This window comes from Fervidobacterium sp. 2310opik-2, from assembly GCF_011057735.1.
In the GTDB taxonomy this organism is placed as follows: domain Bacteria; phylum Thermotogota; class Thermotogae; order Thermotogales; family Fervidobacteriaceae; genus Fervidobacterium; species Fervidobacterium nodosum.
Window position 1 is genome coordinate 1 of sequence record NZ_LNGG01000009.1, and the last position, 45,764, is coordinate 45,764.

35 protein-coding genes are annotated in these 45,764 nt (G+C 34.2%); 24 read left to right on the forward strand and 11 right to left on the reverse strand.

Features of this window, described 5'->3' with window-relative positions:
- From AS161_RS09220 to AS161_RS04625, 10 genes are all read left to right on the forward strand, one after another.
- A partial coding sequence (locus AS161_RS09220; RefSeq protein ID WP_206518774.1) for a hypothetical protein occupies nucleotides 1–217 on the forward strand: 217 nt, incomplete at its 5' end.
- Nucleotides 218–321: 104 nt separating this feature from the next.
- Nucleotides 322–1,509 (forward strand): maltose ABC transporter substrate-binding protein, encoded by a 1,188-nt coding sequence (locus tag AS161_RS04585; RefSeq protein ID WP_164541963.1) that lies wholly within the window; start codon nucleotides 322–324, stop codon nucleotides 1,507–1,509.
- Between the two features lie 87 nt (nucleotides 1,510–1,596).
- On the forward strand, nucleotides 1,597–3,303 hold the full coding sequence (locus AS161_RS04590) for an ABC transporter permease subunit (protein ID WP_206518775.1): 1,707 nt from the start codon (nucleotides 1,597–1,599) through the stop codon (nucleotides 3,301–3,303).
- Complete coding sequence (locus AS161_RS04595; protein ID WP_164541965.1) at nucleotides 3,303–5,714, forward strand: ABC transporter permease subunit; 2,412 nt, start codon at nucleotides 3,303–3,305, stop codon at nucleotides 5,712–5,714. The genes AS161_RS04590 and AS161_RS04595 overlap by 1 nt, the downstream gene beginning before the upstream one ends.
- A 22-nt stretch (nucleotides 5,715–5,736) precedes the next feature.
- Nucleotides 5,737–6,897, forward strand: a complete 1,161-nt coding sequence (locus AS161_RS04600) for an alkaline phosphatase family protein (RefSeq protein WP_011993948.1) — start codon at nucleotides 5,737–5,739, stop codon at nucleotides 6,895–6,897.
- A gap of 44 nt (nucleotides 6,898–6,941) precedes the next feature.
- Nucleotides 6,942–8,345 (forward strand): glutamate--tRNA ligase, encoded by a 1,404-nt coding sequence (gltX, locus tag AS161_RS04605; protein ID WP_164541966.1) that lies wholly within the window; start codon nucleotides 6,942–6,944, stop codon nucleotides 8,343–8,345.
- Complete coding sequence (locus AS161_RS04610) at nucleotides 8,342–9,472, forward strand: alanyl-tRNA editing protein (RefSeq protein WP_241241339.1); 1,131 nt, start codon at nucleotides 8,342–8,344, stop codon at nucleotides 9,470–9,472. The genes gltX and AS161_RS04610 overlap by 4 nt, the downstream gene beginning before the upstream one ends.
- A 32-nt stretch (nucleotides 9,473–9,504) precedes the next feature.
- Nucleotides 9,505–10,728 carry a hypothetical protein gene (locus tag AS161_RS04615; RefSeq protein WP_164541968.1) on the forward strand — a complete coding sequence of 408 codons (1,224 nt, stop codon included), beginning with the start codon at nucleotides 9,505–9,507 and terminating at the stop codon, nucleotides 10,726–10,728.
- A 3-nt stretch (nucleotides 10,729–10,731) separates the two neighbouring features.
- Nucleotides 10,732–11,250, forward strand: a complete 519-nt coding sequence (locus tag AS161_RS04620; RefSeq protein ID WP_164541969.1) for a hypothetical protein — start codon at nucleotides 10,732–10,734, stop codon at nucleotides 11,248–11,250.
- Between the two features lie 107 nt (nucleotides 11,251–11,357).
- The gene (locus tag AS161_RS04625; protein ID WP_164541970.1) at nucleotides 11,358–11,723 is read left to right on the forward strand and encodes a hypothetical protein; all 366 of its coding nucleotides are present in this window, start codon (nucleotides 11,358–11,360) and stop codon (nucleotides 11,721–11,723) included.
- Here the strand turns inward: AS161_RS04625 and AS161_RS04630 are convergent, their stop codons facing one another.
- The gene (locus AS161_RS04630; protein ID WP_164541971.1) at nucleotides 11,724–14,066 is read right to left on the reverse strand and encodes a homocysteine S-methyltransferase family protein; all 2,343 of its coding nucleotides are present in this window, start codon (nucleotides 14,064–14,066) and stop codon (nucleotides 11,724–11,726) included.
- Between the two features lie 145 nt (nucleotides 14,067–14,211).
- Here AS161_RS04630 and AS161_RS04635 point away from each other — a divergent pair, with 145 nt between their 5' ends.
- Complete coding sequence (locus AS161_RS04635) at nucleotides 14,212–14,508, forward strand: metalloregulator ArsR/SmtB family transcription factor (RefSeq protein WP_164541972.1); 297 nt, start codon at nucleotides 14,212–14,214, stop codon at nucleotides 14,506–14,508.
- 32 nt (nucleotides 14,509–14,540) lie between these two features.
- Nucleotides 14,541–15,515: a cation diffusion facilitator family transporter gene (locus tag AS161_RS04640; RefSeq protein WP_164541973.1), complete on the forward strand. Its 975-nt coding sequence runs from the start codon at nucleotides 14,541–14,543 to the stop codon at nucleotides 15,513–15,515.
- Between the two features lie 32 nt (nucleotides 15,516–15,547).
- On the opposite strand, the gene AS161_RS04645 is transcribed toward AS161_RS04640, so the two are convergent.
- Nucleotides 15,548–16,108: a methionine synthase gene (locus AS161_RS04645; protein WP_164541974.1), complete on the reverse strand. Its 561-nt coding sequence runs from the start codon at nucleotides 16,106–16,108 to the stop codon at nucleotides 15,548–15,550.
- Nucleotides 16,109–16,190: 82 nt separating this feature from the next.
- Between AS161_RS04645 and AS161_RS04650 the strand changes: the two genes are divergently transcribed.
- Entirely contained in the window at nucleotides 16,191–16,643 is a 453-nt protein-coding gene (locus tag AS161_RS04650; protein ID WP_011993938.1) for a YkgJ family cysteine cluster protein, read from the forward strand.
- A gap of 69 nt (nucleotides 16,644–16,712) precedes the next feature.
- Here the strand turns inward: AS161_RS04650 and AS161_RS04655 are convergent, their stop codons facing one another.
- Genes AS161_RS04655 through AS161_RS04665 form a run of 3 tightly spaced genes read right to left on the reverse strand, consistent with a single transcriptional unit; the run spans nucleotide 16,713 to nucleotide 21,312 of the window.
- A complete protein-coding gene (locus AS161_RS04655; protein WP_164541975.1) occupies nucleotides 16,713–18,464 on the reverse strand; it encodes an NAD+ synthase in 1,752 nt (583 codons plus the stop codon).
- Nucleotides 18,461–20,530 carry an MMPL family transporter gene (locus AS161_RS04660; protein ID WP_164541976.1) on the reverse strand — a complete coding sequence of 690 codons (2,070 nt, stop codon included), beginning with the start codon at nucleotides 20,528–20,530 and terminating at the stop codon, nucleotides 18,461–18,463. Before AS161_RS04660 ends, AS161_RS04655 begins: the two co-directional genes overlap by 4 nt.
- Nucleotides 20,531–20,553: 23 nt before the next feature.
- Nucleotides 20,554–21,312 (reverse strand): SDR family oxidoreductase, encoded by a 759-nt coding sequence (locus tag AS161_RS04665; protein WP_206518776.1) that lies wholly within the window; start codon nucleotides 21,310–21,312, stop codon nucleotides 20,554–20,556.
- Between the two features lie 150 nt (nucleotides 21,313–21,462).
- Between AS161_RS04665 and AS161_RS04670 the strand changes: the two genes are divergently transcribed.
- Together AS161_RS04670 and thiI are read left to right on the forward strand one after the other, a co-directional pair.
- Entirely contained in the window at nucleotides 21,463–22,023 is a 561-nt protein-coding gene (locus AS161_RS04670) for a YbhB/YbcL family Raf kinase inhibitor-like protein (protein ID WP_164541977.1), read from the forward strand.
- Between the two features lie 58 nt (nucleotides 22,024–22,081).
- Nucleotides 22,082–23,251 (forward strand): tRNA uracil 4-sulfurtransferase ThiI, encoded by a 1,170-nt coding sequence (gene thiI, locus AS161_RS04675; RefSeq protein ID WP_164541978.1) that lies wholly within the window; start codon nucleotides 22,082–22,084, stop codon nucleotides 23,249–23,251.
- 53 nt (nucleotides 23,252–23,304) lie between these two features.
- Here the strand turns inward: thiI and AS161_RS04680 are convergent, their stop codons facing one another.
- Entirely contained in the window at nucleotides 23,305–24,861 is a 1,557-nt protein-coding gene (locus tag AS161_RS04680; RefSeq protein WP_164541979.1) for a ClC family H(+)/Cl(-) exchange transporter, read from the reverse strand.
- 210 nt (nucleotides 24,862–25,071) lie between these two features.
- Between AS161_RS04680 and fba the strand changes: the two genes are divergently transcribed.
- The 4 genes from fba to fliI all read left to right on the forward strand — a co-directional run bounded on the left by fba (nucleotide 25,072) and on the right by fliI (nucleotide 29,404).
- Nucleotides 25,072–26,007 carry a class II fructose-1,6-bisphosphate aldolase gene (gene fba, locus AS161_RS04685; protein WP_164541980.1) on the forward strand — a complete coding sequence of 312 codons (936 nt, stop codon included), beginning with the start codon at nucleotides 25,072–25,074 and terminating at the stop codon, nucleotides 26,005–26,007.
- A gap of 24 nt (nucleotides 26,008–26,031) precedes the next feature.
- Nucleotides 26,032–27,252: an acetate kinase gene (ackA, locus tag AS161_RS04690; RefSeq protein WP_164541981.1), complete on the forward strand. Its 1,221-nt coding sequence runs from the start codon at nucleotides 26,032–26,034 to the stop codon at nucleotides 27,250–27,252.
- 103 nt (nucleotides 27,253–27,355) lie between these two features.
- Nucleotides 27,356–28,066 (forward strand): FliH/SctL family protein, encoded by a 711-nt coding sequence (locus tag AS161_RS04695; RefSeq protein ID WP_241241340.1) that lies wholly within the window; start codon nucleotides 27,356–27,358, stop codon nucleotides 28,064–28,066.
- A gap of 33 nt (nucleotides 28,067–28,099) precedes the next feature.
- Nucleotides 28,100–29,404: a flagellar protein export ATPase FliI gene (fliI, locus tag AS161_RS04700; RefSeq protein WP_041256871.1), complete on the forward strand. Its 1,305-nt coding sequence runs from the start codon at nucleotides 28,100–28,102 to the stop codon at nucleotides 29,402–29,404.
- Nucleotides 29,405–29,586: 182 nt separating this feature from the next.
- Here fliI and AS161_RS04705 read toward each other — a convergent pair whose 3' ends face one another.
- Both AS161_RS04705 and AS161_RS04710 read right to left on the reverse strand, forming a co-directional pair.
- Nucleotides 29,587–31,392 (reverse strand): methyl-accepting chemotaxis protein, encoded by a 1,806-nt coding sequence (locus tag AS161_RS04705; RefSeq protein ID WP_164541983.1) that lies wholly within the window; start codon nucleotides 31,390–31,392, stop codon nucleotides 29,587–29,589.
- Between the two features lie 65 nt (nucleotides 31,393–31,457).
- Nucleotides 31,458–33,149, reverse strand: a complete 1,692-nt coding sequence (locus AS161_RS04710; protein ID WP_164541984.1) for a hypothetical protein — start codon at nucleotides 33,147–33,149, stop codon at nucleotides 31,458–31,460.
- Nucleotides 33,150–33,501: 352 nt separating this feature from the next.
- Here AS161_RS04710 and AS161_RS04715 point away from each other — a divergent pair, with 352 nt between their 5' ends.
- Nucleotides 33,502–34,803, forward strand: coding sequence for an alkaline phosphatase (locus AS161_RS04715; protein WP_164541985.1), 1,302 nt, complete (start codon nucleotides 33,502–33,504; stop codon nucleotides 34,801–34,803).
- Nucleotides 34,804–34,923: 120 nt separating this feature from the next.
- Nucleotides 34,924–35,637, forward strand: coding sequence for a thermonuclease family protein (locus AS161_RS04720; protein ID WP_164541986.1), 714 nt, complete (start codon nucleotides 34,924–34,926; stop codon nucleotides 35,635–35,637).
- A gap of 63 nt (nucleotides 35,638–35,700) precedes the next feature.
- Here the strand turns inward: AS161_RS04720 and AS161_RS04725 are convergent, their stop codons facing one another.
- On the reverse strand, nucleotides 35,701–37,665 hold the full coding sequence (locus tag AS161_RS04725) for a hypothetical protein (protein ID WP_164541987.1): 1,965 nt from the start codon (nucleotides 37,663–37,665) through the stop codon (nucleotides 35,701–35,703).
- Nucleotides 37,659–39,095, reverse strand: a complete 1,437-nt coding sequence (locus AS161_RS04730; RefSeq protein ID WP_164541988.1) for a hypothetical protein — start codon at nucleotides 39,093–39,095, stop codon at nucleotides 37,659–37,661. Before AS161_RS04730 ends, AS161_RS04725 begins: the two co-directional genes overlap by 7 nt.
- Nucleotides 39,096–39,770: 675 nt before the next feature.
- On the opposite strand from AS161_RS04730, the gene AS161_RS04735 reads away from it, so the two are divergent.
- The 3 genes from AS161_RS04735 to AS161_RS04745 are packed head-to-tail and all read left to right on the forward strand — an operon-like array spanning nucleotide 39,771 to nucleotide 44,549.
- The gene (locus AS161_RS04735) at nucleotides 39,771–40,964 is read left to right on the forward strand and encodes an exonuclease SbcCD subunit D (RefSeq protein WP_164541989.1); all 1,194 of its coding nucleotides are present in this window, start codon (nucleotides 39,771–39,773) and stop codon (nucleotides 40,962–40,964) included.
- A complete protein-coding gene (locus tag AS161_RS04740; protein ID WP_164541990.1) occupies nucleotides 40,957–43,764 on the forward strand; it encodes an SMC family ATPase in 2,808 nt (935 codons plus the stop codon). Before AS161_RS04735 ends, AS161_RS04740 begins: the two co-directional genes overlap by 8 nt.
- 41 nt (nucleotides 43,765–43,805) lie before the next feature.
- Nucleotides 43,806–44,549, forward strand: a complete 744-nt coding sequence (locus tag AS161_RS04745) for an NAD-dependent protein deacylase (protein ID WP_241241341.1) — start codon at nucleotides 43,806–43,808, stop codon at nucleotides 44,547–44,549.
- On the opposite strand, the gene AS161_RS04750 is transcribed toward AS161_RS04745, so the two are convergent.
- Nucleotides 44,546–45,406 carry a bifunctional methionine sulfoxide reductase B/A protein gene (locus tag AS161_RS04750; protein WP_164541992.1) on the reverse strand — a complete coding sequence of 287 codons (861 nt, stop codon included), beginning with the start codon at nucleotides 45,404–45,406 and terminating at the stop codon, nucleotides 44,546–44,548. The two genes, AS161_RS04745 and AS161_RS04750, sit on opposite strands and share 4 nt — an antisense overlap.
- Nucleotides 45,407–45,764: the final 358 nt, after the last annotated feature.

The following is a 45,764-nucleotide window of genomic DNA, read 5'->3' on the forward strand; positions in this document are numbered from 1 at the left end:
AAATTTCCATGACATGGTTACAATGAACACAACGAGGGTAAGGGAAAGAGAAAAGTTTGTGTTTTTTGGTGAAAGAAAGTTTAAAGTAACGCTTGCAGTCTTTGCAAAAGAAGATTTGGTTTTTGAACTTATCATGACCGTTTTTGATGAAGTTAGAAGAGCCACAATGAGGGCATTTGAGTTGGATATTAACCATATCGGGATACCTCCTTATTGAGAGTATATTGGGGGGTGTCCCCTATTTAAGAAGATAATATGATTTTTGAAATTTATCAATACCTTTGGTTAACAAAATCCACTAAAAAAAGGGAGGTAGAGTGTATGAGAAAAGTACTTACGGTTATTTTAGCAGCTTTGTTTGTCTTTTTAGCTTTTGCCCAAGCAAAGAAGATTACCATTTGGACATCTGAAGCACAAGTTCCTATTCTTAAGAAACTTGCAGATCAGTACAAAGCAAAATACGGTGTTCAAGTTGATGTAATCCAAGTAAACTTCGGAGATATAAAATCCAAATTCTTAACAGCAGCTCCAGCAGGTGAAGGTCCAGATATCATCGTTGGTGCACATGACTGGGTTGGAGAACTTGTTGTAAACGGATTACTTGAACCAATTAACCTTCCAGAAAAAGAAAAGTACTTCCCAACACCTCTTCAAGGGTTCACATACAACGGAAAACTTTACGGTATACCATATGCATTTGACGGTCCAGCAATTATGTACAACAAAGACTACGTACAAAACCCACCAAAAACATGGGATGAATTAATCGCTCTTGCAAAGAAAATAGAAAAAGATTATGGTGGAGAAGTTAGAGGATTCATTTACGATTACAAGAACTTCTACTTCAGCTCATTTGCATTCTTTGGAATGGGTGGATACGTATTTGGAACAGATAAATCAGGTAAAGTTAACGTAAAAGATGTCGGACTTGCAAACGCTGGAGCAATTGAAGGTCTCAAACTTATAAAGAAACTTGTCGATGAAAAGATACTTACATCTGGTGACAACTACAACACAATGGATGGACTCTTCAAAGACGGCCAAGCAGCTATGATACTCAATGGCCCTTGGGGAGTTAAAGGGTACAAAGAAGCAGGTATCAACTTTGATGTTGCACCAATTCCAACACTTCCTGGTGGAAAAGCTCCAAAACCATTCTTCGGAGCACAAGGATTCATGGTTAATGCTAAGAGCAAGAACAAATTGTTTGCACTTGACTTCTTAACAAAGTTCATCGCAACAAAAGATATTATGTACCAAATTTGGCAAGCAGACCCAAGATGTCCATCAAGAACAGATGTTAGCGAACTTGTTATGCAAAAGGATCCACTTACAAAGAAATTTGCTGACTTCCTTGGAAAATACGGTCTCCCAATGCCAAATGTTCCAGAAATGGCAGCAGTTTGGGGCGCTATGGGCGATGCTCTCGCAAAGGCTCTTGATCAAGGCGTACCAGCTGAAAAAGCGCTTGCAGACGCAGTTGCTCAAATAAAAGCACAAATTAAATAAAGACTTACAATATCAGGGGCACGGGGGAATAATGCCCCGTGCTTTTTCTTAAGAGTATTTTTATTTACCTATAAGGAGGATGAATTGATGAAGATAATAAAAATACTTGGCTGGCTTTTACTCATAGCTTTTACTATCTTTGGAATACTTGGAGGATTATTTCTTATTGGAAGAGGTTTTTATGAATTATCAATCACACTGTTTGTTTTAGTTTTTCTTATAGATTTTTTCATTATCAATCCAGCTGGTTATCCATATAGATACATGATACCGGCACTTATATTGCTTTTTATACTTGTTCTTTATCCTATTGCTTTTACTATTAGAACCGCTTTCACAAATTACGGGACTGGACATATAATGACACGTCAAGAAGTTGTTGAAAGACTCCTTGTTGATCCAATTTACACTTATGCCGTAGATGACGGATTGCAACTTAAATATTATGTATATGTTAGATTTGAAGGTACACAACCGACGAAAGATTTTAGAGTAATTGTATCTGACGGAGAAAATACTTACATTATGAGAGAATATAAACCACTTAAAACCGAGGCTGGAGAATTAATACTTGGTGAAGCCGAATTGATTAAGTTAGAAGAAAGCGGAGTTAGAGTGGAAAGGCAAAATGGAATGATAGAACTAATCAACGACGGTGGGAAAATTTTCAAATATTTTTATTCACCCGAAGATCCAACAACTTTCATAAATGAAGAATTCTTCAAATATTCAATCCTTTTCCCAACATTAAGTAAAATAGAATTTGTTGATAGTTTAGCTAATAGATACTCAATAAGGCAAAATGAAGAGGGCAAACTTTTGCTTTATGGTATTAAACATATGTACAAACTTGGACTTGCTGAAGTTATTGAAAACGGAAAGAGTGTCGTGAAAACTGTTCTTATAAATACTTCAACTGGTAAGCCTTTGATTGAAGAGAATGGGACAATTTACGACATAGATGAAAATGGTAAAAAAATCGTTGTTGCGGGTTATATTTCAAATTACGGGCTTAAGAATTTCACAAGAATATTTACAGACCCAACCGTTTCTGGTCCATTTGCAAAGATATTCGTTTGGAACTTCACCTGGGCAGCTTTAAGCGTACTTTTCACCTTTGTGATAGGACTCATTTTGGCGCTTGTTTTGAACAATCCAAACCTCAGAGGACGAGCAATATACCGCTCACTTTTAATTATCCCTTGGGCAATACCTGCGTTCATATCTGTTTTGGTTTGGAAAAATGGATTTTTCAACGAAACTTACGGTATATTTAATAAGTTCATCATAACCAAACTCTTTGGTGCTGAACCAATAAAATGGATGAATGATCCATTTTGGGCCAAAGTTGCTGTTTTAACTGTTAATACATGGCTTGGATTCCCTTACATGATGGTTGTTACACTTGGAGCGTTACAGAGTATACCAGAAGATTACTATGAAGCAGCGGCCATTGACGGGGCAACAAAATGGCAAAGATTTTGGAAGATTACATTCCCTCTTCTCATGACAACAGTTGCACCATTATTAGTTGGTAGTTTCGCTTTTAACTTCAATAATTTTGTTAACATCTACTTACTTACAGGTGGTGGACCAGCAATGCCAAATACCACAACACCTGCAGGTTCGACAGATATATTGATATCCTACACTTATAAACTTGCTTTTGAAGGTGGACGTGGTCAAGACTTTGGATTTGCATCTGCAATTTCCATTCTCATATTCCTAATCGTTGGCAGTTTGAGCTTTATAAACTTTAAACTCTCAGGTTCCTTTGAAGAGGTGAATAGATAATGGTAAAGAAAGAGCGAAAATTACTCACTCACATAATACTAATAATCGTGTCCATTTTAGTTTTGTTTCCAATAGTTTGGGTTGTCTCAACATCGCTTAGAAGAGATAACGCAGCGTTCTCTACAAAATTGTTCAGCAATAGATTGACTTTGCAAAATTACAGAGACCTTATCGCTCCGGAAAAAAACGGACCAAGGCTTGTTTCCGATATAGATGCATTGGTACTTATGGCACCACCACATGATAAAGATACATTAGAAAAAGCGAATGAATATTTCAAAAAAGATATCGAACTATTCAAAAAATACATCGTTGAAACAGAAACATTGAAAAAAACAATAGACACAAACATAGAAACGCTCAGAAAGTATTTTGAAGAAAATTCAGATACACTTGTAAAAATGTTTAATTCAGATATAGATAAAATAATTAAAGAACTTGATTTTCAAAAACCTTCGAGGTATTTGGAAGTTGCTGCTTACGATTTATACACTAACCAATACGACGTCTCACTTTTAGATGGCGTTGATTACTTAAAAGGAGAAGCGCAATGGAATTCTTTAATTGGTGAGAGAAAAACTAAAATAGATGATTTGAAAAACCAAATACAATTATTGGAGAACGAGGTTAGCTCTCTTGAGAAAAACTACAGAGTATATCAAAGTCAATATCTAGCGACTCTTAAAACGATAAATTCTTATTTAATACCACAACTGAAAGAATATACGCTCTCACTTGAATCAGCTAAAAATATTTTGAATGCTGCTGAAAAATCACAAATTTACTCATCTTTAACACCAGATGAATCAGAAGTCAGATTCAAATTTGAAAACATGTTTGCAGAAATTAATAATCTTCGAGTAAATTCTCAAAAGTTCCAAGATCTTGTTGAATTAGATAATTCATTGAAACAATTCCAAAAAATTTACGATGAAATAATATCTAGATGGGATAATTTTGAGCATAAGGACAAAGCACCGTTCGCGGACTTTTTAAATACGATTGACATGTTCTCTACAAGAGTAGCAGGAACTGTTAAAGAAACAAGGACACTTATCGAAAAGCTTAACAATATAACTTCAAAACTTCTTGAACTTCAAGCTAAGATAAATCCAGCTAAGAAAACGATTTCTGATTTTCAAGCAAAGATTAATCAATTAAATCAGGAAATTGAAAAAGCTTACGAAACAATATCAGAAGCTAAAATTTACTTGAAAGCTCAAATAGTTAAAAAGCAACTTGAAGAAACAAAACAAAGGGTTCAGAATTTAAAACTTCCTGCACAATTACAAATTATGAACCTACAATCTAAGAAAGTATTTGGTATAACAAGTGATATAGTAAATGACTTAACTGATGGTAAGAAGAAAAATACTTTAAAAAAGATAATCTTAACAATCGATTGGCCAGGAATAGCCAAAGATATGTTCACAAATTACGACATTTTCTCCGAAAATTATAACTCATTCATTAATGATTTAAAGCTTTACCTCTCAGATGTCGAAATTCAAGGTCCAAAATTTATGCCTGCGGCGAAAGCAGGTATAAAGGTGAGACCTCAATCGCTTGAAAGGTTAACAGATACAGTTCTCTCAACTTATAGAACCAATGTTGTTCCAAATATGAATGTTATGTCTCGAAAAGCATCAGAACTATCTGATAAATTGAAAATTAAAGATACTGAAAAACTCCTCAAAGCTTTAGATGGTGCCGCGTTTAGAATTGACCAAATATGGCAGAGGAAACCAGACCATTACATGCTCAGATGGATATTGAACAGTGTTATAGTCGCTCTCAGTGTTGCTATTATAACAACAGCTGTTACAGCGCTCGCGGCTTATCCATTTAGTAGGATGAGGTTTAAAGGCAGAAAGTATGGAATTATGTCGTTGTTACTTATTCAAATGTTCCCAGCCATAATGTACATGATTGCGATTTACTCATTCCTTGCATTTGCTGGTAAGTACGTACCTGGGTTTGGATTGAACAAATTATCTGGTTTGATATTTGCATATCTTGGTGGTATAGCGTATAATATGTATTTGATAAAGGGATATTACGACACTATTCCAGATTCACTTGAAGAAGCCGCGTTAATTGATGGAGCAACGAGATGGCAAACATTTATAAAAATAGTTCTTCCACTTGCATCACCAATACTCGCAGTTATAGTTATACTAACTTTCATGGGAACATTTAACGAATTTGTTTTGGCAAGGATTATCCTTCAAGATGTCAAGCAATACACATACGCTATAGGTCTTTACACATTCTCAACAGGTCCGTTTGAAACTCAATGGGGGTTATTCACAGCGGCAGCATTAATAGGTATGATACCAATGGTTACACTCTTCTTGTTAATGCAAAAGTACATAGTTGGTGGACTTGTGAAAGGTGCGGTAAAAGGCTAAAAAATGAGAGGTGTTTAAAATTTTGGAACTTTTACCGGATTACGAAAGAGGAATTGTTAATCTTGTTTCGACATTCCTAAAAAAATTCGATTGTCAGGCATTTCATCCTGAATTCCCCCTCGAAAACTCCTTCGAGGGGGTTTTCAACAATGTAAATAAGGTAATTATATTCTTAATCGATGGAATGGGTTACAAAAAATTTAATGAGATAAATAAAAAGATAGGGTATGAATATGTTCTGAAAGCTTCAAGCGTATTTCCAACAACAACTGTTGCGGCCGTAACAAGCTGGTTTACTGGGCGTACACCCAAAGAACATGGCCTTCTTGGGTATATTTTGTACCTGCGCGAAATTGGTGCTATAACAAATATGATAGAACACTCTTATCCAGGTGTTGAAGGTGGCATCTTTTCAGGGTTAATAAAAAGGAGAATACATAGATTAGAAAATGTTTTTGATATCTTAAAAGATAAAGGGCTTTACGGGGGAGTGTTAACACACTCAACGATAGCAAACTCTGGTTTGTCGTATCTTATACATAGGAATGGGCATATAATGAGTTATTTTTACATGGGTGATTTACTTGCAACTTTGAAAAAAAGACTTTCAGAAGATTGGAAAGGTTTATTATACGTATACTGGGGTTATTTAGATGGGCTTGGTCACAAAAAAGGTCCGGATTCTGAGGCTTACGAGATAGAGATGGAAAGGTTACTTTTGGAATTGAAAAGATTTGCAAGTGAGAATTTACCAAACGATACGTTACTTGTAATCACATCAGACCACGGAATGATTCAAATACCAAGTGCCAATAATTATTTTATCAAATCAACGGATCCATTTAACCGATTACTTTCATCACCACCTGGCGGTGAAATGCGAATGATGTATTTCTATTTATCTAGAAAAAGTAATTTTGAATTACTCAAGAGATACTTTGAGGAAAATTTTCCGGAAAAAAGTGAATTTATACCATCAAATGAAGCAGTTGAGATGGGACTTTTTGGTAGAGGGCGTGCTCACCCAGAATTGTATAATCGAATAGGTGATGTTATAATGGTAGCGAAGGATAACTATGCCTTTACATACCTTTACAGCGGCGGAGAAGAAAGATTGAATGGAATGCACGGAGGGTTAACAGAAGAAGAGCTATATGTACCAGTAGTTTTTGTAAGAAGATAATTGGTAAATAAGATAAACTTTGAACCAAAATTGGAGGTGTACCAATGAGTCAAGAAATAAATCAAAAATCTCAAGAAGTTAGGGTAAGATTTGCACCAAGTCCAACGGGTTATTTGCATGTTGGCGGAGCAAGGACCGCTCTTTTTAATTGGCTCTTTGCAAGAAAAAACAATGGAAAATTTGTATTAAGAATAGAAGATACAGACACTGAACGTTCAACTCGTGAGTCTGAACAGATGATAATGAACGATTTAAAATGGCTAGGTTTGTATTGGGATGAAGGACCAGATATTGGTGGAAACTATGGACCTTATAGACAGAGTGAGAGACTTGAGATATACAAAAAATATGCTTATGAACTTGTAGAAAAAGGTTACGCGTATTTTGCTATATACGATGAAAATGATCCTAAGAAAGTCATTGAAAAAACAACAAAAGAACCAAAAACAAAAAATCCATTCACTGTTGTTTTCAAAGTGCCTGAGAACAAAGTTATAGCGTTCGATGACATGCTTAAAGGTAGAATAGAATTTTCAACAGAACATATGGAAGATTTTATAATATTAAAATCAAACGGCTATCCTGTGTATAATTATGCCGTTGTAATAGACGACCATTTTATGAACATAACTCACGTACTTCGTGGTGAAGACCATATATCCAACACTCCAAAGCAACTACTTTTGTACGAAGCATTTGGATGGGAACCACCTAAATTCATGCACATTCCTCTCATACTCGGTGCAGATAAAACTCCTCTCAGCAAAAGACATGGTGCAACCGCGGTTGAACATTTTAGAAAAGAAGGTTATCTTCCCAAAGCGCTTGTAAATTATCTTGCCATATTAGGTTGGAGCGTTGATGAAGAGATATTCGATTATACTCAAAAAGTGCAATCTTTTATGCCTGAACAGATATCAAATAAAAACGTGGTGTTCGATTATCAAAAATTAGAATGGGTTAACGGAAAGCATATGAGAATGCTAAGCTTAGATGAGCTTATGAAATATTTTAAAGATTGGCAAGAGTTTACTGGGACCAAATTTGAAATTCCAGATAAAGTTATCGAAATATCCAGAGAAAAAGTTAACACGTTAAAGCAACTATACGAATTTACCCTTCCATTTGTAGATGATAATTACGAATACTCAAATGATTACATCGAAAAATTCCTAAAAAAGCCTGAAGCGATTCATATACTTGAACTCGGTATGAAAAAATTCTCAGATTTAAACGATTATACTATAGAAAACGTTGAGAAAGTGCTTAGGGAAATTGCAACAGAACTTAACCTTGGTACAAACAAAGTATTTCAAACAATTAGAGGGGCAGTACTTGGTAGGTTAGTTACACCGGGCTTGTTTGAAAGCATTGCTGTTTTTGGGAAAGAAAAGACGCTCAGTAGAATAAGAAGAACTATAGGTATGATAAGTACCATTGGAGGGTGATTGATTTGAAGATACTTGGAAAGTATCTTGGGAATGTCGTAAATATAGAAAAAATAGAAAATAAAGACGGAAAATATTATGCCTACGCGAAAATATCACCATTTTATCCTGATTGGAAGGGCGGACAACTAGGTGATAGAGGCTTTATAAACGGAGCAAAAGTTTTAAGTGTAAAAGAAACAGAAGAATGGGTTATTCATGAAATAGACAAACCTATCGAATTAGGTATATATGAAGTTCAAATAGACGAAAAGAGGCGAAAAGATATCGCACAGCAACACACTGGTCAGCATATACTATCTGCCGCATTTATACATGTAGCTGAGATTGAGACAGTAGGTTTCCACATGGGAGAGGAATACTCAACAATAGATTTAGATATTCCATATATCGAACCAGATGTGTTAAACGAAGTTGAAGAACTTTCTAATCAAATAATTCAATCTAATATACAAATAGAAGAAATAATAACAGACGTAAACGGTGCAAATACTTATCCACTTAGAAAAAAATTGAGTGATAAAATAAAAGAAGAAGTAAGGCTTATAAAAATAGGTGATTTTGACATATCAGCTTGTGGTGGATTCCACACAGACTACACGGGGGAAGTTGGATTGATTAAAATAATAGACACTGAGAAAGTCAAAGGTAATTTAACAAGAGTTTATGCTGTTTCTGGAATGAGAGCTCTGAAATATTTCCAAAAGTACAATTCTGTGCTTAAAGATTTATCCAAATTACTTACCTCGTCGATAGATGAACTTAACTTAAGGACACAAAAATTACTTAATCAGGTACGTGAGCAGGCATTAACACTGTCAAAACTTTCAGAAGAGTACGCCAAAATACTTGCAACAAATTTACAAAAAGAAGGTCTAATATATTTAGAAGGCTATTACGAGGTTGGTAATTTCCTTTGGAAAATATTAGACTTGAGTAACGCTATTTTCGTTTATTTCGATGGAGAAAAGTACATAATTGCTTCGAAGAAACATAACGTTAAAGATGTTATAAAAGCTTTAGTAGAGAACTATGGTGGTAAAGGTGGTGGAAAAGAAGATTTTGGAAACTATATGAATAATAAAAAATTATCAGTTGATGATTTTGAAAAAATATTAGAAGATTAAAACTATTCAAAAAAAGTTGGAGGTGTAAAAAGATGAAGAACAAGAAGATTTTAGTTGTAGCACTTGTATTTTTTGCTTTTGTATTCTCATTTTCAGATGCGTTGAAGTTTTTACCAAAAAATTACTCTACGCTGGTCTATATACCAAATTTAGCAAAAGCTTACGATGCTTTCAAAACAACACCCACTGGTCAATTACTTCTCTCAGACACGGGTATCGGTCTTGAATCATTGGTTAGAGGAATTCTTGAGCAACAATTACTTTCTATGAAATACACGATGAACGATTTTGATCTTTTCATGGGCGAAATGCTTTTAGCAACTGATAATAACGGTAATATGACTGTAGTTCTCGGACCGGTAAAAAGTTCAACAAAGATGAAGAAAATTCTTGAAGCATTTCTTGACGCAGAAACCTTGAAAAAAGTTAAATTCATCGATAATTATTTCGTACTTTCCGACGTTCAAACAGGTGGAGGAAAAGTGCCTGCAAACTTGCAGAACGTTCTCAAAGGTAATTTGGGAGTAACTTATGTAAATATAGTTGATGGAAAACAAGCTTTCGAAGGTTACGGATATTTCAGAGTTGAAGGAACAGCGATGACATTCTACCAGAAAATAGATGCAAAAACAGCGGAATCAAAAGCTGCAATAAAGGAATTAGCTTCCAATAAACCAATCGATATACTTGCCGATAAAAACGTGGGTGGAGACCTTCTAGTCTTTGTCAACAGAAACATACCAGAAGCACTTAAAAAATCCGTTTTGGATGCCATTATTTCTACTTTGAATTTAACAAACTTACAAGCATCGGGCGTAATGTATCTATGTGCAGATATTGGGCAAGCATTTTCACAGATGATGAATACAGATACTCAGAATAATCAAAATTCAAATGTGAATATTTCAGCTTATTCTGTAGTTTTTGGAACAGGTTTTAAGATGCCAGCTGACGTGAAAAAATATGTAACAATAGGCTCAGATAGATATGGAGTACTTACTGCTGAGAATGGTATGGAAAGTTATATACTTATCAAGAATGATAGGATGATAACGTACACCGTTGCTCCAAATAAATACAAACCCGGTGATAGAACATTCTTTACATCGCTTTACGATCCAAAATACTTTGCCGGAATATTCATAAATTTTGAACCACTCATATACAATATGTTAGGAAAGAAGGTTAAGTCCTCAGCAACATTTGTAAGCTATGTCGAAGGTGAATCAATCATTCAAAAAGGAACGATTAAATAATCTATGGAAAATAAAGCAGGAAAATTTGTTGTCGGTTGTTTTATTAGTTTTTTCTTCATAATATTTTTCATTATTGTTTTAGGAGCCTTTGAGGAAATTTTTGCTCTATCGGGCATTTTTTCTCTAATTTTTATTTTTTTCCAAATATTTGTTATTTATGCTATTTTTAGAGTATTATTTTCGGTTCTAAAGGGTGCAAAAAATGTAGCAAAAAATTCTAAGCAGAATACTCAAGAAATAAATGAAGAAAGGTATAGAGAAAATGAAGAAAATAATTACGAGGAAACACAAGAACTGGAAACAACTCGGAACAAAACAGAAATGAGTTTGGATATTCAAAAAGCCTTTATGATACTTGGCTTATCACCTGATGTTAGTTACACAAAAGTTAGCGAGAAGTACTACGAAATGGTCAAAAAAATAAATAGTAAAAAAATGGATGAAAATGAAAGACAAAGAATACTTGATGAATTGAATAAAGCTTACGAAATCATCACGGATTATTACTCAAAGAACTTTTAGTGAACATAGTTTATATATAATCAAAAGAGCGATGCTAAAAAATCTGCATCGCTCTTTTGATTAAAAAGCTTCGTATTTGGTGTATAATTATATCGGGAGGGAAGTTTATGATTCTCATAATATTTATGATATTGAGAATATTTGCGATAGGGCTTTTGTTCTATACCTTATTTGTAATGTTAAGATTCCTGACTTCTCCGGAATCACCTACAGAAGTTGGTAGAAAAAGAGAATTATACAAAGACTACAAAGTAAAAACAGACTTACCAAACGAAAAAATTATTAAAGCGTTTAAAGTCTTTGGACTTACCCCGCAGGATTCGTATTCAACAGCTTCTTACAGATATTTTCAAATGAGACGTATGGTTCAGAATTCGTCGTTACCAGGACAAATTAAAGAAGGAAGAATAAGAGAGCTAGATGAACTATTCGATGCACTAACTGATTATTATAGACAGAGTAACAAAATTTGATTAAGTCTTTGATACTAACTCTTTGCACATTTCGACAGCTTGTTGCGCGTCTTTGGCATACAAACTGCCAAATCGTTTGGCAAGCTCTTCGTTCATCGATGCCCCACCGGCTATTACAGGTACTGTAACACCGTTATTTCTAAGTGTTTTTACAACTTCACCAACTTGTACAACAGTTGTTGTCATCATAGCAGATAATCCAACGATATCTGGGTTAAGCTCTTTGACTTTTTCGAGTATTACTTTCGCTGGGACATCTTTTCCTATATCTATAACCTCAAAACCTGCACTTTCAAGCACCGTTGCAACAATTTTCTTCCCTATATCGTGTATATCACCTTCAACCGTTGCAAGTAAGACTCTTCCGAGCTTTGCCGAATCTTTCTCTTCTATCATAGACAATAGCTTATTAAATATTGGTTTTACCGTTTCGGCTGCTAATATCAAATGTGGTAAAAATATCTTATTTTGCGCGTAAAGATTTCCTATTACTTCCATCGACTTTGTAAGAACATTTTGAGCCACTTCTATTGGTTTCATCGAGTCAAGATACGCCATTACTTGCTTCTCAGCATTTACACCATCGCCAGCTAAAAGTAATTTTGCCAAATCATTGTCTACGTCATCTACACTTGCATTTGTTGATTCTTTTTTCAGTATCTTTTTCATTCCACTTAGTATGTTTACAGTCGTCACTTCAGATGTATTCAATATTGCTCCAGACAAGCCGTAGTGCATTGCAAGTGCCAAGAAAGAAGCGTTGAGTTGTTCCCTATTTGGCATACCAAAACTGAAATTTGATAACCCTATACTTGTTTTGATACCTTCCTTATTAAGTAACTTTATCGTTTCAAGCGTCACATTGTAATCTTGATTTGCCCCAAGTGGTAAAACTAATGGATCGACGAAGATTCTCGAACGCTCTATTCCATTCTTTTCTGCGTATTCAACAGCATCCTTCGCTATTTTGTATCTCTCCTCAGGACTATTTGGTATTTCCTTTCCCATCGCAAGGATAATCAATATTCCACCGTATCTTTTAAGCATATTTATCTTAGCATCCAAATCTTCCTTGATAGCTTTCGATGAATTTATAATAGCCCTTCCTGGGTATTCAAACAACGCAGCTTCGAGGTATTCGTTGAATTGTATATCTAAAGATAAAGGAAGACTTACAATTCTATCTAGTTCCACAATAATTCTTCTAAAATGTTCATCACTCAATACACTTTCCAAACCTAAGTTAACATCAAGAACTTGTGCGCCTTCCTTTTCTTGGTCCTTTGCCAATTTTAATACATTTTCAAAATTAAATTCCTTAATTTGAGCATGCAATTTCTTTTTAGCGGCAGCGTTTATTCTTTCACCAATTACGAGGAATGGAGAGACTTCAACCATGTATGTTCTGTTTGTTATCACGTTAAGTTCTTCTATTTTCCGTGCTTTAGGTTTTCTTTCACCTATAAGCTTTGTCATATATCTAATATGGTCAGGACCTGTACCACAACAACCGCCAACGATATTTGCGCCAAGTTCTACATAATCTTCTATGTAAACTGTGAACTCTTCTGGCGTAGTTTTGTAAATTAACCGTCCATCGGCTGATAGAGTTGGCTTTCCAGCATTAGGTTCGGCAAATATAGGCTTTTTTGAAAAGATAGACAACTTCTTTACAAGAGGAACCATCTTATCTGGCGTTAATGTACAGTTTATACCAATCGCATCTACATCAAGATCGTTAAACAAAGAAACGTATACTTCTAAACTTGTTCCTGTAACAGCAACGCTATTTTCTTCAAACGTCATGCTTACAAGTAATGGAATATCCTCTGAAACATCTCTTACTGCCAAGTAAGCGAGTTTAAGTTCCTTCAAATCGCTCATTGTCTCAATTATTATCCCATCAACACCGGATTCTATAAGCACTTTCGCTTGTTCTTTGAATATGTTATAAACATACTTTGAATCCAAATCGCCAATTGGTTGAATCATCTCACCAACAGAAGACATATCGCCTAATATATATACCTTCTTTTCAGAATGTTTAGCAGCTTCTTTAGCGATTCTAACAGCTTCTGAATTTATCTGCTCAAAATAATTTTCGTATCCAAGTTTTTTTAATTTGTGCCTATTACCACTGAACGTATTCGTGAGTAAAAAATCTACACCAGCTTTAACATACTCGCTTTGAAGCTCTAATACCTTTTCCGGAGCTTTAACATTCAATATTTCAATTGGTTCTTTACCCTTTATGTACCCTCGCTTAAAAAATTCAGTGCCATAAGCACCATCTAAGAAGAGCACACGTTCGGAAATAAGAACATGAAACTCACTGCGTGTCAATGAAGTTACCTCCTTTGCTTTAATTCATTTTTTGGTTTTAATATATTATATTCCCATTTTAAATGTTGACAATATCAAATTCAATGATATCATTGATATGAACATATGAATAACTATTCAATTGTTTAAAAAGAGGTGAGTAGCAATGTTTACAGAGTTTACAGAAGATGACCTTCTAAAATTATCTGACTTCTTTGGTTTGCTTTCCGAGTCAACAAGGCTTAAGATTATATTGGAACTCATCGGAGGGGAAAAGAATGTTTCACAAATTTCAAAAAACTTAAATATGTCACAATCAGCAGTATCGTACCAACTTAGGATACTCAGGCAAGGAAGGATTGTTAAATTTAGAAAGTCTGGTAAGAATGTTTTTTACTCTATCGACGATGAACATGTGGAAGGTATAATCAACAAGGCTATAGAACATTTAAAGCATAAATAGAATTAAATAAAATTACAGAAAGGGGATTGGCTATGTCTAATCATTTACATTCTAATAATGAACATAGTATAAATCATTCGCACGATGAAAACAGCCATAACCATGCTCACGACCATTTCAACGATGTTGAAAATCTAAGTGGAAAGAAATTATTCTATGTTGTATTACTTAATTTTGGAATTACTTTAGCTGAATTTATCGGTGGACTGATAGCGGGAAGTCTTGCGTTAGTTTCCGATTCCATGCACAACCTTAGTGATGCTCTTTCCATTATACTTGCTTACTTTGCTCACAAAATATCGTTAAGAGGCGCAAATAAGGGTAAAACTTTTGGTTATGGTCGAGCTAAGATAATCTCTGCTTTTGTAAATTCAGTCACATTGATGGTCATAACCGTATTACTTATAAAAGAAGCTGTTTTAAGGTTAATCAAACCAGAGTTTGTACATTCCGATACAGTTATTATAGTTGGTACAATAGGATTGATTGCGAATATACTCAGCATGATTTTTTTAAAGGGGCACTCTGAGAAAGATATAAACATTAAGTCAGCTTATTTACACATGCTGGGAGATGCCTTTTCATCGGTTGCTGTTGTGTTAGGCGCAATATTGATAAAGTATTTGAATATACCTTTAATTGATCCAATATTAACGATATTTATTGCTCTGTACATCGGTAAAGAATCATTTGAAATTCTTATCAAATCGCTGAATGTTTTGATGCAGTCAACCCCACATAATATAGACGTTGATGAAATAATCAAAAGACTTGAGAATATCTCAGAGATAGAAAATGTTCACCACGTTCACATTTGGAGTTTGGACGGCAAAACAAATTTCTTTGAAGGTCATATTAATCTTAAGGAAGATGTTACTGTAAGTCAGAGTATGGTAATATATAAAAAAATAGAACAAGAATTAAGTAAGATGGAAATTTACCATTCAACTATACAATTCGAATACAAAGGATGTCCGGAATGTGGAGTTATATCTCACAAAAAGTGAATTTTTTAGTGAATATTTTTTAGTGAATCTTTCTAACTTATTATAGGCGAGATGCATGTAGTTGTCTTTCTTGGAATCATTATACCACTATTCAATACAGTGATCTTGTCGTCTATTCCAAGTAGTTGAATATACAATTTATTAACTGAAATATGTAAATCACCATAACCCGGTGAAAAGCGCGATTGAGTTTTTATTGAGTAATTTTCGCTCAAAATATTCTGAAAATTATCGTTCAAAGTTTCAAGAGCTTCCGAACCCCAGGCATCCAGCAACATACTATGTAATGTGGAATCTTTTGAAATATTATCTATGCATTCGTCTAATTTATGACCCAGGGTAGATACAAATATAACAAACTTTTCAAACTCACTGTACTTTTGTGGTATAGCTTCTTGTGGTATACTATACTTGTCAAAGATATCCCAGTAGACTACAGGCTCAACACATTCAAGACCGGTAAGGTATATTTTATTGACTATATCCATAAAATTTTCATCAGAAACTGTAATAGAGTACCTTGCACCAGCACGAGCTAAGAAAATCTTTTTTGATGGCATGTAGTGAATTTTTTCAGGGATAAATTTTTTCAAATTCGTTCACCCCTTCAAAGAAATATTTTCTTACTTAATTCCAATTTTATCATATTAAAATACAAAAAAATGGAGGTATGGCATGAAAAAGAATATTGGAATAGAGATTCCAGGGATATGTAAAGCTTGTGGTGGGAAGTGTTGTAAAACTTTTCCAGGATTAGCAACACCAGAGGATTTTGGAGCACCAGATAGAGATTTAATGCGCGAAAAACTATTAAAAGCTCTTATAAGCGGTAGATGGACAGTGGATTGGGTTGACCAAGATGCTGAACTTTATTTTGTCAGACCCGCTATCAAAGGCTTTGAGGGAAGCGTTTTTGACCATGCTTACAATGGAGAATGCACATTTTTGACAAATACTGGATGTGAATTAGATTTTTCTGAACGGCCTGAAAGCTGTCGAATGCTGATACCAAAATTGGAAGAAAGATGCGACCCTCAAGGCTACACTCGAATGTACGTATCGAAAATTTGGAAAGATTACGTTGACGTCCTTATAGATGTTGCTATAGAAGTTGAAAATAGTCAATGAGAAAGTAAATAAAGTAAAAAAACAGCGGGACAAATCTGAAAATCAAAATCCCGCTGTTTTTTACTAAAATTACTTTTTCTCAAGCCATTCTTTAAATGCATTTGTAATCGGTAGCCTTCTATCTTTTCCAAATGCCCTGTGTGTGATTTTCGGTCCAGGAGGCATTTGTCTTCTTTTATATTCATTTATATCAACCATCCAAGCTACTTTCTTAACCGTTTCCTCATCAAATCCTCTTTCTACGATATCGCTTACACTGTAATCTTCCTCAACGTACAACTTCAGTATTTCATCTAATATCTCATACGGTGGAAGTTTATCTTGGTCAGTTTGATTTTCTCTTAGTTCTGCGCTTGGCGCTTTTTCAAATACTCTTCTTGGTATTATTTCTCTACCATATTTTTGATTTACGTACTCGGCAAGCTCATACACAAAAGTTTTGTAGACATCTTTGATTACCGCGTATCCGCCAGCTGTATCACCGTAAAGTGTTGAATAGCCCGTGCTGATTTCGCTTTTGTTTCCTGTTGTGAGAACTATCCAACCAAATTTATTCGAAAGTGCCATTAGAATTACTCCACGTATCCTTGCTTGCAAATTCTCCTCTGTGATGTCAAACGGTCTATCTTCAAAGACAGGTTTAAACATATTCAAGAATGAGTTGTAAGCTTCCATGATAGGAATTGTCAGAAATTTTATTCCTAAGTTTTCTGCTAATATTTTTGCATCTTCTTTGCTATGCTCAGATGAAAACGGACCAGGCATGGAAACACCAACAACATTTTCTGCGCCTAACGCATCAACAGCAATACAAGCAACAAGCGTACTATCCATACCACCACTCAATCCTATAACCGCTTTTTTCATTCCATTCTTCCTTATGTAATCCCTAGTGGCTAATACCAAAGCATTGTATACTTCTGCAACTTTCGGAAGAGTTTTTTCCACCCTATTTGTTATTTTTGTTCTCTTGGGCTTGCTCTCAAAAGGCAATTTTACAATCTCAAGATTTTTTCTTTCTTCATCCATAATTTGTTTATCTTGGCGCCTTCTTGGATCTTTTACGCATGTTTTGTCAATATCTATTAAGTCGACATCAACAATAAGTAAATCTTCTTCGAATTGTTTTGCTCTTCCTATTATTTCTCCTTTTTCATTTACAACTAAGCTTGCACCATCAAATATTAATTCATCTTGCCCACCTACGCAATTCACGTAAGCAACTGTGGCAATATTATCGTTCGCGCGAACAGAGAGCATTCTTTCTCTCCAAGCGATTTTTTCCACATAGTAAGGTGAGGCTGATAGATTAACAATTAGTTGTGCGTCGCCTAAGAGCGATTCAAGTCTCGCAGGACCGCCCGGATACCATATATCCTCGCAGATAGTTATACCAACCCGAATATCTTCCAAAAGAACGACTAATGCTTTGGTTCCCTTTTGGAAATATCTCATTTCATCGAATACTCCGTAATTTGGTAAATAATTCTTTCTGTATTTTGCTTGCACCTTGCCATCATTTATAACGGCCGCTGCATTGAATATATCGCCTTCTTCATCGACAAAGCCAACAACAACGACCAACGATTTTGGAACGTGCCTTGCTATTTCTTCAATTGCTTCCTTATTTTTCCTTACAAAATGTGATTTGAAGAGTAAATCCTCCGGAGGGTAACCGGTAATTGAAAGTTCTGGGAATATAACGATATCCACATCATTTTCTAAAGCTTTATTGATATACTCGATAATTTTATTCTTATTTCCTTCTATATCTCCAACGGTTGCATTGATCTGGGCAAGTGCTAATCTAACTTTATTCATTTTCTTACCTCCTTGCGTTTTCTTAGTGATTTTACCTTTTCCCTGATGTTACCAAATGAAAGCATGAATGGAAGTGTAGTAAGTGTTAAAACTGTTGCTGTTGCTATACCTAAGGATACTAAGATTGCTATTCTTTTGAACAAAGCAAGTTCCCCACCAAAGAGTAAGGTTAAAAAACCACCTATTATTCCAAGAGCATTACCGATGATTGCTGGCCCTACGTTTTTAACAGATGTAAATATGTTTTTTGTCTTGTTATAATCATGCCCGATGTGTATTGAATAATCAATAGCCAAACCAATAATTATGCTGGATGTTAGTGCTGTAGATATTTCAAGTTTCATCTTGAATAAAGCCATGTAAACAAAATTTAAGATAGTTGCGAAAATAACCGGTGATACAAGTTTTAAGGCCTCAGAGAAATCTCTAAAAACAATCAATATCGTTAGAAAAACTATGGAAAGCGCGGCTATAAGACTTTGTATTTGACTGAGTAATATACTATCATTTACCGCTTTCCAGACAAATGGTGTACCAGCTAAATAGAAATCATAATTATACTCTTTAAGGCAATTATTTATAATTTCACTAACTTTATCAAGATTTTCACTACCTGGGGTTGTAAGGTTTACGGTTAATCGTATTGTTTTCCCATCAGCTATGTAGTGCTTTAAAAGTGGTTGTGTTCTCGAAGCTAAAACTAATACCGTGATTGGAACATTTCTTGGAAAATCAACGCTTGATATGTATTCTGATTTTGACAATTCATTTATTATCTTATCAATTATTTTATTATCGCCGGGTAGAAATACACCAGCTTTTTTCTCAAGAACGATGTATATACTATCTCTAATACCGAATTCTTTTTCAAGTATTTCGTAACCTTTCACAATATCAGATTTTTTGGAAAAGTAATCCGTACTTGTCAATCCAACTTTTATTTTTGAAATTATAAATGGAGAAATAGCAACAGCAATTATGACTATTGCTAATATAAACATTGCTACATGATTTCCGAAATACCTAATTCCGAATGTTTTTGGTGGTCTTTTAGATTTGAATTTTGACAAATTCAGTAATTCATGAACAGTTGTTAATGTTAGTATAAAGTCAATTAAAAGACCCAAAGAAACTAACACACCAAATTCTCTGAAAGCTGGGATCTTAACGAACAAAAATGATATGAAACCTATTGCTGTTGTCAACATTGAGAAAAATATCGGTGTGCCTATCTGTTTTCTTGCATCCTCTGTTCTAAAAGTTGCATTGTAAAAATGCAAAGGATAAGCAGAACCTATTATAATTAGAAACGATGGTACCATAGCTGTTAGTACGTTGACGTATCCTCCAAAGAAAAAATACAATGCATAAGTGTATAATGAGGCTAGAATAGGTATAAAAAGTGATATGATAGCAGCGCGTATGCATTGTGTTTGATAGGTAAATATAAGCAGTATAACAATGAACATGACAATTGGATAAAAGAACATTGACCTTTTGAGTTCATCGAATAATTTGTTATTAACCGACGCCTCAGAAAGTACTATAACAGGTTCGTCTTTCAAATCCTTTGTTATCCTTCTAACTATTGGCTCAACTTGACCGTTAACTTCGACTATAGCAAGAAATAACGCATAATGGCCATCACGTGAAATAAAAGTCTTCAAATAATCTGGAATATTTTCAATATCAATGGAATCATTAAAGATATATGATTCACTGCCAGGATAGTTGAGTATAGATATAACCGTTCTTACATTTTCCATCTTTTCTAATTTCGATTGAAGTAAACGCAATTTTGCTAGTGAACCAGGTTTATTTAATGGGATGTCTGATTTGTAAATAATTGAAATATTCGTCTTGTCGCCAAATTTTAGAGACATCTTTACAAGATTTTTGACTGCTGGATTATCTATTTCTGTAATAGGTTTTCCCGGTTTGTATCCGGGTAAAAATACCTCTATCTTTGTTTCTATATTTGCATAGTTCACAATTATTATTACCGATAAAATTAGTAAAAGAATGCTGATAATCGTATATTTAAACTTGTAGATGATATTTAGCATAAAATCATCTCCTTTGTGTGTTTCTAAATGTAAATCATTTTCTTTGTTATTCCACCGTCTGCAACAAAAGTCTGCCCAGTTATGAATCCACTTTTTTCATCGTCTGTAAGAAACATGACAAGATGGGCTATATCTTTAATTGTCCCTGCTCTTCCAGTTAGGTGTTGTTCGTGCTCCTTTTGAGAAATCTCTTCTCCTTCGTGCAATATCCATCCTGGGCATATCGCGTTAACTCTAACTTTTGGTCCCAAAGAATTCGCCAATGCGTGAGTTAATCCTAAAATACCGGCTTTTGATGCACTGTATGCTTCATTGCCAGGTTCTGACATTAAGGCTCTTGTTGAGGATATATTAACAATTGAACCTTTCCCAGGATTTTCGAGCATTAAAGGTACACCAAAACGAGCCATTAGAAAATAACCGGTGAGGTTTACATCGATAACCCTCTTCCATTCATTTACCGATAAACTCAGAAAATCTTTGAAGCCACCAATTGCCGCATTGTTTATAATCGCATCAAGCCTTCCAAAATTTTCCTTAATCTTCACATAAAATTCTGCCACAGAATATTCATCCGAAACATCTCCATGATAAAGTAAAACATTTTGTGCGAATTTACCCACTGGAAATTCTTCTAATGCCTTTTTATCAAAATCTATAATTCCAACATTCCATCCATTTTTTAAAAATTCAAAAGCTATCCCTTTCCCAATATTTTTTGCTCCCCCACTCACAACTGCAACTCTTTTGGATAATTTTTCATTTTTTATCATATTTTCCATGATTACCGCCTCCAAGAGAAAGCTCTAAGATAAATTATATCACTATATCAAAAATTAATAGCATCCTTTTAACAAAATTTAATGTATAATTATACTTTGAGAAAAGAAATTTAAGATGATAAGTGTATTTTTGTGCGAGGTGAATAAAAAATGAAAAGGCTATTCTCTTTGTTGGCTATTTTAATAGTTTTATTCGGGTTTGTTTATGGAGCTGAGAAGGTTGCGAATAAGGAGGCGAAACGTATGGTTGTCACGAGTGTATTCAAAAACGGAGAGTTTATACCGAAGAAATACGCTTGCGAAGGGGAAGATATAAATCCAGAATTGGTGATAACAAACGTTCCGAAGAATGCTAAAAGCATAGCAATAATATGCGACGACCCAGATGCGCCTATTGGTACGTTCGTTCATTGGGTGATTTGGAATATACCTGTGAATGGAGATAGCGTTAAAATACCCGAAGGCTTAAAGAAATTAGAAAAATTGACTGAAGGTACTATGCAAGGATATAACGATTTTGGAAAAATCGGTTATAACGGTCCATGCCCACCAAGAGGTCATGGTGTACACCACTATCATTTCAAAGTCTATGCACTTGATACACTTCTTGAGTTGAAAGGAAAAGTAAAAAAAGCAGATCTTGAAAAAGCTATGAAAGGACATATAATAGAAAGCGCAGAAATTGTTGGTTTGTATGAAAGAAAATATTAGATTTGGGAAATAATAAGATATAGAGCTTTTCCAAAATATTTCTTAGGAGGAATGAATCTTGGAAAGAGTATTTGTGGTCAGATATTCAGAAATAGGTTTGAAAGGTAAAAATCGTGAGTTTTTCGAGAAAAAACTCATAGATAACATTTTAAAGATTGTTAGACCTGCTGCTGTGAATAAGCGCTATGGAAGGATAATTGTAAGGATCGGAAGAAATGACCCAAATCTGCTTGAGGAAAGATTGAAGTACGTTATGGGGATTCAAAATTACAGCTTAGGTTACGCTCTTGCGCATGATATCGACGAAGTTAAGAAAGTAAGCTTGGAATTGGCAAAGCTGGAAGTTGAAAAAGGATATAAAACGTTTAAAGTATCTGCTCAAAGAGGATACAAAGATTTTCCTCTTAACAGTATCGAATTGAACAGAGAAATAGGAGGTTACATCTACGAAAATATCCCCGGGTTAAAAGTAGATGTTCACAATCCTGAATTTGAAATAGGTATAGATGTAAGGGAAAAGGAAATATTCGTCTTCTCGGGCAAAAAATACCTTTCTGGGGGATTACCCGTTGGTGTTTCTGGAAGAGCTTTGCTACTTTTAAGCGGTGGTATCGATAGTCCTGTGGCTGGTTGGTATGCGATGAGAAGAGGTCTAGAATTGCAAACACTAACATTCCTAAGCCCCCCAATGACCACGGAAAAATCTGTTCAAAAGATTTTGGATTTAGGAAGGGTGCTTTCAAGATACTTACCTAACGGTTTGAGGATGTGGATTGTCCCACTGACGGAAGTTCAAATGTATATAAAAGAAAATGCGCCTGATGAGTACTCATTGATACTTCAAAGACGTTCTATGATGCGTATTGCAAATATGATTGCCCGCAGAGTGAAAGCTAAAGCGATAATCACAGGTGAAAATCTTGGTCAAGTTGCAAGTCAAACTCTGACGAACATGGCAGCCATTGAAGATGCAAGCTCATTACTTGTAATTAGACCGCTTATTGGGTTCGATAAAATTGAAACAACGAATAAAGCGAAAGAAATCGGTACATTCGAAATTTCAATTCAACCTTACATAGACAGTTGTGTTGCTTTTGCTCCGAAAAAACCAGCAACAAAATCTGATATAAACGAAATAAGAAAAATAGAGGAAAAACTGGATGAACTAAGCGATTTAGAGTACCAAGCATTCAAGAAGCGCGAATCTTATAGAATAGAAAACGCATAAAATATTTTTCAACAAACATCACGTCTTATATTCTCATAAGACGTGATGTTTTTTTATTCTTTTACCGATGTAGCTTTTTTGATTAATTCCCTTTTATTTTTTGAAGCACTTTCCTCGGTTGTAAGTATTGATAATATATCTCCTGCATGGAGTACAACTTCACCGTTGGGTATTATCTCTTTATTACCTCTTCTAATGGAGACTATCAGACAACCTTCCGGCCATTTGAAATTTTTTATTTTTATCCCATCTAATTCTGAACCTGTGGAAATGGTTATTTCAATCAAAGTCTTTTGATGTGGCCTAATTAAGTTTCTTAATCCACCACTGCTTTCCAGAATTCTTTCTAATAACGATTCGTATATCGGTTCTTCATTTAAAAGTTCTGCAGTTATGTAAGAGACAAATGAGACTAAAGATAATTCCAAAAAGTGGTTGAGTGTTCCGACCATCTCCGTTATCAAAACTATCCCAGTTATAGGTGCTCTGACTATGGTGACAAAATATCCGACCATGCCTAAGGTTATAAAATTTACCATGTATGTATTATTTGTATCAAAAAAAATAAAAATACCACTATAGAAGGCTTTTCCTATGAGAGCGCCTAAAGCTAACATGGGAAGGAAAATTCCGCCTGGTGCGGACGAAGCGTAGCTAATCATCGTGAACGCAAATTTTATAACCAAAATTATTAAAATTTGTTTCAAAGTTATGTTAACTTTACTAGTTTTAATAACCAAATCGTGCCCTCCACCTAATACATCTGGAATTGTTAAGAGTAATACAACCCCTATCAACGAAGATATCAATATTCTATTTTCAATCTTCTTGAATACCTGTGTAGATTTTAAAAGTGATTTATTAAAATAGACACCCAAAATTCCAGTAACGAATCCTAACAATATTAAAAATGGATAATATTTTAATGGTATTGTGCTTGATAACTGAAAGTTAAATACGGGTTTTAATCCAAAAACAGTCTTTGAAATGAAATCCGAAACTATAGCTGCTATCATTGAAGTTAAAAGAACCATAGGCGAAAAATTTTTATGTAACTCCTCCAATGAAAAGATTACCGCTGCTAAAGGAGCATTAAAAGCTGCTGCTAAACCAGCGCTCGCTCCAGCCGTTATCAAATACTTTTCTTCCATTTTTGTCAGTTCTAATTTTCTGCTAAAATACATTCCTACAGTCGCACCTATTTGTACAGAAGGCCCTTCACGTCCTAAAGATAAGCCATTTAAGATTGCTAAGAATCCACCTATAAGTTTTTTGTAAATAGCTTTTATTGGATTATAATCTATTTGTCTTAAAATAACCCCTTTAATTTGTGGTATACCACTACCACTTATCATTGGTTCGGTTTTTACAAATTTTTTGATTATTAGAGAGTTAATTACTACTAAAAATAGTATCAAGAAAATATAAAGATGGTTCGAATTATACATATGAAGGGCGTATTCTCTTATAGAATCGGCTTTTGTGAGCATTATTCTGTATAATATTACCATTAAGCTACTGAAAATTCCGACTGCTATGCTTTTAAGTATTAGTTTGCTTTTCAATCTAGCAACCTTTTCAATTAATTTATCAGCTGATTCCTCTGCCATAAATATGCCTCCTTGATAGATAACCTAGAATTTCATCATAATACAAAATTATTTAAAAATCAATTTTATTTATATTTTGCTTTGAATCAAATATCTTAATTTTTAACCATATTTCAAACACGCGAGTATTATTTTGTTGTTAAATGTGATATAATGAAATTGCGGAGTTTGGAAATTATCATTCTTGAAAAAAGCAGGGGAGGTATATTTATGTATGTAAACACAAAAGATATTCTTGAAAAAGCAAGTAAAGAGTACTATGCAGTTCCAGCTTTTAACATTAACAACATGGAGTTTTTCCACGCTATATTAGAAGGAGCAATTGAAAAAAGAGCTCCATTAATAATTGAAACAAGCGAAGGTGCGATAAAGTATGCAGGAAACGGAGACATACATAAGGGAGCAAAATATTTCGTTGAGTTAGTAAGATTATTTGCTGATAGCGTCGATATACCAATAGCTTTGCACCTTGACCATGGTAAGCACTTTGAGTATATAATAGCAGCGATAAAGGCAGGGTATTCCTCGGTTATGATTGATGCTTCCGAAGAACCATTCGAGGAAAATATGAAAAAAACAAAGGAAATAGTTAAAATTGCCCATGCTGCTGGAGTTTCTGTTGAAGCTGAACTTGGTCAACTTGCCGGAATTGAAGATAATGTGTCTGCTGCAGAAAACGTGTTAGTTGACCCAGAGCAAGCAAAAATATTTGTTGAAGAAACAGGAGTTGACTTCTTGGCACCAGCAATAGGTACAAGCCATGGAGCGTTTAAATTCAAAGGAGAAGCAAAACTTGATTTTGAAAGATTGCAAAAAGTTAAAAAGCTTACAGGTATTCCTCTTGTATTACACGGAGCATCAAGCGTGCTTCCAGAATACGTAAAATTAGCAGAAGAATACGGAGCGGACCTTGGTGGGGCAAAAGGCGTTCCAGAAGAAGAGCTTAAGAAATGTGTTCAATTTGGAATAAACAAAGTTAATACTGATACAGACTTAAGGATAGCATTCATAGCTGGAATGAGAAAATTCCTTAAAGAAAATCCAAAAGAATTCGACCCGAGACACTATCTTGGAGCAGGTAAGAAACTTGTGAAAGAAGTAGTTATGAACAGACTTGAATTTCTTGGATGTTCTGGCAAAGCATAAAACGTGTTCTAAGGAGGGATTTACGTGCGAGTACTGGTAGTAAACTGTGGTAGCTCATCGATTAAGTATCAATTTCTTGATATGGACACAGAACAAGTACTTTGTAAAGGACTTGCTGAAAGGATAGGTATACCAGGTAGTAGAATAGTACACAAAAAAGACGACCAAAAAGTCGTTGTGGAAAAGCCCATGAAGGACCATGAAGATGCTCTTAAATATGTTTTGGAATTAGTAGTTGACGAGAAAGTTGGAGGAGTAAAAGACTTAAAAGAGATTGATGCCGTTGGTCACAGGGTAGTACACGGTGGAGAAAAATTCTCAGGTTCTGTATTGATAGATGAAGAGGTTATGAGAGTACTTGAAGAATATTCATACCTTGCTCCACTTCACAATCCACCAAATATAATGGGTATAAGGGCAATGATGAAACTTTTACCAGGGGTACCTAACGTAGCCGTCTTTGATACAGCATTCCACTCAAAGATGCCAGCGAAGGCTTACCTTTACGCTATACCATACGAATATTACAAAAAATATAAAATTAGAAGATACGGCTTCCACGGTACAAGCCACAGATATGTCTCTAAACGTACAGCCGAGATACTTGGACTTGACTATCACAAATCAAAGATAATTACGGTCCATCTTGGGAATGGAGCTTCCATTGCTGCGGTAATGAACGGACACAGTATAGACACATCAATGGGCTTTACACCACTTGAAGGGCTTGTCATGGGGACACGTTCAGGTGATATTGACCCATCTATAGTTACATTCCTTATGGAAAAAGAAGGACTAACGGCAGAAGAAGTATATACAATTCTTAATAAGAAAAGTGGTGTACTAGGTCTTACAGATGGCTTCAGCTCAGATATGAGAGATATAGAAGATAAAGCACTTGAAGGTGATCCAGTTTGCAGATTGGCTCTTGATATATACGAATACAGAATTGCAAAATACATAGGCGCTTATATTGCGGCGATGAATGGTGTTGACGCAATTGCATTTACTGCGGGAGTTGGTGAAAATTCCCCGATAACAAGAAAAGAAATTTGTGAAAACTATCTCTCTTATCTTGGTATAAAGATAGATGATGAAAAGAACAACGTAAAAGGCGAGGAAAGAATAATAACGACACCTGACTCAAAGGTAAAGGTATTACTCGTTCCAACAAACGAAGAATTGATGATAGCAAGAGATACAAAAGAAATTATCGAAAAAGGCCTTAAACAACTTGAATATTAATTTAGTTTTTGTTAGTAAATAATTCAATGCCAGGCGTGAGCCTGGCATTTTTCTTTTTCTTGTTGTGTGGTATAATTAAATTGATAATTAATAATTTTTTGGAGTGATTATCTTGCTTATACGTAAGCGCTATGTCTATTTAGATGCCCCAATGAAAATAGAAAGTAATAAGGGACAAATAGAAAAAGAAAAACAAGAGGAAAATATAAGAAACGAACAAGAATTATTAGAAATGGTGGCTCGTGCAAATAAAGAAGCCGAGCAAATAGTTTTTTCTGCCCAAAATCAAGTACAACAAATGATACAACAAGCTCAAGAAGAATACAATAAAATAATCGTGGAAGCAAACAAAAGAAGCAAAGAAATTATCGATAACACAGTCAATGAAGTTGAGGAAACAAAGAGAGAATTAAACGAAAGAATAAAAAGCATATTATTTTCTTTTGAAACGTCTTTTGATAACTTACTCTCAATGTATTCAGAGAAGATTGCTACCATAACTAAAATATTAGTTGAAAAGTTTCTTGAGAAAGAAATCGATTCAGAGGTAACTAAGAGAAAAATTGAAAAAGTTCTTTCACATGTGGTTGGAGCGACAAAAGTGAAAATTCATATAAATCCGGAAGATGCAAAATTAATCGACCAAGAAATCCTAGACGAAATTCGCTCTAAAAATTACGAAGTTGTATTAAATGATTCCGTAAGCCAAGGTGTAATTGTTGAAACGGATTTAGGTACGATTGATACCACTTTGAAATTTCAATTTGCTTTGCTTGATGAGATATTCGATGAAGTTTTTAAACAAGAATTATAGAGGTGAATTTATACGCCGAAGTTACAGGAAAATATAAAGTTTCTTGAAATTATAGAAGACAAAGTCAAAAAACTTAATCCGTATGAATACGCTGGTGAAGTTCAAAAAATAATCGGGTTAACAATTGAATCCCGAGGTCCTGATGCTGCACTTGGGGAATTATGCAAAATATTAGTTGGGAATAAAAAAGCATTAGCAGAAGTTGTCGGATTTAAGGAAGATTTAACGATTTTAATGCCTTTAGAAGATGTGACTGGATTGAAAAAAGGGTGTGAAGTCTTAAAAACAGGCCGAACTGTTAGCGTACCTGTGGGAGAAGAATTAAAAGGAAGAGTTATAGACGCTCTAGGAAGACCCATTGATGGGAAAAGACTTGTTTTGAAAGAATACAGACAAATTGTGAGTGAAGCACCAAATCCACTAATTAGAAAACGTATTTTGGAACCACTTCCCGTTGGAGTTCGTGCAATAGATGGATTTCTAACGTTGGGTAAAGGACAGCGTATAGGTATATTCGCAGGAAGTGGTGTGGGAAAAAGTACACTTTTAGGTATGATAGCCAGAAATACGACAGCTGATATAAACGTTATAGCACTTATCGGTGAACGTGGAAGAGAAGTTAGGGAATTTATTGAAAAAGACCTTGGAGAAGAAGGTATAAAACGTTCCGTAGTAGTTGTTTCAACATCCGATCAGCCTGCTCTTCTTCGTATAAAAGCGTTGTTAACAGCCACAACGATAGCAGAATATTTCAGAGACAAAGGTTATGCGGTTATGCTTATGGTGGACTCCCTAACCAGATGGGCGATGGCCCAAAGAGAAGTTGGGCTTGCAATAGGCGAGCCACCTACAACAAGAGGATACCCACCAAGCGTTTTTGCCCAATTACCAAAGATACTAGAGCGTGCCGGTAATTCAGATAAAGGAAGTATAACAGGTATATACACTGTGCTTGTCGAAGCTGACGACTTTAATGAACCTATTTCAGATACAGTTCGTGGAATTGTCGACGGACATATAATACTATCTCGTAAACTTGCTGAATCAAATCATTTCCCAGCTATAGACGTACTTATGAGTATAAGTAGGCTCATGGTTGATATTACTAAACCAGAACACATACAGTCAGCGAGAGCTATAAGAGATATAATAGCAACATATAACGATGCCAAAGACCTTATAGATGTAGGCGCGTACAAAAAAGGTGCAAATCCAAAAATAGACAAATCGATAGAACTTATCGATGAAATAAACAAATTCCTTAGACAAGGAATAAAAGAAAAAATGTCGTTCCAAGATACAGTGGATTATTTAATCTCTATAGCAAAGAAAATATAGAAGTATAAAAATCCTCATTTTTTAAGTTCTATCCTTTTAGTGTAATAAACCAAGAATAAAAAACTAAAAGAAACACCCCCGAAATGGCATAAAAAACCATTAAGGGGGTGTTTCCTTTGGAAAGATTAGAAGATTAGAAGATTAGAAGATTAAAAGCCCAGAAAATGTAGGCAGCATGGAAATCATGTTTTTAGCCTTTTAAAAGCGTCTATTAATTCAACAAATGAATTTTGGAATTTTTCAATCTCATCTTTTATTACATTTATTGCTTCTTCAAGCTGTTCCACTCCAGCGTAAGTTTGTTCAACAGCTTCATGTGTTACCCTTGAAATTTTTGTTAAGTTACTTACGTTTCCCACCAATGCATTCATTACATCCGAAATTATATTTAAAGACTCTTTAACGCTACTGAGATCTTTCGTGACTTTTTCTGCTAAAAGAATTGTTGAAGTTATTGATTCTTCGAGAGATTTAAGCGATTGTTTTGATTCTTTTGTTAACTGTCTTGATGATTCTGAGAGCTCCATAATCATTTCAGAAATTCTTGAAAGTCCGTCTCTATCGATATTTTGTTTACTTGTTTCAATGGAAGCATTAATCGCGAGAACTGTTATGTTATCTGATATCTCCGTTATCTTCTCAGTAAAATTGTTGAGCAAGGAAGTTTGTGAAGCAAGATGTGAAGCTGAACTTGTAATTTGTTCGATTATATCTGTGAACTCCTTTATTCTTTTGAGTATACTTTCAAGTTCTGCTGAACTTTCTTCGACATAAGCGGCGAACTCCTCAAGTGATTTGTCAAGTTCCTTTGATGCATTTTCCGTATTCTCACTCATTGATTTAATCTCAGAAGTTGAAGAAGCTGTTGAAATAATACTCTCTGATATCTTACTAAATTCACTAATCCTTTCCTCAGCATTAGTTGCAGTTTCATTAATGTTATCAAGCATCTCTCTAAATTTTTTGGTGGCTTCTGCGAGCTTATTTCCCATTTGAGATATTTCGTCATTCTCTGTTGTTTCAAGTTGAATATCAAAATTTCCAGAGGCAATCTTCTCAACTTCTAAAATGAATTTATCAAATCTCTTTTGAATCTTCTTACCAGTTTTAGAAGTAATTATGAGGACAAATATTGTGACGAGAGTAATAATCGAAATTTGTAATATAAGTCCTAATAGCCTATAATAAGAAACATTTGTTATGTCTCTCTTAATGTACAATGCCGCAAAGGTTTCACCTTTGTCATTTTTTATAGGCACTCCAACATAGAGAGACTTCCGCTTGCTCATCATATCTAAAAATCCATTGTAAATTTTGTTTTTATTAAGGTTATTTGTGAAATCTTCGACATCAGATGGCTTTATTACTTTATCTATCTTATTTCCATTTTCATCATACACGATTACCAATATTCTTTTTTCAGACTCAGACTTTAAAAATGTATTTTCGTCAAAAATTTTAATATCAGCTTCTAAGTTCCCAATATATTTTCCGTTGAAAAAGACTGGTGCAGTGTATCTTAGAATAACTCCTGAATCATTACTGTAGATAGATGCTATAGGTTTGAGAGATTGTTTGATTTCTAATATATCTTTTCTGTAAGTTTTTAAATCATCTCCGTATTTGTTTGGATTGGATGTTCTTAAGAATGAGATACCATCTTCCGTATGGAAATGAAATTGGTAGAGGCCAATACTTTCGAATGTTTTTTGGTATGGAGTTATAGTTTCGATAAGCTTTTCTCTGTCTTTATTCTGAAATGCGGCTATTATGTTTTCATCAGCAAGAATCTTATCAACGATATTTTTTGCTTTTTCTTTTTCCAATTCTATTCTTTCAGAAAAGTCTCTCATTACTTCATCTGCAATGAACTTCTCCCAAACTTTATTTATTGAATTCTGAATAAAGATACCGATGATGATTGAAACTAAAGCAACAATCAATACTAGTAAAGGGAAAAATACAGTAATGAACTTTTTGATACTCATCTTGCTAACTCACCCTCCTTTTTAGATTGATATGCCTAATATTTTACTAAATTTGAAACCCCAAACTATTCTCCTGTTTGTTCGTGAAAAGTTATAACAATTTTGTCATATACTATATCTGAATTAATTCCATAATCATCGTACAATACATCCCTTATAGTTTCTGCTTGCTCGATATAGTCGGTATAATAGACGAATACAACATATATTGTACCATCTTTACCGAAAGCCGGGAAAATTTCAATCCTATCTAGAAATTCTCTTGGAAAAACATTTTGGAAAGCTCTTAAAGTTGGCAAGACACCTTCATACATTTTATCAAATGTTATTGAAATAAGTTCATTTATCATTCCACTTATTTCATAAGGATCAAATTCTTCTTCTGCCGTTTCTTCTTCGTAGCTTTCTTCATACTCTTCTTCTGAATACTCTTCTTCTTCTTCAACTGTAGTTGCTTCCTCAGTCGTTACTTCTTCGGTTGTAGTTGCTTCTTCTGCATATTCTTCTTCATTCCATTCTTCGGTATATTCCCGATTCTCAATCTCGCTTGATGCAACCTCTTCTAATAAACTTTTTAGAAGATTTTGATAATTTTCAATATTTGCCGATATCTTCAGATTACCGTTTTCCAACCTTTGAACATTTAATTTTATTATACTGTCTAGTCCGGTTTCCATAACTGACAAATTAATATAAGCATACATGAGACTATTTTTAATTTCGCTTGAATCTATACTTACGCCATTTGTGTTTTTAGTTTTTACATTGATTACACTGTTTTTTTTGTCGACTTCTACAAAAAATGGTTTATCCGAAAATTGGTTTATTATATCTTTTTCAAACTTTGGATCATATGTTCCTGATAATATCATCTCTTGGTTCATATTAACTGAAAATACAGCATCTGTTAAGTATTGGCTTATATTTTCACCAACGACCTCTTTTAAAAACATATCTAAAAATAATTTATAATCCTTCGTTGTTCCAATTACAGCGACAGGATTTTCAACTATGTTCAAACCAGAAAGATAAGTTTCAAACTCTTTCATCAACGATTTTTCATATTCCGTGAGTTCTTTTTCGATTAGAATTTCAACATTCATCTCGTTGTCATTTACTTTAACTTTCATCTCGTCAGACACGGTCTTACCGTACAAGTCCACCGTGAGGAATGACCAAATACTATTTTCACCAAATCCTTTGTAATATATATAAGTATCTTGAGGAATGTCAATTTTAATTGTCGGAGCTTTTGAATTAATCATGTCTTCAACGATTCTTCTTTGTAATTCACTTGCTGTGATATAAACATCGTTTGGTCCTTCAATTAAATAAAATGTTATTGGACCTAAAATGACTTTTTTTGTAATTTGAGACAATTTGCTGGTAATAATCGACGTTTCTTCACCAATCAAATTGTTTAGAATTTCAAGTATATCATTAATTTTTACTTTCTGAATATCTACAACTACTGGGAGAGCAGAAATTAAATTGACTATCATTTCTTCTTCGTTTTCTGATTCACTAATCAAATATAACTGAAGAATTTTTAAAAGGCTTATAGAAGTATCACCAAAGATAGTTACAGGTCCTATGTTGTAATCGACTTGAACATCCAAAGAATTTAACAAATCATCCAATGAAGAAAAATAGAGTACAAATTTAGAATTTTCCGGAACTTGGATTGAAAAAACCATTTGTAAAGACAAAGTTAGGAGTAACGTTATAAATAAAGTCCTAAAAAACCTAATTTTCATACGAGCTCCTCCCTTCTCTGAGTTGAAAAACAAGCAAAAAAAAACATCAGAACAATCCAAGCCGCAATTTTTATTTTCGATTTTTAACTTATTTTAATGTTTTTTATTTTTGCTTTAACATTTAAACGATACAATACAAATTGTACCACAGGTTTTTGTAATGAGTGCCTGCCTAAATTAAATTTACGTCTTTATCTAAAAATTCACGATTAAATAAGCTATTAAATTAAAATAAGCCTATTTTTTTGTTAATTTATGGAAATTGCTTTAATTTAAGTTTGAAATAAATATTTAATTAATGATACAATTTAAAATTCAACAGTTCCACATTAAAATATTGGAGGTGTGAGGTATGGGTAAAAAGGTTTTAACTTTTGTTGCGCTACTTTTTGTTTATTTCGCTTTTGCCCTCAACGTTATAATCCTTGTTGGGGATGGTATGTCTACAAATCAACTATTTCTCGCAAGCATTCTTGAAGGAAGAATTTTAAACACGATGACTCTTCCTTACACAGGTATAACAACAACATACAGTGCAGATTCTTGGGTTACAGATTCAGCGCCAGCCGCGAGCGCTCTTTTCAGTGGGTTTAAGATTTTGAATAAGGCGATAGGGGTGCTTCCAAATGGTGAACCTGTTCCATCCATATTTGAACTTGCCAAGAAAGCAGGTTACAAAATAGGGATAGCGGTTACATGCCAAATTACTCACGCAACACCAGCGGGCGTTTACGCAAATGTTGATAACAGAAACGATGAGCTTGGAATTGCGAAACAATTTGTTGATAAAGAAGTGGTAGATGTTGCGTTTGGTGGAGGATGGCAATGGTTTACACCTGCTTCAAAAGGTGGTTCAAGAAAAGACGAACTTGATTTGATTAAAGCTGCTATGGAGAAAGGTTATAAATACATATCAAAAGTAAATGAATTGGAAAATCTCAGTGCAGAGAATGAAAAAGTTCTTGGCTTATTTGCTAAAGATTATTTAGACCCAGTATCTGAAAGAAGCTCATTGCAACCTAAACTCGACCTCATGACAAAGAAAGCTTTAGAAATTCTCTCCGCAAGTGGAAAACCATTTATGCTCATGGTTGAAGGTTCGCAAATCGACTGGGAAGCGCACGCCAACGATTTCTATGGTGTATGGAAAGAAGTTGTCGAATTTGATGACGCGGTTAAGGTCGCTCTTGATTTTGCCAAGAAAGATGGAAATACACTTGTGATTGTCCTTGCTGACCATGAAACAGGTGGTTTATCACTTTCCACAGGTGGATATGCGATAAACGTTGAACAAGCGAGAAAAGCAAAGGGAACAACAACGATGTTTTTAAAACAATTTAATATAAACGATAAAGATGCGTTCATCGCTGGAATAAAAGAATGGTACGGTGTAAATATGAGCGATTCCGAATACGAAACACTCAAGAAAGTTCCATCAAATAACTTAAGAAGAGAACTCGCAAGATACATTAGTTTCAAAGTCGGTTTTGGTTGGACAACGTACGACCACACTGCGCAACCTGTACCAGTATATGCCTTTGGACCTGGCGCTGAGAACTTCACAGGAGTACTTGACAATACAGATATAGCGAAAATTGTTGCGAGGTTAACAAAGATAACAACTGTTCAATTCCCATCTATCGTTGCAAAATAAATTAATAATTTATTCTGAATTAGAGAAGAGGTGTGGTTTTCAAACCACACCTCTTTTCTAATTCTAAATATGTGATAACATTTTTTTGAGGAGTTATAAAGGAGGTGCTCCATATCAATTATGCCAAAAAAAGCAAAACAAAACACTTTAATAACTGCTATCGTTTTATCAATAATTACCATTATCTTAATACTTACTCAAAAACAAGGATTAATGAAAGCGTATGTAACTAGAGTTGTCGATGGAGACACCATTAAAGTTGAAGCAAATGGTAAAACATATACAGTGAGATTAATAGGAGTAAACACTCCCGAAACTAATCATCCGACAAAAGGAGTTGAACCCTATGGGCCTGAAGCCAAAGAATTTTCAATGAAACAATTAACAGGAAAAACCGTTTGGATTCAATTGGATGTTGAGGAGAAAGATAAATACAACCGTTTACTTGCGTATGTTTGGCTGGAAAAACCAGTTAATTTTTCGGAGGAAGAAATTAGAAAGAAAATGTTCAATGCGATACTTTTACTCGAAGGATACGCGCAGGTTATGACCGTACCACCCAACGTCAAATATGCTGATTATTTTGTAAAATTCCAAAGAGAGGCTTTTGAAAAGCAAAAAGGGCTTTGGGGATTGAGTATGTACAATGAAAACACGAAAAGTGATTTTGTAGTTTACATATCAAAAGATGGAAAGAAATACCACTTAAAAAGTTGTAGATATGTTGATAGTAAATACTTTCCAGTGAATATAGAAGAGGCTAGGCAAAAAGGTTATACACCCTGCGGAATTTGTAAACCAGACGAAGCATATGAAGAATGGAAAAGCAAATAAACTAACAAAAGCCCCATACGGGGCTTTTGAATATTCCAAATATTCTATATGATTAGAAAAAACCTAAAACTTCCCATCTATACCAAAAGATACAGTCGGCTTTATTTTTATTCCGTTTCCAAAGTAAACTCCGAATCCAATATCGGTATAAATGCCTGCTCCTCCGGATGAGAATATACTATCTCTTAAGTAACTTGTGAATCTTACTCCACTTTCAGCAAAAATATCCCAAATATCTTTTGATACGATATATTTTCCACCAAATCTTCCAAATAAGCTTAAATTACTAAAAATAGGATTGTAGTATTCTAGATACATGTATGGGTAAAAATCTTCTAAAACTTCATATGTGATTTCAATACCTGCTCCAAAAAGTATTCCCCAGTAATAATTACCGTAGATATCAAAACTTGTGAATCCAGATGCCATACCAAATCCGTTATCCTTTAAAAATAATTGGAATGTTATTCCTGTAATTTGTGGGTAATTTTTCGTTTCCAAGGCCAAAGTGTTCGGATAAATTTTTTCATATGGAATAAGATAGAAAGCGGTTGCAGAAGATTTATTTTCAAAAACTTTACCGATTTTTACATAGCCGGAAGTGTATCCATTATCTATTATTTGGAAAACATATCCTTGCTTGATTCCAATATTCTCGCCTGATGAAAGTGTAACCATTCCATCGCTTACGCTAGAAACCATGGAAATAAGTGGGAATAGTTTTTGAATATAACTTGCTACGTATCTTGCATTATTTGAGTAACTCCAAATCTTCGATAAATATTCTGAACTTGCAGATTCTGAGCCAAACCTATCTTTAGGTTCTTTTAAAGCTGTTGAGTAATTTTTCGAAATACTGTATGAGCCTATTAGTGTTCCTCTTTCTGTGTCAAATACTTTTAGTAAGAATCCAGTATACATTTCTAGAATATCAACGGTGGTCAAGATATAGTCGTAAAATCCATAGGCGCTTGTATAAGTTTCTTTTTCCCACGGCCCGCCGTAGTATCTAACATAGTTTCCTTTTTCCATATCTAAAACATATGTTTTATTTTTAGAATCGTATGAATAATACCTTCCAATTTCTACACGAACAGGCACATCAGTATAATATCCAATAGCTGATTTCTTTATATATCCTCCGTTGACATCATTTTCAAAGAAATAGTATCTTTCAGACCTAACTTTTTCAGTTCTTTCAACGTAATTTTCAAACGTTATCATATATTTTGGTGGCTTAAATTGTAAGAAAACACCCTTTCCAAACAAATCCTCAAAAGCTATTGTTTTAAATAATTCATCAAGGTACAACCTATCGTATATGTTATACCGTGTATCTTTTTGTAATTCTTTTAGTATATACATCCTTTGCGTTTTATCAAATTTTTCATCGAATATTACCGCGACATCCACTTTATATGGACTGTAATTATTTGGATTCTCTCTGCATAATTTAGCAGTTGATTTCAAAGCTTCAGAAAAACTATCCCCACTAGCGATTATTGGAGTTACAGATCTCACAAATATCTTCTCAACATCGATATCCGTTATGTACAAAGCTATGTAATAACTTGTTTCGGTTATGTATTTTTCATACCTTTTGTAAAAATCGCTTATTATGTATTTCTCTTCTTCCTTCCTTGCCCAGGGATAATTGCTAAGATAAACATACAAACCATAAGGGTCAGGGACGTATGTTTTTTTGTTGTAATCATATTTGTACCTTGTTTTTGAAGATGTATAATAATAACTTCCCTTGTGATAAACATACGTGCCTTCTCTATCTGGTACAAACTCATTTACTTTGTAACTGTAAGTTTCTTTTTGTATTCCAACAACGTGAACTATTCTTACAGTTTTCTCCGGTACATCTGAAAAAATATTCGAGAGTTCTTTCGAAATATCAATATTTTCATAGTAAGATGGTAAATTTTTATCGATGATAACGTAAAGATTATTGGCAAATATATTTGAAATAGCTAAAACCAAGAAAATAATAAGAGTAAAGGATAAAGACTTCTTTACCATGAGACCCCACCACCTATCCTAAAGGTGTTGAAAGAGGTTAATTGCTCAATTGGAATAGAAAATTCGAAATTTAACAAGCCAAATTTGGTTGATAAACCTAACAGTGTTTCTATTTTTCTCTCATCTAAAATCGTTTCAGATACAGTTATGGAAAGTTTACTGAGCAGGTAGAGACCATCATCTCCCGTACCTATTAACCTGATTAATCCGCTAAATGTAAAAATGAATTTATCGTACGTTCCATTTATGATACTTTCCAAATTAAGCCCAACTCCAGTCTCAAAGTAAGAGATTGGTTCACGATGTATATTGAATTGCTTAATAGGCAATGTTAACAAAATATATGATTCAGTGAGAGAAAAACTTTGATCTGTTATAAACAACATTTTAAATCCCATTGGAAAAGGTTCTTGCCCACCTTCTTTTACTTCATCTTGAGGCTTTATTTCTTCCCCTCTTTTTATATACACAACCTCACATTCGCTGTAATCCTTCCCCGTCCTTCTAACAACAACTTCCGCTATCTTGTTATTGTTCCTGTATATACTGAAAACCTTTCCAACCTTTACAAAATCATCCTCACCTATATTTAAGATAACCCTTGGAAACTTAACTTCCTCAACGACACCAGACAACTTTTCTTTAAATTCCAATACCGAGTGTATTTTGATGGCAATATCAGAAGCAAGACCGGAAATAACATCGTTGAAGCTATTTTCCACTCTTAGCAATCGGTTGTTATACGGATCGTATGAGTGTTTCACGGCATAAACAGACGAAGAAATTTCAAATGAGCCAGAAAGAACTTTATTGTTGTTTACATAGAGCGAATAATCTGCGTTTCCTTCAACTATGTACACAACATTCGTATGTGGGACTCTCGAGTAAAATGAATCAAAAACCATACTGTAATACTTCCCATCGATGCCTTTTACATAACTCCCCTCAGAGCTTTGAACATAATTTTCCTTTCCATTTACATATTCAAGCTTATATCTAACTCCCGGATAAATCCTTATATACTCTCCAAAATTATAAATATAATCACCAGAAATATTATTTTGTATGAATTCTTCGTATACATTTTCTTTACGGATTTGTTGAATGTATACATCAATTTGGAATGTTCCCTGCGGGGAAGTTTGCTTGGAGAGAATTTGTTCGGCAGAGGAAAGTAAATCCTGGAGCCAGAGTTCTGAATAAAGCAATTTTAAAGCATTTTGAAGGGCAACTTCAAATCGTTTAGAATCAACAATCTCTGGGAAAATCGCAGACTCAGAAACTGTTTTTAACACATTGTCAGGTGCGTAAACACTTATTGCGACATCGATAACTGGCCGAGCGAAAAAACTATTGACAGGAAAGAGCAGAAATGACAAAGTAAAGAGTAGAAAGACATAAAAATAAAACTTGCCAAAATTTCCATTCATCCATATCCCCCCTTTGGCAAATGATACTTCAACTATTCTCAGCTATATATTAACACTAAATGGTGTTTTTTCAAAATTTGGTTTAATTATAATTAAGATTAATATAACAAATTCTAATTGTAAAAACGTATATATCTTCTATTTAATCGTAATCACCTCTTAGAATTTTTGGAGAAAAAATGATTTTCTCTTGTTTATTCTCTAATTCCTAAGGGACTGACCGAAGAGTAAAGGGAACGAAGAATGGTGGAGAATTTTTGGTGGGGGAAATGACGATTAAGCCTATTCAGTTCAACAAACGGTAGACGGAGGATACATCGTTGCTGGATATACTACATTTGGTGCTGAATGGCAGGATGTATATATTCTAAAATTAGACAGTCAAGGTAACATACAATGGGAGAAAACATTTGGAATGGAGGATAATTGAGAGAGATTAGGAAAATATTAAGAAAAGAAAAAAGCCCCAGGTTTTTGAACCTGGGGCTTGTTTTTTTCATGGCAGTATATATTATACCACACACTTAAAAATTTGTCAATACCCTAATTTTTAATTTTTATTTTTTTAAAATTTCCTGAGATGGGTATATTTTACAACTCAATTTTGGAAAAGTCAACTGGTATTTGGTATAATTTTAAAGTGAATTGTTTATACTAATTGGGGGGATACTTAAAATGAAAATTTTGCATACATCGGATTGGCACTTGGGTAAAAGGCCAGTTGGTGGCATAGGTGAAAATTCGTATTCTGATTTTAGATATAACGATTATTTCAATGCTGCCGAGTATATAGTCGATAGGGCTATAGAAGAGAATGTTGATTTGTTCATTATCGCTGGTGATTTATTCGACTCTAATAAAATAAATCCAGATATACTCGAGCGTACAGAAGGTATTCTCAAAAAGCTCAAAGATAAAGATATCCCTGTTTTTACCGTCCTTGGAAATCATGATATCGCATACGATAGAGATTCTTGGGTTGATTATTTGGAGAAGAAGGGGTTATTAGTAAACCTTGGTTTTGAGCGTGATGGAGAAATTTTTAAATTCGAAGAATGCGAATTTAGGGGTTTTAAGATTTACGGCGTTCCGTACCAAGGTAATCTTATCGATGAAGTTTTGCAAGGTCTCTCAGAGCAAATAAGCGGAGATAATAATATCGTGATTTGTCATACTGCTATCATTAGCGAGGAGACTAATCAAGAATTGCTGCCAGGTTGTGTAACGAAAGAGATTATAGATTCTTTCCGTGGTAAAGTTATTTATTTTGCTGGTGGGCATTTTCATTCTAAGAAAATCTATCCAGCAAGTCAACCATTCTTTTATATCCCCGGAAGTCCAGAATACTGGGATTTGTACGAAAATGGCGAAAAGGGATTTTTCATATTCGACACAGATACCTTTACTCATTCTTTTTTCCAATCCCGCAAACGAAAAAGAAGTATGCATAAGATCCAAAGTTCCAAGATTTATGATTTTGTCGCCAATTTAGAAGTGGAGGATGGAGAGATAGTAATCCTGAGGGTTTTTCTTGATAACGACGATTTTATTGACGTTGATAGAATAAAAAAGGAATTGTTGGATAAGGGAGCTTTAAAAGTAGAAAGCAGAATCGAGATTAACAATGTCAAAGATATAAATGGCAGTGAGATGAGGTATCGAAGTAAAGAGTTGATAGAAAAAGAGTTAATATCATCTTGGAATAATGTATTTTCAATTAGCGAAGAGAGAGTTAATGAAACGTATGAGTTTATAAGGAAGGCTAAGATGTTCTTTGAAGACGAAGATTCGAATAATTCAGACGAATATATTTACGAGATATTCGATGAATTTATCGGCAGAATCATGGGGGTTCAGAGAAATGATTAATAAAATTAAATTGGAGAATTTCAAATGTCATTTAGATAGAGAATTTGATTTTGTCTCTGGGATTAATGTTATCGTTGGAAGAAACGGCGCGGGTAAGAGTTCCATATTCGAAGCGCTTGGGATGGCTTTGTTTGGTGTAAGTGAGAAAAAGCCTAAGGACCTTATTTCACGTTTAAGTAGTCAAAATAGTTATTTTAAGATAAATGTTAAATTTACAGGGGAAGATGGAATAAAGTACGAAGTAGAAAGAGTGTACAAATCGGGAAAAAATAGTTGGGTACTAAGGCAAGTGGGGAGTAACAATGTGATTACTAACAAATTAGATGAAGTTCCAAAGTATGTTAGCAAACTCTTGGGGCTTGAGATAACGAATTTCAAAGAACTTTTCAAAAACATAATGTGCGCTTATCAAAATGATATTACAACAGTATTCGCAATGCAAAATGAAGAATCCAAACGTTTTTTTAACAAGATATTCGAGGTAGATGTGTACGATAAGATTTATAACAATTTCAAAGATGTCATAAATAAATATGAAGCGAAAATTAGTGAGTTAGATGGTTCAATAAACATTTTGAAGAATGACATTGAAAAATACAAAGGTATCGACGAAAAATTATCGAATATTCGTGATGAAATTTCAAAGAAAGAAACTGAAAAGAAAGATTTGGAAACGTTAATTTATTCTCTAAAGTCTAAAAAGTCTGAGTTGGAAAAGCAAATAGAAGACGCTCGGAATCTAAAAAATGATTTGGAAAAAAACTTGAAAGTTTTGGAAAGCACGCAGGCGAATTTAGAAGAAATTTCAAAGCAGATTGTGGAAGCCGAGAACGCTCGAAAAATTATCGAAAGGTTAGAACCTTCTTACAAAGAGTTTGAAGCCTTAAGCGAGAAAATAAGTCAAAAAAGAAAGCTCGAGCAAGAACTCAGGAAAAAGCAACAAGAAAAGCAAAATATTGAAATGAGGATTATAGAGCTTAAGAATAAAATCAGTGTCGCGGAAGCAAAAATAAATGAAACTAACGAAAGATTGTCTATTTACGATGTAGAAATACAAAAACTCCAAGGTGATAAGTCAAAACTTATTGAAGAGATAGAAATCAAAAGGACAGATTTAGAAAAAGCCAAGAAAGATATGGATGAAGCAAAAAAGGTAAAAGAGAGTATAAAAAGAATATATCAAGATTACCGTGACAATTTAAAGGAGAAGGAAAATATTGAAATTGAGTTATCAAATGAGGAAGAAAAGAGGGAAAAATATCAATCACTGATTGAACAAATCCAAAGTTTGCAAAATGCTATTGATGAATTGAATAAAAAGATATCAGAAGAAGCTAATATAATAAGTGAGAAAGCCAAAATCGAAAACGAATTGGAAAATTTAGAAAATGCCTCAAGACAGCTTTCCAGTGGAAATTGTCCGCTTTTAAATGAGCCTTGTCAAAATATACTTCAAGCCAAGGGCACAGATGTGTATTTTGGAAACAAGCGAGATTACTACAAAGAAAAGCTGAGTGAACTTCTAGAAAAGGAAAAAGAAATCAATACAGCAAAGAACAAAAAGGAAGAGATTAGTAAGCAGTTAAAAGAAAAAGAAACGGAAGCTGGCACGTTATCTCACCAAATCGATGAGATGGATAAGAAAAAAGCAAAATTAAAGCAGATAAGTGAATTCATTGAAGATATAGCGCAAAAATACGGAGACATTTCAAAGTTAGTTGAAGAAGCTGATAACAGATTAAATGAGATTAACTCAGCTATAGGTTCGATTAATGCGGAAATAGATAGTAAATTTAATCAATTAAAAAATATTGAAAAAGAAATCAGTGAAAAGACAAATCGTTATCTCAGTATTAAAAACGAGATAGATAAACTCTTGAAAGAAAAAAGCGAATACGAAGATAATCTAAAAACTTTCGAGGAAAAACTTGGAAAATATGTTGGTATAGATGAAGAATTAGATAGAGTAACCAAAGAGATTGAAGAACTTGAGTCAGAGAAGAATAAGCGCGAGGTTGATTACAAAGAATATATGATTAATAAAAAAATGGCTGAAAAACTCGAAGAGTTGAACGAAAAGAAAAAGGTATTGGAAAGTGAAATAGAACAAAGCAAGAAGATAGTGGACGATTTAAAGGTGAAAATTAATATGTTGAAACCTTTAGAAGAATTAGAAACAGAAAAAAAGAGTATTGAGGACGAACTTGAGAAGAAAAACGAGGAACTAAAAAATTTAGAGGTACGTTTAGGGGAATTGGGAAGAGATGAAAATCAATTAGTTAGTCAAATTGAAGAAAGAGAAGAGAAAATCAATCAGTTAAGAAATTACGAAGACAAAAAATCAGTATTTAATAAAAAGCTGGAACTAACGAAAGAGTTCAGAGAGAAAATAAAAGTGATGGGTGTTAAAGTTACGGAGTACTTGACACGCCAAATTGTTTTGGAAGCTACAGAAAATTACAGAAAGATGACAGGGAATCAGGAAAGTATAGAAGTTGACCATTCCGAAGGAAAGTACATATTCAGACTCTCAGATCCGATTAAAGGTGTTCGAGAATTTAGTGAACTATCAGGTGGTGAACAAGTTAGCGCGGCTATTGCGTTGAGGATAGCTATCGCTAAAATATTAGCTAACGCAGATATATACATACTTGATGAACCAACTGTCAATCTTGATGAGGAAAGAAGAAAATTGTTAGCTGAGAATTTGAGAATATTACTTGGAAATATATCTCAAGCGTTTATAATAACCCACGATGAGGAATTTATAGGCAAAGGTTATCATGAGATAAGGCTATAAATTTTATAACTTTTGCGGAATTTGTAAAACCGCAAAAGGAGGTGGAAAATTTGGAAGAAATTTTGACGCTTGTAAGTTGGCTTAAGAATTCAAAATTTACCACAGTGCTTACCGGTGCTGGAGTTAGTGTACCGAGTGGTATTCCTGACTTTAGAAGTAAAAATGGAGTTTATTCCAAATGGGGACAGGAAATTTTTGATATAGATCTTTTCCATCAAAATCCTGACAGATTCTACGAATTCGCAAAGCAAGAACTGATAAAAATGCTCGATGTCGAACCTAATGAAATCCATTATTTGCTGGCTTATCTTGAAAAGTTGAATATAGTAAAAGGGGTTATAACCCAGAATATAGATAATCTTCATAAAAAAGCGGGAAGTCAGAAAGTTGCGGAAATCCATGGAAATGTACGCACTTGGAGTTGTTTGAAATGTGGTAAAAGATATGATTTATTCAATTCACAGCATAAAGAATTTTTGATTGACAGAAATTTTAGATGTGAATGTGGTGGAGTAACAAAACCGGATATAGTATTTTTCGGTGAAATGTTGCCATTGAACGAGTACTCTAAAGCAGAGAACTGGGCTAAAGAAAGTGACGTATTCATAGCTATGGGCACGTCACTTGTTGTTTACCCAGCGGCGCAATTGCCTATTTACGCAAAGCACAGTGGAGCAAAATTGTGTATAGTTAATAAAAATGAAACAGCGTTTGACGATTACGCTGATTTAGCAATTCATATTGACCTGATTGACTTTGCGAAAGAAGTAAAAAGATACTTTTAGAATATCTTTCTTCTGTAATGACAATACGGGGCTTTTCCCGTTTTTTCGTAATAATCTTGGTGGTAATCCTCGGCAAGCCAAAAGTCGCTTGCCTTTTTTATTTGCGTCGCGACTTTATACTTTTTACTAAGTTCGTCCTTTATTTTCTCTGCCACCTCTTTTTGCTTTTCGTTTGTATAGAAAATAACGCTTTTATACTGTTCGCCTATATCTGGTCCTTGACCGTTTTCTTGTGTGAAATCGTGAATTTCGAAGAAATACTTAACCAAAGTCTCTTCGTCGATTTTTAGCGGATCAAAGATAACTTCAACGGTTTCATAATGACCTGTTAGACCTGTACACACTTGCTCGTACGTCGGATTTTTTCTATGTCCACCCATATATCCAACGCGTGTATCAACTACACCGTCAAGTTGTTTGAAAAGGTGTTCCACTCCCCAAAAGCATCCACCTGCAAAGAACATCCTGTCAATAGGTGGTTTTTGGCCTTCGGGAATAAATTTCATTGATACTGAATTTACGCAGTGTCGAACATTTTTCGGTGTGAAACCCTCTCCGTAGAAAACGTGTCCAAGATGCGCGCCACAGTAAGCACAAACAATTTCCGTTCTTTTACCATCTCTATCTAACTGCTTTCTCACGGCTCCTGGTATTTCATCATCGAACGCTGGCCAACCACAACCAGAGTGGAATTTATCGTTAGAATTGTAAAGTGGTATGCCACAGTTTTTGCATACATAAATTCCTTTCTCAAAATGATTTTCATATTCTCCGGTAAATGGTGGTTCAGTTCCTTTCTCAAATAGGACAAATTTTTCAAATTCACTTAGATTATTGTTTACAATCCTTTTTTTCATAATTTTGCCTCCATAATTATATTGAGTTTAATTATATACTTAATATAATTTTATCACAAAAAGATAAAAAATAAAGTCATGAATTTGAATCAATAAAAAGCAGGAAATAGTTGATAGATTATTTTGATGAGTTGAAACAAAAAAATTAATAACTTAATGTGGATTTATATTATTATTAGATAAAGATTTTTGATGTGTTAAAACGCCTGAGTAATAGGAAGGATGATGTAATTTGTAACAGACAAAGGTAGATAGTTGTTACGCGAGAAGGCTTTACAGTTAACAAAAGATGGTGTAGAATGAAACTCGCGCTGCGAAAAAGCAAAGCGCAAGAGTAAGAAAAACAAAAAAATAAAAA

What these genes read in the sequence shown, in the direction of transcription:
- AS161_RS04655 (WP_164541975.1), bottom strand. Translation starts at nt 18,464, where the DNA reads ATGAATAAAGTTAGATTAGCACTTGCCCAGATCAATGCAACCGTTGGA.
- AS161_RS04750 (WP_164541992.1), bottom strand. Translation starts at nt 45,406, where the DNA reads ATGAAAAAAAGGATTGTAAACAATAATCTAAGTGAATTTGAAAAATTT.
- AS161_RS04735 (WP_164541989.1), top strand. Translation starts at nt 39,771, where the DNA reads ATGAAAATTTTGCATACATCGGATTGGCACTTGGGTAAAAGGCCAGTT.
- AS161_RS04585 (WP_164541963.1), top strand. Translation starts at nt 322, where the DNA reads ATGAGAAAAGTACTTACGGTTATTTTAGCAGCTTTGTTTGTCTTTTTA.
- AS161_RS04725 (WP_164541987.1), bottom strand. Translation starts at nt 37,665, where the DNA reads ATGGTAAAGAAGTCTTTATCCTTTACTCTTATTATTTTCTTGGTTTTA.
- gltX (WP_164541966.1), top strand. Translation starts at nt 6,942, where the DNA reads ATGAGTCAAGAAATAAATCAAAAATCTCAAGAAGTTAGGGTAAGATTT.
- fba (WP_164541980.1), top strand. Translation starts at nt 25,072, where the DNA reads ATGTATGTAAACACAAAAGATATTCTTGAAAAAGCAAGTAAAGAGTAC.
- AS161_RS04590 (WP_206518775.1), top strand. Translation starts at nt 1,597, where the DNA reads ATGAAGATAATAAAAATACTTGGCTGGCTTTTACTCATAGCTTTTACT.
- AS161_RS04740 (WP_164541990.1), top strand. Translation starts at nt 40,957, where the DNA reads ATGATTAATAAAATTAAATTGGAGAATTTCAAATGTCATTTAGATAGA.
- AS161_RS04705 (WP_164541983.1), bottom strand. Translation starts at nt 31,392, where the DNA reads ATGAGTATCAAAAAGTTCATTACTGTATTTTTCCCTTTACTAGTATTG.
- AS161_RS04710 (WP_164541984.1), bottom strand. Translation starts at nt 33,149, where the DNA reads ATGAAAATTAGGTTTTTTAGGACTTTATTTATAACGTTACTCCTAACT.
- AS161_RS04595 (WP_164541965.1), top strand. Translation starts at nt 3,303, where the DNA reads ATGGTAAAGAAAGAGCGAAAATTACTCACTCACATAATACTAATAATC.
- AS161_RS04670 (WP_164541977.1), top strand. Translation starts at nt 21,463, where the DNA reads ATGAAAAGGCTATTCTCTTTGTTGGCTATTTTAATAGTTTTATTCGGG.
- AS161_RS04730 (WP_164541988.1), bottom strand. Translation starts at nt 39,095, where the DNA reads ATGAATGGAAATTTTGGCAAGTTTTATTTTTATGTCTTTCTACTCTTT.
- AS161_RS04620 (WP_164541969.1), top strand. Translation starts at nt 10,732, where the DNA reads ATGGAAAATAAAGCAGGAAAATTTGTTGTCGGTTGTTTTATTAGTTTT.
- AS161_RS04680 (WP_164541979.1), bottom strand. Translation starts at nt 24,861, where the DNA reads ATGGCAGAGGAATCAGCTGATAAATTAATTGAAAAGGTTGCTAGATTG.
- AS161_RS04635 (WP_164541972.1), top strand. Translation starts at nt 14,212, where the DNA reads ATGTTTACAGAGTTTACAGAAGATGACCTTCTAAAATTATCTGACTTC.
- AS161_RS04665 (WP_206518776.1), bottom strand. Translation starts at nt 21,312, where the DNA reads ATGGAAAATATGATAAAAAATGAAAAATTATCCAAAAGAGTTGCAGTT.
- AS161_RS04650 (WP_011993938.1), top strand. Translation starts at nt 16,191, where the DNA reads ATGAAAAAGAATATTGGAATAGAGATTCCAGGGATATGTAAAGCTTGT.
- AS161_RS04625 (WP_164541970.1), top strand. Translation starts at nt 11,358, where the DNA reads ATGATTCTCATAATATTTATGATATTGAGAATATTTGCGATAGGGCTT.
- AS161_RS04715 (WP_164541985.1), top strand. Translation starts at nt 33,502, where the DNA reads ATGGGTAAAAAGGTTTTAACTTTTGTTGCGCTACTTTTTGTTTATTTC.
- AS161_RS04720 (WP_164541986.1), top strand. Translation starts at nt 34,924, where the DNA reads ATGCCAAAAAAAGCAAAACAAAACACTTTAATAACTGCTATCGTTTTA.
- AS161_RS04640 (WP_164541973.1), top strand. Translation starts at nt 14,541, where the DNA reads ATGTCTAATCATTTACATTCTAATAATGAACATAGTATAAATCATTCG.
- AS161_RS04660 (WP_164541976.1), bottom strand. Translation starts at nt 20,530, where the DNA reads ATGCTAAATATCATCTACAAGTTTAAATATACGATTATCAGCATTCTT.
- AS161_RS04615 (WP_164541968.1), top strand. Translation starts at nt 9,505, where the DNA reads ATGAAGAACAAGAAGATTTTAGTTGTAGCACTTGTATTTTTTGCTTTT.